A 57,671-nucleotide genomic window follows, 5' to 3' on the forward strand; every position below is an offset into this window, starting at 1 on the left:
AGCATATTTTTCAATAAAGCCCGTCCCAAACTGCCGGACTTCAAATATACCATCACGAAGCCTTCTTCTTCCTTGTTTTCCGGATCATAGGAAAATACGCCTTTGGCAAACTCTCCCTGTAGCAATTCCCTCCAACTCGCCTCCACTTCCTCTCCGAACAGCCGGGTGAACTCCGATTTTCTTTTCCTCGCGTGTTCAATAATACCTGCCTTGTGACGAAACGTTTCCAATGCCGTCAGATAAGCTCTCGTATCGCTTAAGTTCAAGACCGTAACGGCATTCACGCCGGAAGGAATAACTCCTTCGATACGGGAAGCCATCGGTTGTTGCCCCTTAAAAACATTCAGGAACGTGGCTTTCATTCCGCCATAATACATGAAACCATTAAAACCGATCCCGTCAGATTGAATTTCTCCGTCCAAAGCTCCCCATTTGAACCATTTGGTTAGATCCAAACGAGGAGAAACAACATTCCGGCTCATGTACAGGGGCCATACATCCGAAAAACAAGAAGTATTTAAAAAAATATTCATCCCTGCCGTTTCCGAGAAATAACGGGTTATATTTTTATATACAGGTATACTCTCCGGATCGTTTTTTTTATCCTCACCAATCTGTTTCAACGCGTCTTCCAAATATAATTCGGAATCCGACAATAAAACCATGCCGCCCACCACGGCAAAATAAACTTCCGTCTCCTTATCTCTTAAAGAGTAAATCTTAAATTTATCGTATGAACGTTCTTTAAGCCCCGATTTCGCGTAGTAATCCGCCAAAAAACGAATCACCTCGCTTCGCGAAGCCGCCGGAACCCGATTCAAAATATACAAAAAACGGACACTTTTCTTTCCTTCCCGCCTTAACGCCAAAACCCACGACCTGTTTTCCGTCAATTTCAACTTTTGCAAGGTATCGATGCTCCTGTAAAATATACTTTTCTGATAGTTAGCCCATTCAGTCTCAAACGCTTCTTTCAATCGAGGCGATAAGCTCACATTGGCGCGAACATTCAACACCACGGCCGAATTATTGGGAATAAATGCCTCTTTCGGAACATCCGAACCTTGTTCCCGTTCATTTACCCTCCACAGGATCCAAACGATACATCCCATCAATAAAACTCCCAAAAGGATCAGTACGATTTTCTTGGCCATATCCGAAAAACTTTACGAGAACAAATTTAGCAAAATATTTTATATCCCGGCTTTTTCTTACCTTCGCGATATCGAACAAAAACAAAGCACGGTGGAAAAATACGCTATTTCTGATTTGGTATACAGACTCTCCTGCTCGGGCAAGGAAGAAGAAAATCTTTACGACGAAGCCGAAAAAATAAGAACAACATATATCGGGAACGGGGTTTACTTGCGCGGCCTGATAGAGATATCCAACATCTGCATCAAAGACTGCTTTTATTGCGGGATCAGAAAATCGAACACCGGAACAGCCCGTTATACACTTACCGATCAGGAGATATTGGAAGCCGCTGATTTCGCGTATACTCACCGATTCGGTTCCATCGTGCTACAGGGCGGAGAACGCAATGATTCCTCGTTCGTCCGACGCGTTGAACATTTGCTGAAAGAGATTAAACAGAGAAGTAACAACGAATTGGGTATTACGCTATCATTGGGAGAACAGAGTCGGGAAACCTATCAGCGTTGGTTCGACGCCGGAGCTCATCGCTATCTACTCCGATTCGAGACCTCGAATCCAAACCTTTATTCCAAAATTCATCCGAATAACGCACTGCACTCACACGCCACAAGACTAAAATGCATCGAATATTTGCAGCAATGCGGTTACCAAACAGGTACGGGAGTCATGATCGGACTACCTTTTCAGACCTTGGAAGATCTCGCGAACGATTTGCTTCTTCTCCAGTCCATGGATATCGATATGGTAGGCATGGGACCTTACCTGGAACACCGGGAAACACCCCTTTATGCTCATCGCCACGGATTGTTGTCCTTACCGGAACGTTTAAGGCTGTCCTTACATATGATTGCCTTATTGCGCATTCTCATGCCCGATATTAATATAGCGGCGACCACGGCTTTACAGGCCATCGCACCGGAAGGCAGGGAAAAAGCCATGCAAATCGGAGCGAACGTGGTCATGCCCAATATTACCCCGACGTCCAACCGAACACTTTACAAATTATACGAGAATAAACCCGGTACCCATGAAGGAGCCGATGAGTCCATGAGAAATCTCGAAGCCAGTATACGTCGAAGCGGTTGCCAGGTCATGTACGGTGCATGGGGAGATTCACGTCATTTTTACAAACGGAAATAAGCAAGCGATCACATCGGCAACATCGATTTAAAAGGCTGAAAAGCAGCCAGAATAACCAAAGCTCCCAAAATGGCAATAATTAAACCCGAAACCCGGTTGATTGTCACCAATACCCGTAAACGGAATTTCTTTCTGAAAATATTCACTAAGGTCGAAAGCGTATACCACCAAACACCGCCTCCCAACAACACCCCGACCACAACCAACAATTCACCTAAAACAGAGGCAGACTCCCCGAACACCGACATTCCGGCAAATACAGCCATAAACACGACAATGGTGATCGGATTGGAAACCGTCAGAAAAAAAAGAGAAATATAATCTCCCAATAAGCCTTTCTTACTCACCCGTCCGTTACGCTTTTGCTTGATCTGACGGATCGGGTTATCGAAATAAATCTTCAACCCGATAACGATTAAAAATATTCCCCCGATAATCTGCAATAACAATTCATGAGTTTGTACCGTACTAATCACATAACCTAATCCGAAAGCAGCTACCGAAGCATAAAAAAAGTCTGCCGAAGCGGCTCCCATTCCAGCTATAAAACCGGACAAAGCCCCTTTATGCAGCGTTTTCTGAATAATCAACACCCCCATCGGTCCCAAGGGGATCGACACCATCAACCCTACTAACATACCTTTAAAAAGATAGATTATATCGTACATGCCTTCTTTTATTTCAAATATCTACATTATCTGACGAGAAACGCGTCAGAATAGTTTCATCGTTAATTTCCTTCGATAAAGATTCGATCGTTTTCATTGGAACGTCAAAAATATCTAAAATTAACAAACCGTCCAAACACATATTAAATTTCGGATCAATATTAAATCCTATAATTTTCGCATTCAACGAGATATATTTTTTCAGTAACACAGGTAATTTGTCACTCGAAGGCTCTATATCTCCGATCATCTTGTCCAACACGCCAATATCCTTGTGAGCCACATCAAGCATAACCTGAATTCCGGGTTCATTCGTACCCACCAAGTATTTGGAACGCGGCAGCACGTAACGCGCCAAATCGTAATTATAATGATTAGCCATGATAAATTTCATGATCAGCTCTTTAGATACTTCCGTGTATTTCCCGCTAATAGTTACCGGACCTATCAGATAACGATATTCCGGATTTTTCAACAAAAAGTAAAGGATGCCTTTCCATAACATAAATAGAGGAAGAGGCTTACGTTGATATGCTTCCGTGATAAACGAGCGTCCCAACTCGATAGACTCGTACAGAACAGGCAACATCTCTTTTCTCATTTTAAACAAAGAGTTGATATAGAAACCTTTCATCCCGTAACGATCGACGATCTCTTTCCCCTTACCGACCCGGTACGCACCCACGATTTTTTCTTCCTCTTTATCCCAAATAAACAGGTGATAGTAATACAAATCATACTCGTCCAAATCAATACTACGATTTGTCCCTTCACCTACAGCCCGGAACGTCACTTCCCTCAAACGACCGATCTCATTCAAAACATTAGGAATCTTTACCGACGGGGAACAATAAATGTCATAGTTCTTCATCGTAAACAAAAGATAATCCTCTGCAATGTCGGCTATCTCTTTTTTCAATACATTATTTTCAATTTCCGCCGCGATCGGTTCTGCTTTTGGCATAGCTTTTTGCGATTTTATAAAAAATTTCTTTACCTCCAACGAAGATCCTAATAAATAGGTCTTTGCTCTCAGAAACTTACCGTATTGCACTATATCGTGAAACGAATTCTGACTTTCTACCGATATAGGATTCCCGATACGCAATTTCACTACCCGATTTTTTTTATTCAATAATTCAGAGGGCAATTTCACGTTACGCAGCATCGGATGGATCAACCCCAGCAGGTAAAATAACAAGCTATTGGAACCTTTGAAATAGATCGGCACAACGGGAACCTTTGCCATTTTAATCAGCTTTAACGCGGGCAAATTCCATTCCGGATCCTCCACGTGATTGGAATCCGGTTGATAAGAAGAAACATCCCCGGCAGGGAAAACTCCTAAAGGCTTGCCCGACAGTACATGGCGCATAGCCTCTTTCAGTCCTCCCGATTTAACATTCATACGTTGCTCTTCCCGAGGTTCCATTCCCAAAAAATATTCCTGTATCGGGACGATCTTTTTTAACAAAAAATTGGCCAATACTTTATAATCGGGGCGAATTTTACTCAATATTTTTACCAAGATAATCCCGTCCAATCCGCCGAAAGGATGGTTTGACACCGTTACAAAAGGACCCGCCTCCGGAATCTTCTGCAAATCCTCATCGCTGATCTCAACCGTGACTCCCAATGTATCAATTAAACTATCAAGAAAAACTTCAGGATTATCATCGTATACTTTCGAACAGAGTTTATTCAATTTATTCAATCGCAAAATATACATGACCAATCTTGCCATCAAACTATTACCGAAAGGATTAAATCCGCGCATAGGCAATAAATCTCCCGAATTAATTAATTTCATTTATACTTCTTTTAACTCCTTTTCAGGACACAATCAACTCTTTTACAACACCTTCACCTACCCGGTCATTCAAAGCTTTTAACAGCCCTTCTTTAACCAACAGGATTTCATTCTTTACGACAGACGAGGAGAAGCTAACAAAAAGCTTGCCATCGACCATCCGCAAATTTTTTGTTTTCGAGGCTATCATTCCCCCTACCACCTCCGGCCAAAGTTGACATACTTCTCTCTCTTTGAAACGTTGAGTTAATCCCATCTGTTTCAAATAAAGTCTCATCAACTCATCCATCTTCAATGTTTTGCCTTGCTTCACGACGTATTTTTAATTATAAGCCGAAGGGATTACACGGATGCAAATACCCAAGACTTTCTAACTTGCAAAAATACCATTTTATTCGATAAAACAAAGAATCACACACCCACCTCTTTTATAACACCCTCATCTACTACAAAAATCTTAAAAGACGAGGCGTGCTGTTTTATGATTTCATCTATATGCAACCGGTTCGTATCCGTAATAAACACTTGTCCAAACGTTTTTTCCGAAACAATCCCCACGATTCGACTTACCCTTAAGGTATCCAATTTATCAAATATATCATCTAACAAGAGTAAAGGCTTTATTCCGTTTCGTGCCGATAAATAAACGAACTGAGCAAATTTCAAAGCCACCAAAAAACTCTTTTTTTGTCCCTGCGATCCCATTTTCTTTACGGGATATCCTCCCAATTCAAGTCCCAGATCATCCCGGTGTATTCCGACCGTCGTATAAGTCAATATTCTATCCCGCTCAAAATTCTCTTTCAGGGAAGCAAGCAGATCGTCATGTTTGATCGTTGTCGCGTACGTTAACGAAACTTGCTCTTTTCCTGAAGCAAGCAGATCGTAGTAATGTTGAAAAACAGTACTCATTTCGTAAACGAAATCGCGGCGTTTTTTTAAAATAAACATTCCGCTTTCGGCCAACTGCTCATCCCAAACCGCCAGCATATCCATATCCATTCCCCGCCCGGCATATTCTTTCAGCATCGTATTTCTTTGCACTAAAATCCGGTTATAACGAATCAAATGCGCTAAATACTCTTTGTCTTGCTGGCTAATCACCCCATCGATAAAACGGCGTCTCTCCTCACTTCCCCCATCTATTAAAACCGTATCCGCAGGAGAAACCATTACCAACGGCAACAACCCGATATGATCGGACAGACGATCGTACGCTTTCTTGTTTTTCTTAAACACTTTTTTTTGACCCCGTTTCACCCCACAATACGCCTCTATCCTCTCGCCTTGCCGTTCATAATTGCCTTGCAATACGAAAAAAGGCTCTCCATGACGAATATTTTGTACATCCGGTAAGTTGAAATAACTTTTACACATGGATAATTGATAAATAGCGTCCAGCACATTCGTTTTCCCGGCCCCGTTGTTTCCTACAAAACAATTAAAACCGGAACAGCATTCGATTTGAGCCTCCGATATATTTTTATAATTAACAATATCCAAATTTTTTATTTCCATCTTGATATTTTATAGATTAGAGCCTCACGCCCCCTCCCTACTTTTCCCCAAAAGTAAGGAAAAGTAAAATAGATTTTATCGAAAGCAGAATTTTTTGCACAAAATTTCACGGAGGCTCTCGGCATATGAAAAAAAAAACTATTTTTGCAGGTCGATGAATGATGTGTAATATATAACAAAAACATATAACGATGTCAAAAGAGAAACAAAAACACGGAGATGGCTTCGAACAAATTGAAGAAGTTACGATATCAACGGAACAATTCATTGAGAAGAATCAGAATTTATTAATCAAAATCATCATTGCGATTATCGTTGTAATCGGTGTTGTATTGGGATACCATAAGTTCTACAAGCAACCTCTCGCCAAAGAGGCAATGAATCAAATGTTCATGGCTGAAAATTTCTTTGCAAAGGATTCATTCAACTTAGCTCTTAACGGAGAGGGGGATGTTCTTGGTTTTCTCGATATTATTGAAAAATACGGTTCCACGCCCAGTGGTAATTTAGCGAACTATTATGCCGGACTATGCTACCTCTATAACGGAGATTACAATAATGCCATCAAATATTTGGAAAAATTCTCATCCGATGATCTTGTATTCAATTCGTTAGCAAAATCAAATATCGGGGATGCTTACATGCAGTTAGGCGATTACAAGAAAGCGGCCGATTACTATAAAAAAGCGGCCAACGAAGATACGAACGAATTGACTGCTCCCATCATTTTGATGAAGGCAGGACTCGCTTTTGAAAAAGCAAACGATTACAAGTCGGCTTTAACCATGTACGAGAGAATCGAAAAAGAATTCACCTCTTCCATGGAGTTCCGCGATATCGAAAAATACATCACGCGAACCAAAGAGAAGATAAAATAATATCTTTTGATTCGATATAAAAAAATCCCCGGGATTTCCGGGGATTTTTTTATTACAAACCCTAAATTATCAATGTATCTCTCCGATTTTACATACTTCAATAAAAGAAGCCCCCTTGCCATGCCCGAAACTTCCGCCCACGACAACAACATAATCGTCCGCACGAATCCCTCTCTTCATCAACATAGCCGGTAAATCATTCATGAATTCATCACGAGACATCGGTTTTTCGGTAAAATAAGGATAGATGCCGAAGGAGAGCGAAAGCTCCCGCATCACTTGATCGTTATAACAACGGGCAAACACGGGCAAATCCCCCCGGAAAGCCGCAAGATAGCGCGCAGTACGCCCCGACAAGGTATCCACGACAATAGCTTTCACGGGCAAAATGGTGGCTGTCTTAACCGCAGCACGAGCCAACGCCGCCGTGATCTCATTATTAATCCGAACCAGACTCCGGCTTGCATCCGGAGCCACCGAACATTCGTTCTCCTCCGCCACGTTCCGCATTACGGTAACAGCCTCTACCGGATAAGCCCCGTAAGCGGTCTCCCCACTCAACATGATCGCATCCGTTCCCATATAAATGGCATTTGCGATATCGCTAATTTCAGCCCGGGTAGGTCTCGGATGCTCTATCATCGTATGGAGCATCTGCGTGGCTATTATCACGGGTTTCTTACTTTCAATACATTTATTGACAATATAACGCTGAATACGAGGTATCTTCTCCGCCTCTATTTCAATTCCCAGATCCCCCCGGGCAACCATCACCCCATAAGCATAATCCAAAATCTCGTCGATATTATCAACTCCTTCTTGATTTTCAATTTTAGCGATGATCTTTATCTTACTCTGTCGGGCATCCAATAGCTGTTGCACCGCAATCACGTCCTCCTTATTACGTACAAAGGAATGAGCAATAAAATCCACATTATTATCTATCGCAAAATTGATAAACAACTTGTCCTTATCGCTTAAGGATTGCAATTTCAAATTAGCCCCGGGAACATTCACACTTTTCCGATCTTTTATCATGGCCTCGTTGGTCGCCATTACCTCCAAATAATGTGCATACTTTTCCACAACGACCAATTCTACATCCCCGTCGTCGATCAAGATACGATCTCCTGTCTTAATATCATCCGCAAAATAAGGATAAGAGACGTGGATTAATTTTCCTTCCATCTTTAAATCCATATCTCCGGTAAGAAAGAGACACTCTCCCTTCTCCACGTGAAACGGATTCTCTATTAACGTAGTTCTCACTTCCGGCCCCTTGGTATCGACTAAAATAGCGATATCCCCGGAAACGGTACGCACGTTGTCTATCACTTTTTTAGCCTGCTCTATATTCTGATGTGCCGTATTCAAACGAACCACGTTCATTCCCGCACGATACAGATTTTGTAAAAAATCCACATCGCATCTCTTATCCGATATGGTTGCTACAATCTTTGTTTTTTTCATATAAACCGATTACTAAACGACATTAATTCTTATCGAAACTTCTCTTTATTTTCAGTTTCTCCTGTAAAATTTCTACGAAAAGAAACAAAAAAAGATTGGAAAAGTTTTCTTTTTTAAAGAAACGCCCGCAAGGCCAGCTCGTAGGATTTCAATCCGAACCCGGTTATCACCCCTCGACAAACCGCAGTCAAATAAGACTTATGTCTGAATTCTTCCCGTTTGGCCGTATTGGAAATATGCACCTCGATTACAGGCGTCTCGATCGCGGCAATCGCATCCGCTATGGCAATAGAAGTATGTGTATAGGCCCCGGCGTTCAATATAATCCCGTCATAAGAAAAACCTGCTTCATGCAATTTATCGATCAATTCCCCCTCTATATTGGATTGAAAATAACCGATCGCCACGTCCGGATACTCTCTCCTTAATGCTTCCATATAAGCGTCAAAAGAGGTCTCCCCGTAAATCGATTTTTCTCTGACACCCAAAAGATTCAGATTGGGACCATTTATAATTAATAGTTTCATACTTTTCGTTTTTATTCTTCTGCAAAATTAACAAAAAACGATCGTAAACAGGCCATTTATCTCTCAGAATATTAATTTTTTATTATGACATTTATCTGAACCTTTTCTTTGTTAAACTTACCAAATGGTGTCGGTCGCATATAAAAATCACTTATCTTTAGCCATCGAATTTCCCATGTTTATCCCTCTGTGTTACCTTCATTGAATTGAAGGTAGGGATATATAGGGTATATAAACTGATAATACTTAATTCACAAACATGATGACCTGGAATGAAGCGATAGATAATTTTAAAACGTACTTAACTTTAGAAAAATCTCTTTCAAGCAATTCTGTAGAAGCTTACCTGAACGATATAAAAAAGTTAGCCGCATTCAGTTTACAATCAGAACCGCAACTTCAACCCGAAGAGATCACATATGCTATCCTTAACAACCATTTATCCCGATTAAAAGATTCCGGTATCACAGCCAGAAGTCAAGCCAGAAGTATTTCCAGCATAAAATCCTTTTTTAAATTTATGGTTTACGATGAAGTGATTACCGTTAACCCCGCAGCCTCTTTAGATACTCCGAAAATAGGGAAAGCATTACCGTCGGTATTGAGCGTAGAGGAGATCGAGGCCATGATTGATGCGGTAAACCTGAAGAAGCCGGAAGGACAACGCAATAAAGCTATCATAGAGACGCTGTACTCTTGCGGACTACGCGTATCGGAACTGGTAAACCTGAAACTTTCCAATATCAATTTCAGAGTGGGCTACATTAAAATTGAAGGAAAAGGCAATAAAGAACGTTTAGTGCCTTTAAACAATAAAGCGAAAGACGAAATACGAATATACACGAAAACGCACAGGGCCGCCATTCCTAAAGCCAAAGGGTATGAAGACGTCCTTTTCCTAAATAAAAAAGGAAAAGCTCTTTCGAGAGTAATGGTATTCAATATCATAAAGGAATTAGCCTTAAAAGCAGGTATCAATAAAACCGTCTCTCCGCATACCCTCCGACACTCGTTTGCCTCACATCTTGTAAACGGAGGAGCCGACATACGGGCCGTTCAGGATATGCTGGGACACGAATCTATTCTTACCACGGAAATTTATACCCACCTGGACAATACTTTTTTAAGGGATACCATCATAAATTTCCATCCGAGGGCAAAAAATTCCCGCAAATGATCACTATCTTTGCCTATTCTTCATTTTCACATAAAAGAAGAAGTTTTAATTCAACAAGACCATGGAAAACAAACAAGATATTCTCAAGAAATTAGGGAGTAATGATATCGACTTAGTAACGGAAGCGATAGAACAGATCAAAACGGAAGGAGATCTGTCCATCGTTCCGGAACTATTGGACATTTTACTGCAATGCAAAGAGCCTGTCATTATCACCCATATCACTTCTCTCCTCTCCGATATTAAAGATTCGGGATTCAAAACCATCCTGATGGAAAAACTGATTCAGGCTGCAAATAATTCCGAAAAACCGAATCTACTACGCATATGCTGGGAATCGGCCATTGACTTTTCTGAATACATGGATATATTTTTGGATATTCTTTTGAAAGATGACTTTATTTCAGCCCTGGAAGCATCAACCGTCATCGAAAATCTATCGGACAACCTATCCGAAGTAAAAATAAAAGAAGCTATCGAACGGATAAAAGCATTACCGGCAGACGACGACAAAGCTTTTCTGTTAGAGGGTGTACTTCTCCATTTGGAAGAGATGCTTGATTCCTCGAAAGAGGACGATGACGAAGAGGAACATCATCATTGCGGATGCGACGGACATGATTGATCACGTCTCCTTAAGCCAGGATTTTACCTGATCTACTTTTTCATCCAACGGCATATCTCCGTTCAACCACTTGATATCAAAGCCGTCTCGTTCCATTTTCCGAAACCAGGTCATTTGTCTCTTGGCAAATTGGTGAATGGCTATATTCAACTTTTCGACCATTTCATCGTATTTCAAACATCCTGTCAAATACAGAGTTATATATTTGTATTCCAAACCATAATAGATCAAATCCTCCGGATTAATTCCTCCATCTAACAATCCTTTCACCTCCTCTACCATCCCGCTTTTCAAACGAGCCTGTAACCGTTCGGTTATTCGTTGTCTCCGTTTCTCCCGATCAAACAAAATTCCTACAATCAAAGATCGTATTTCAGGGAATGCCCCCTCTTCCGGTTCATGCGTAAGGTAATATTCGGCAATCTCGATACCCCGAATCGCCCGTTTTACCGTATCCGTATCCGTCGTGTTATGCAATGTTTTATAAGAAGCTAATATTTCCGCCAATTCAGCCAACGACTTAGAAGCTAAGCGAGCCCTTAATTCCGTATTTTCGGGCACCGGAGTCATCCGATAAGCTTTCAATATGGACTCCACATACAATCCGCTCCCTCCACATAATACAGGAAATACTTCCCTTCTTTTGCAATCTTCCCATACTTTCAAAAAATCCTGCTGGTATTCAAAAAGGTTATACCGGTAACCCGCATCTGCAATATCCATTAAATGATAGGGTACGGGGTGTCCCTCGTATTCGTATTCGGACAAATCCTTACCCGTACCGATATCCATACCCCGGTATATCTGCCGCGAATCGGCCGAAATAATCTCTCCGTTCAACTCTGCGGCCAGCCTGACGGCTAACGCGGTCTTTCCCGTTGCGGTTGCCCCGATGACACTCAGTAAATTATAATCCATAGTTCCTACAGCATTCCAAAATCTATTCAATGGGTTTTCAAATTTAATTTATTTTTTTGAATCCCTTAGATTAATTTCAAAATTAACATAGAGGAAAGGAGGAAAATAGTATATTTGGATGCTGATAGAAAAGATAGATTAAAATAAATTTATAAAATCATCAACTTATGATCAATGACGAAACAATTCGACTAAGGCCATTGGAACCAGAAGATTTGGAATGCCTTTATAAATGGGAGAACGATATGGACTTGTGGGAAGTAAGCGACACGTTAACCCCTTTTTCTCTATTTACGCTAAAAAAATACATCGAAAGTTCTCATCTGGACATTTACACGACCAAGCAACTCCGTCTCATGGTTGAACTTATAGATCCGGCAACCCCAGTGGGATTAATCGACCTATACGATTTTGATCCTTATCATCAACGGGCTGGAATCGGAGTAATGATTCACAACAGCGAATACCGGAAAAAAGGTTACGCGACATCGGCCATCCGTTTAATGCTCGATTACTGCTTTGAAACATTAGGCCTCAATCAGGTGTACAGCAGTGTTCCCAGCGGCAACGTTGGTAGCCGGAAGCTTTTTGAAAAATTAGGTTTCGTACAAACGGGATATCGCAAAGACTGGCTTCGCAGAGGTAACGAATGGGAAGATGTCGTTTATTTCCAATTACTTAATCGATAACAATTAAAAAAACAGGAAGCTGTTCGGACTCGACAGCTTCCTATTTTTATTTTTACACGTCATATCTTTACACCATGAACAAAAAAATCCTTAAGCATTCATTATTTATGGTATGTTTATTCGTCGGTTTAACAACTCGTGCTTCCATACCGGAAGAAACCATTCAGACAACCGTCACGGCCATACAAGCAAAGGGAGGTACGGATAAACAACTCGTAGAAGCAGGAGTAAGACAAGTAGCTCGCCTATGGCAATCAGATGACGGAAATACTAACGATTTCCAATCTTTTTGTATCAAAAATTACCTTACGGATCCCGTAACGAAACAACGGGTTTTTGAAAAGATCAGTAATTATTTTGAAGCTTTGTGGGGACATTTCAATGAAATAACGCTACAATTACAATTGAATCTTCATCAAGATAACGGACCTTTAGACGAAATAGATCCCCTGTTCGGTGCTTATAGTCCCGGCTCTCACTTGATCAATGATTTTTACGCGAATAAAATCGGGTTTATCATCGCGTTGAATTTTCCGGAAGTTCCTTTAAAAGTGAAAGAGACAATCGGGACAGATCGACAGGCTTGGGCCTACGCTCGTTTAGGAGATATTTTCACCTCCAGGGTGCCTTCCGAATTAATCCAAGCCCAAGTAAAATCGGAGAGCGATGCAGACGTTTACATATCCGATTATAACATATACATGGGACACGTGTCGAACGCCAAAGGGAAAAAACTATTTCCGGATGATAAGATTCTACTCTCACACTGGAACCTTCGGGATGAAATTAAAGCAAACTATAACAAAGGAAAAGAGGGATTGGATAAACAACGTACCGTATACGAAGTCATGAAGAGAATCATTACGCAAGAGATTCCGACACAAGTCATCAACTCCGGAGCGTACGATTGGAATCCTTATTCCAATACCATCTCTTCAAAGGGGGAGCCAGTCTCCGTAATCCCCGAGGCCACGGAACGCTACCGGCGTATGCTAAATAATTTTCATGCCGTAAAAGCCATAGATCCCTACACGGGCAAAAATTTCATAGAACGAAAATTCTCCGGGGAGATGGAGATCTCTCTTAACGATGTTAAAACTCTGTTTACCCAGTTTCTAACCGCACCGGAATTAAAGGCCGTAGGAAAAATCATATCCAAACGCCTCGGACGCAAATTAGAGGCTTATGACATCTGGTACGACGGATTTAAGGCAAGAAGCAGCCTGGATGAGACCAAATTAGACGCCCAAACCCGACAACTTTACCCGGATGCCGCGGCATTTAAGACCGGACTACCCGATATCCTCGTCCAATTGGGATTCACTCCCGAAAGGGCTAACTATATTTGCGATAAAATAGCTGTCGATGCAGCGAGAGGTTCCGGTCATGCCTGGGGAGCAGCCATGAAAGGACAACGATCACACCTCCGCACCCGTATTCCGGCAAAAGGAATGGACTACAAAGGATATAACATTGCCGTCCACGAATTCGGACACAACGTGGAACAAACGATCTCCATGTACGACGTAGACAACTTCATGATGAGCGGTGTTCCCAATACCGCCTTCACAGAAGCCCTTGCCTTCATTTTTCAAAAACGGGATCTTCAATTATTAGGAATCGAAGACAATAACCCGGAAAAAGAAGAGATGGACGTTTTGGACAAATTCTGGAGCTTGTACGAGATCATGGGAGTTTCGATGTTGGATATCGCAACTTGGGAATGGATGTACGCTCATCCGGACGCTACGGCATCCGAATTGAGAGATGCCGTTATCTCTCTATCAAAAGAGATATGGAACACTTATTACGCTCCGGTATTCGGAAAGAAAGACGAAACGATCTTAGCCATCTATTCTCATATGATCAGCTACCCCCTCTACTTATCGGCATACGCTTTCGGACAAATCATAGAATTCCAGTTAGAGGATTACCTGAACGGAAAAACCTTTTCCCAGGAAGTAGACCGTATTTTCAGACTCGGGCGCCTCACACCCAACGAATGGATGTTACAAGCTACCGGTCACGATTTAAGTGTAGAGCCCATGGTAAAAGCCGTACAGAAAATACTAAAAAAATAAACATTAAACCGTCCAATGAAAAAGAGGCTTTTTCAAGCCTCTTTTTCATTTATAATAATTTTATCATTTTCCTTATCGTAATCCACCTGAAGTTCGCTCCCTTCCGGAATTCCTTTAATAATGACTTCCGCCAACTCATCTTCCAAATACTTTTGTATCGCCCGTTTCAACGGCCGTGCCCCGTATTGCGGATCAAAACCTTTCTCAGTAATAAAATCTTTCGCTTCATTAGAAATGGAAATCTTCAAACCGAGATCGCCCACCCGCTTGAACAAGCCTTTCAGTTCGATATCTATTATTTTATAGATATCTTCTTTCGACAAGGAGTTAAACATGATTATATCATCGATACGATTTAAAAATTCCGGAGAGAAAGCATTCTTCAAAGCCTTTTGCACTACCCCCCTCGCGTAATCGCTATCCCCGGTCCGATCCTGCGATCCGAAACCGATGCCGCGACCAAAATCTTTCAATTGGCGACTACCTATATTGGAGGTCATAATTACGATCGTATTCTTAAAATCGACCTTACGTCCCAAACTATCGGTCAACTGCCCGTCATCCAACAATTGCAATAGGATATTGAACACGTCAGGATGAGCTTTTTCAATCTCATCCAACAACACGACAGAATAAGGCTTGCGACGTACTTTCTCCGTTAACTGTCCGCCTTCCTCGTAGCCGACATAACCCGGAGGAGCCCCGACAAGACGAGATACGGCAAATTTCTCCATGTACTCACTCATATCGATACGAATCAACGCGTCTTCCGAGTCAAACAGATAGCGGGCAAGTACTTTAGCCAACTGCGTTTTACCCACTCCGGTTGGACCTAAAAAGATAAACGAACCTATCGGACGATTCGGATCTTTCAATCCGGCCCGATTCCGATGAATCGCTTTCACGATCTTCTCAATAGCCTCCCGTTGCCCCACAACACTCTCGCATAATTCGTCATGCATCTGCAGTAATTTCATGCCCTCCGTCTTGGCTATCCGTTTCACGGGTACCCCCGTCATCATAGCCACAACCTCGGCCACATCCTCTTCCGTTACCGTAATCCGGTTTTCATCCAATTCCTGCTGCCATTTATTTTTTTCATCCTCCAACAACTTCAACAACTGTCTCTCCTTATCCCGGAAAGCAGCGGCAACTTCGAAATTCTGTTGTTTTACCGCCTCTTTTTTCTTCTCCTTCACCTCTTCAATCGAGGTCTCCAACTCTTCTATAATCGGCGGAACATTAATATTGGCAATATGTACCCTCGATCCAGCCTCGTCCATAGCATCTATCGCTTTATCCGGCAATGCCCGATCGGATATGTAACGGGTCGTCAATTTCACGCAAGCCTTTATCGCTTCATCCGTGTAACGAACATTATGATGATCCTCGTAACGGGATTTTATATTATTCAAAATCTCCACGGTTTCATCAAATGAAGTCGCCTCGACCAATACCTTCTGGAAACGACGTTCCAAAGCCCCGTCTTTCTCGATATTCTGTCGGTATTCATCTAACGTCGTAGCTCCTATACATTGGATCTCTCCTCTGGCTAACGCCGGTTTCAACATATTGGCTGCATCCAAATTTCCTCCAGAACCTCCGGCCCCCACTATGGTATGAATCTCATCAATAAACAGAATAATATTTCTATTTTTGGCTAACTCCGCCAATATGGCTTTCATCCGTTCCTCGAACTGTCCGCGGTATTTCGTACCGGCGACAATCGAAGCGATGTCCAAGGCGATCACTCTCTTGTCAAACAATACCCGGGAGACCTTCCGTTGTACGATCCGAATAGCCAAACCTTCCGCGATAGCCGATTTTCCGACCCCCGGATCTCCGATTAACACGGGGTTATTTTTCTTCCGGCGACTCAATATCTGGGCCAAACGTTCGATCTCCCGATCACGTCCCACGATCGGGTCCAACGTTCCCTCTTCCGCCGCCTTGGTAATATCGATTCCGAAATTATCCAGCACAGGAGTATCCGATTTCACGGATGCCGTCCCTCCTTGACGATAGGGATTATACATGGAAGAATCATCTTCGGAATCTTCCGAATCATCCCCCTCTTCGTTATAATCTGATTGCATGCGCATTTTCTCTTTTAAGACAGCTTCCTTAAAAATGTCATAATCAATATCCATGCTCTTGAACAATTTGGTCACAAATCCCGCTTGATTCCTTAAAATGGCCAATACCACATGCTCGGATTCCAACTCTTCGTCACCCAAATCCCACGCCTCTTCCACAACCCGCTTCAATACGCTATTAGCCGCAAGTGTAAAATCAATATCGGTTACATTTTCCGATTTATAACGTTTTCCCCCGAGCCGTTGTTCTATCTTATCCTTCACCTCGTAAAAATCCAACCCCAAAGATATTAATATATCAATCGCCCGACCACTTCTCAACCTCAACAAACCTAAAAACAAGTGCTCCGGGTAAATCTTCGAGTTGCCCAATCGTCTTGCTTCTTCTCCTGCAGAGGTCATTATCTGTTTCAATCGTCTTGTTTCTTCTCTTCCCATAATTCTTGTCGTTTCCCGACTTTTTTTAATCTAACGTAAAGATAATACTTTTATACCAGAAATATCATGCATCTCTCATTATTCACTTTTTATTATCTTATTAAACTCTTCTTCAGACAAAATGGTTACATTTAATTTCTCCGCTTTTTTCAATTTGCTTCCGGCATTCTCTCCGGCCAAGAGATAAGTGGTCTTCGAAGATACTGAATCACTTACTTTTCCACCCGCCTTTAAGATCAAAGCCTTGAAATGTTCCCTTGGTAAAGAAAGAGTACCCGTGATCACAAAAGTCATTCCGGCAAAGACATCGCTCTCGCCCTCTTCTTCACGCATCTCTCCCCGTATGCCCCGTTGAAGGAAACGGGCCATCATCTCCCTATTTCCCGGTTTTTCGAAATAACGTTGCACGCTCCGGGCCATCTGTTCCCCGATATCCTCGACCTCTATCAACTGCTCGTAAGAGGCATCCATGATCGCCTGCAATGATTTAAAATGACGAGCCAAATTCCGGGAAGCACTTTCACCTATATAACGAATCCCCAATGCATTAATAAAATCAGGCAAATCCGCCTCTTTCGATTTCTCAATCCCGGCAATCAAATTATCCACCGATTTCTCCTGCAAGCGATAAACTCTTAAAGTATTCAATTTACGAATGAATTTTTCTTTCCCCCGCAGGAACAAATATATCCGTAAAGCCTCCTCCTCACTTATTCCCTCTACCGTCGCAATCTCCTTCTCCGAAGCTACCGCCAAACGATAGAGATAATCAAATTCGACAGCCAGCCAGTCTGCCTTGTGACGATCGACACCCGGAATACCCAAGGCATAAATCACCTGATTCAAAGGAATCATGTCCACCTCTCCCGCCTCTTTCAATCGCTCTAACATTTCGTTAAAAGGCAAACGAAAATAATCCACGATCTTATTTACGTTCTTTCTCCGATCGCCGGTAAACTGCAATTTCTCAATCGCCAGTAATTCTTCTCCGGATGCTTCGCTATATGCCTTTAAGCTACCGAAATGCTCCGCCAAAGCCTCCGCGTTTTTTACCGATATGTTTTTTATTCCTATTTCAAATGCATAAATAACCTTGGATAAAGGAATACTATTCATCACATAGCTTTCAGGATAAATGATTTTTTCCATTCCGATCAACTCTTGCCGGTGAGCCGGCAACTCATAGATGTCCGAAACGTCCCTAATCCATCCCTTACTCAATAGCAGATCGATGGTCTCTCCCCCCATTCCCTCGATATCCATCGCTTTACGACTCACAAAATGCTCAATTTTTCCAGCTATTTGAGGAGGACAATGATCTTCGTTCGGACAGTAGTGATTGGCTTCCCCCTCGTGTCTTATTAACTCCGTACCGCATTCCGGACAACGAGTAATAAATTGAATAACAGGAGCATCCACCTCTCGTTTGGCCTTATCCACCCCCACTATTTTAGGTATGATCTCTCCTCCTTTTTCCACGTAAACCCAATCATGAAGGTGCAGATCCAGTTCCCGTATAATATCCTCGTTATGCAAAGAAGCCCTCTTTACCGTCGTTCCGGCAATATGTACCGGGGCCAAATTAGCTACCGGCGTAATGGAACCGGTACGCCCCACCTGGTATACTACATCTATTAACCGGGTTTCTACACGCTCCGCCTTGTATTTGAAAGCAATGGCCCAACGAGGAGACTTTGCCGTATATCCCAGTTGCAACTGCTGACGAATACTATTTACTTTTATCACGATTCCGTCTATAGGTACCGGTAAGGTTTTACGCCCCTCGTCCCATCTCCTGATAAAACCCAAAATCTCGTCCACATCCCGACAAATCTCTATATTCGCGGGAATTTTAAATCCCCATTCTTTGGCCTTCTGCAAATTACCATAATGCGTCGGAGCGGGCGTATCGTCCCCGGGTATATAGTACAGATAACAATCCAATTGACGTTTCGCCACGATGGAAGAATTTTGTAATTTCAAAGTTCCGGCAGCCGCATTTCGCGGGTTGGCAAATAAGGCCTCCCCCGCCTCCGCCCGCTCTTCGTTCAAACGGTTGAAAACAGTAAACGGCATCAATATCTCCCCCCGTATCTCAAACTCTTCCGGGTAATCATCTCCCTGCAAACGTAACGGAATCGTACGAATCGTACGCACATTCGCCGTTACATCATCTCCTTTCTCCCCGTCCCCGCGTGTAACGGCAACCTTCAAATTCCCGTCTTCATAGCGCAAGCTGATGGAAGTACCATCGTATTTCAACTCACACACGTACTCCACCTCTTCATTTCCAAGTCCTTTACGAACTCTCTCGTCAAAATCCCGTATCTCTTGTTCACTATAGGTATTGGCAAGAGACATCATACCGTATCTATGCGATACTTGCACAAACTCATTCGTGGAATCGTTTCCCACGCGTTGGGTCGGAGAATTCGGATCGTACCATTCCGGATGCTTATCCTCCAAAGCCTCCAATTCGTGCATATATTTATCGAATTCCATGTCTGAAATCCGAGGAGCATTTTTTACATAATAGAGATAATTATAATACTCCAACAGTTTCCTCAACTCTGCTATTCTTTCTTTTTCTATATTCTCCATAATTCCTCCGTTACCATCCATTCTACGAAACAACCAACCTTGATTCTCATTTTATCAATTTATCCTCCCCCAATGCCCCGAACCCTACAAACCTATTGTACGTAAGTTCGTTCACAAAGATAATTTATATAGATGTAGAAAATATTAAAATAAAAATATATTTTAGCGCATCTGTATCGTTTACAAACCGGTTGAAATTTACAAACATGAGATATCATCTTGATTTTAAGCCCCTATTTATTCGTATCGCAGTACTTCTGCTTTCCACTTTACCCCTGTCGACGGTCAAAGCCCAATTTGTCGATTTAGGGCAAGATCCCTGTTTCACCCGCTGGCGTCAAATTAAAACGGATGAGTTTCAAATTATATATCCCGATTTTTTCGAAGAACAAGCTCAATATATAGCCAATATATATGCCAAACTATACGCACACGGTAACTCGTTAGGTATAAAAGCCAAAAAAATATCCATGATCGTACGGGCCAACGGAGGTATATCAAACGGAAACGCGGGATGGGCTCCCAAAAAGAGCGAACTGTACACAACTCCCCCGCAAAGTTCCGACGACACCTGGTTGGAACATCTTTGCGTACATGAATTTCGTCACGTCATACAATACGATAAGGTAAATCAAGGTTTCAGCAAAGTACTCTATTATATTTTCGGGGAACAAATGACAATGGCCATCATCGGACTTTATATCCCGATGTGGTACCTCGAAGGAGACGCTACCGATTTCGAGACCTCCATCGGAACGAACGGAAGAGGACGCTCCCCGGAATTTTTAAATGAAATGAAAGCACAGATCGTAGAAAAGGGACTTTACTCTTATGATAAAGCCGTATTGGGTTCATTGCGGGATTTCGTTCCGGATCGTTACACTATGGGATACTTTATGGCCGGAAACAGTCGGGTACATTACGGAAACGCCATCTGGCAAGATGCTCTCGCGAGAGTCGGGAAACGTCCGTATGGAATTACCCCGTTTGCCAGAAGTTTGAAAATAACGCTAAAACAGAAGAGGGACTCTCTATGGGCTCTTCCCCGTTTCCGTTCTTTCTTCGTCGACCCGGACAGTGTAAAGCAGGCAAATACCCATTGCGATGCCAAACGTACCCTTTACCGGGATAATTTCAGCGAATTGCAACAGCTATGGAAGCGAGAAGCCGATAGCACACAGAATCACTTCGATACGCTTGCCACCCGGAATCCGGTTTATGCCAACTATCACTATCCTACCCCCGCGGGACAAGGGGAAATCATCGCCTACAAACAAGGGTTGAATCAAGCAGGAGCTTTCGTTCGATTGAAGTCAGGAGAAGAATCGATTCTCATACGTCCGGGAGTACTGTATGATTGCAAATTCGCCTACAATCAACATAAATTGGTATGGTCGGAATATAAACCCAATCTTCGCTGGCAACACGGAGGAAAAATGGTCTTAGCCAGTTTCGACATGCAAAAACGGAAATACACGAGACATCCGGCATCTTTCAACCGGTTCGCACCTTTTGCCGTCGGCAAAAACTGGGGATTCGTGGAAGTAAATAAGGAAAACCAGGCTTCGATTGTTATCACGGACCATACATTTAAAAAAGAGCTTTTCCGTCTGAAAGGCAAAGAACATGAACTTTTCGTTCATCCCTCCTTCGACGGCAAGAAGTATATCTTAACGGTTGTCGTTTCCCCTTCCGGAAAGAGGTTAGAACGGATTGACCTGAAAAACGGAAAGAGAGAATCCGTCACACCGGAAACGAATTACGAGTTAGACAACCCGATCGACCTGAAAGGAGAGACCCTCTACCGGGCAGCATTTAACGGTAATAACTCCTTCTACCGACAAAAAGATTCTTTGCACTTTGGAGGAAACATCTTAAACGGTCGTTTCGGAATCCGTTACCCCGCCCTTTCCCCACAAAAAGACACGCTTTACTTTTCGTTTTATACGGCAGACGGATACAAGCCCGGAAAAATAGCTTTACAACAGCTCGAGGAGACGGATATCCGCTCCAAATGTTTTCCATTAGCCGAAGAGTTAACCCGTCTGGAAAACTGGAAATTCAAATTCACTCAAGACTCCGTTTACAAAAGCAAAAAATACAACAAAGCTCTCCATTTGTTCAATTTTCATAGCTGGGGACCTATTTTCCCGGATAAAGACGACATGGATATCGATTTCGGCATTGCTGTAAGTTCCCAGAATAAATTAAGCACACTATTTCTTACGGCAGGCTACGTGCGAGGAAGGGACTATCCCCACGGCAACTGGCAAATCAAAGCTACTTATAAAGGGTTTTGGCCCGTTTTTCAGGTTGAATTCAAAAGCGGAAGACAAGACGATTATATGACGAACATAGATTACAACGCCACGAACCTGATCACCCACAAACAAGACACCGTTCTCATATACAATACCAACCGATACACACAACTAAATACGGTCATACAATTTCCATTTACGTTGAATATCAAAAACGTTCTCAGGACACTAACCCCTTACGTGAAATACGAATTAAAAACCCTGCATCAAAACAAAATAAAAGAATTCGGATCCGTATACGACTTCAAAAAAAATCTCTGGCAAATCGCCCATCCCAACGATTATCAATTTAAGAACCCAGATAGGACATTGCAAATCATGCAATACGGTATCATATTCTACAATCAGACCCGAATGAATGCACGCGATATAAATCCGCGATGGGGGCAACGGTTAGAAGCCGGTTTCGCTCACACTCCTTTTGAAAATTTAGATTACGGAAATACCTGGTGGGGAGAAGGCAGGTTCTATTTTCCGGGATTTGTTCCGCATCACTCATTTTACGCTTATTTAGGGCATCAGGAGAAATCAAACACAAATAATTACTTCAGCAACGAAATCCTCTCTCCAAGGGGCATGACACTCAGAGGCCATCGATTATCCACTCTTCATTCCGGTTACAAAATGCCCGTTTGTTATCCGGATGCGCATGTAGGCCCGGTCTTATACATGAAACGCCTGACCGCAGGAGTATTCTTCGACGCGGGAAAAGAAAAAAACAGGTTACGTTCTAAATTTTTCTATTCCTACGGAATCGAAGCGACTGTAGATTCCCATTTTTTCCGTCTGCCATTCCCGGTTAATTTAGGTTTCAGAACGGGTTACGAGACCAAAAAACAATCCATGTTTTTCGACTTTCTGTTTTCCGTGGCATTGACCATTTGAATAATTTCCCCCAAGCTCTGATTCGGGTGCTTGTTTTTCTAAAATATTCTCACTATTTTAGGAACGTATAAAAAAAGCCCATGACCCTAAAAGAGATTGCTATTTTATTGCAAGCCGAGGTGATATATGAAAATCATCACCTCGATAAAATGATTAAGCATGCTTTCGCTGCTGATCTCATGAGTGATGTTCTGCGTCTGGATACCAGTGAAATGATCCTTATTACGGGATTGGCGAATCTTCAGGTCATACGGACGGCAGAGATGTCAGATATCTGTTTTATCCTTTTTGTCCGGGGTAAGCAGGTTACTCCAGAAATGGTCGAATTAGCCAAGGAGAGTAACATCGCTTTGCTCCAATGCAAACAGAGTATGTTTAAAGTATGCGGCGAATTATATGTTGCCGGTTTAGAACCTATCTATTAATCCGAAAAAATGGAGTTTAATTATAATATCGAAGGAGGAAATTTTTCCAAAGCGGGGCAAGCTTCGAGTGAAGTAAAAAAGATTCTCAAACAACTAAACATAGATGCGATGCTGATCAAACGCATTGTTGTCGCACTGTACGAAGCAGAAGTGAATGTAGTGGCTCATGCCTACGAGGGAGTGATGAAAGTAGCCGTTAATCCTGAATACATCGAGGTAATCATCAGTGACAAAGGACCGGGTATCCCCGATATATCCTTAGCCATGCAAGAAGGCTATTCGACAGCTTCCCCGAAAGTGCGAGAGATGGGATTCGGAGCAGGAATGGGTTTGCCTAACATGAAAAAAAACTGCGATAAACTGGAGATTGAATCTAACGTAAACGAAGGAACAAAAGTAACAATGACCACGTATTTCTCAAACTAAAACAGAACTTCCGAATTGAATATGGAACCTTTCTACCATGCCTTAAAAGTTGCGTCACAAGCGTGCATCGGCTGTACTCACTGCATGAGTCTGTGCCCGACGCAAGCGATACGCATCAGGCATGGGAAAGCAAGTATACACGAAGCAGCTTGCGTAGATTGTGGCATGTGTCTGAAATCCTGTCCTCAACACGCGATTATCGTGGAACAGGATGATTTCAGTCAAATTTTCAACTTTAAACACCGGGTCATACTACTTCCCACCGTCTTATTCGGACAATTTTCAGAAGATATCACTGAAGAACAGATTTTCTCGGAATTACATGACATGGGTTTTACTTATGTCCTTGAAGTGGCACAAACGTCCGGGATTCTGACGGAGGCGACCCGGGATTACATGAAAAACAACAGCCACCAGAGACCGTTCATATCCAGTTTCTGTCCGGCAGTCGTCCGGTTGATTCAGGTCAGGTTTCCTTCGCTAATAGGACACATCGTCCGTTTAAAACAAGCCATGGATTTGGCGGCGATCTATGCCCGTCAGAAACTAATCGATCAAGGTATTCCTAACGAGGAGATCGGAATTTTTTACGTTACCCCCTGTGCCGCCAAAATAGCTGCCGTAAAATCTCCCGTGGGAGAAGAGGGATCCGCCGTAAACGGAGTTATCAATATCGACTTTATATACAATAAGATACAATTAGGCATTACTCAACACAAAAATCAACCGCTTGTTCCCGTTCCGGAACAAACGTATTTATCACCGGAAGCCATCGCCTGGACGCTCACGGAAGGTGAAGCCTCCCGTTTCGACGGACGTTGCCTCGCTATCGACGAGATACACAACGTCATCGATATTCTCGAGAAATTAGAGAACGACGAAATCACGGACATCGATTTTCTTGAATTACGGGCTTGCGACCACTCTTGCGCGGGAGGGGCTCTCGTCATAAACAATCGTTTCTTAACGATAGAACGTCTACGTAAACGAATGAGATCAAGCGAGATGCAAAACCGGACCACTCCTGACGATGTACAGCAATACGGATCTTTTTTATACAAACTCATGTCTCTCACGGGTAAAATCCCCCCCCGTTCCATAGAAAAGCTGGACGAAAATAGGCTTGTCGCCATGGAGAAAATGGAAAAGATCAACCGAATCATGGAGTTTATTCCTAAAATAGATTGTGGAGCTTGCGGAGCTCCCTCCTGCCAAACCCTCGCCCGCGATGTCGTTCAGGGAAAGGCCAAATTGAACCAATGCGTGTTTATGCAAAAGATTCTTTGTAAAGAAGATTTAATGACCCCGGAAGAATCCCTCGACATTTCAGAAAAAACCTGGGGAAAGAAAAGATTTGAATCATAATCAATCGTATATATAATCATGACCGTACAAGAACTTATATCAAAATTAAACCTTACTCTTTGCAGTGGAGCTTCCGGTACAAAACGCGAAATCAAAGGAGGATATACATCCGATCTGTTAAGCGACGTCATGGGCAACGCCCGGGAAGGAGACATATGGGTTACCCTTCAAACTCATAAAAACATTATGGCTATCGCCTCTTTAAAAGAGATTGCCGCCATTATTCTCGTAAAAGGACGTACCCCCGAGAAAGATACTGCCGCAGAAAGCGATGCCGAGGGAATCCCGATCCTGTCCACATCTTTGGAAACCTTTGAAATCACGGGAGAACTTTACAAAACCATTAAAGGCTGAAACCCATGTTATTCCGGGCCGATTTACATATACACACCGTACTATCCCCTTGCGGGGATCTGGATATGAGTCCCCGGAATATTATTGCCATGGCCAAGCAAAAAAAATTGGACATCATCGGTATTACCGATCACAATTCTACCAGACAGGCCATCATCATCCAGGAAAAGGCCCAAAAGGAGGGAATATTCGTTCTCGCGGGAGTTGAAATCTCAACCCGGGAAGAGGCACACTGTTTAGCTTTTTTCCCAAACCGGGAACGACTGGACGAATTTCAACTCTTTTTGGACCGGCATCTCCCCTCTATTCAAAACAACCCGGAAAAATTCGGCTATCAGGTGGTCGTCGATTGGGACGACCAAATTTTATACGAAGAAAAACGTTTGCTCATTTCCGCCCTTGATCTGCCGATCGAAAATATCGAACATGAAGTACATCGGTTAGAAGGTATCTTTATTCCCGCTCACATCGATAAAAGCTGTTTCAGTATCCTTTCTCAATTGGGATTCGTTCCTCCCGACCTACGGGTAGAAGCCTTAGAACTCAGTCCTTACACGACGAAAGAGGCTTTCTTAAAAGGTAACAATTACCTTCAAAATTATGCTTTCATTCGTTCTTCCGATGCCCATTACGTTAATGATATCGGTAAGGTATACACGGAACTATCCCTTTCATATCCTTCATTTGAATCTATTAATCAGGCTATTAGATCACTTTAAATCCTCCTTGAATGTTTTTTTAGAAAAATTATAAAACAAGGAATAGAATAAAAGGAAATAATATATTTTATATATAATTTCCACAGAATCAATCCGATCTATCTATCAATAAACGAACGTTTTATGATGGCGTAAATATACAGATTTTATTCGAAAAATATGCTATATTGGCCTATTTTAAAAAATTATGAATCAATAGTAAAGCGCCTTAGAGCCTGTTTTGTCCCTTTCTAAATACTCAAAATCATAAAACGTTCATTTTTTTAAATCGAGTAGAAGAATGAAAGGAAAGGAAAATGATTATATTAATCCATCCAAAACAATACTTATTGCCGAAGACAACGAGAGTAATTTTCTTCTTTTAGATACCATTCTAAAAAAAGAGTATTTTATTATTCGCGCCCGGGATGGGATAGAAGCAATCCAAAAATTCAAATCTCATTTTCCGGATCTTATTTTAATGGACATTAAAATGCCTCAAATGGACGGTTTGGAAGCCACCCGGGAAATACGAGAAACGAATTCAGATATTCCGATTATAGCCGTAAGCGCTTTCGCCTTTCCCCAAGACAAACAAGCAGCAGAGGCTGCAGGATGTTCTGACTATATCGTAAAACCGATCAACTGCGCTCTATTGAAGCGTCTCCTCCGGTATTACCTTTCTCCCGATTAAATTGTCCTTTTCCACACGTCCCATCCTTACTTCGATTCGCGTAGCACCCCAAAAACCAAGGGTTTCAAAACTTTATTAGAAACAATCTATATAACAAAGGTTGACGTTTTGTCAGTTGTTTATTACGATATTTCTACTATATTTGAGACGAATTATTTTCAATTGAAAGTTTATTTTGAAAATAACCGTAAATTTATAAGTGGAAGGTGCGATTTCCCTCACATTTAGAAGTGACGAAGATGCAAGATTTATCAGCTCATATTATGGACATTGCCCAAAATTCGGTGCGGGCAGAGGCCACAAAAATAGAAATTGATATTGAAGAGAATATCATAAAAGACCTCTTTAGCATCACCATAAGAGACAATGGATGTGGTATGGACGCAGAAACGCTGGATCGGGTAACGGATCCCTTTTTCACGAGCAGGACCGTTCGAAGAGTAGGATTAGGAATTCCCCTGTTAAAACAAAATGCCGAACAAACCGGAGGTTCGTTAACCATTAGTTCTCGCGAAGGAGAGGGAACAACCATTCAGGCCATTTTCTCACACTCCCATTTGGATCGCCCTCCCGTCGGCAATATAGCCAACACGGTCGTCCTGCTTGTAGCATCGAATCCGGATATCCGTTTTGTCTATCGTCATGTCACGGAAAAAGGAAAATATCTTTTCGACTCGAAAGAGGTAAAAGATTTCCTGGAAGGCGTTCCCGTTAACGACCCGGAGATCGTACTCGCTTTACAACAAATGATAGAAGAGAACTTAAAAGAGATAACTTATACAACAAATCAACCTTAATCATTAACTATGGAGAAGATAAAATCATTAGCAGATCTTAAACGTATCAAAGAAAACGTTCAGGCTAAAATCGATCTTCGCGAGAAAAGCGAACAGGCAGATAACCTGATCCAGATAAAGATAGCCATGGCTACCTGCGGTATTGCAGCCGGAAGTAAGGAAACCATGAATTATTTTATCGAAAATTTAGAAAAAAACGGGATTGCGGCTGTTGTGACACAAACCGGTTGTATGGGATACTGTTATGCAGAACCGACTATCGAAATCACGAAACCCGGTAAAGATCCGATCGTTTTTGGTCACGTAACCCCGGAAAAAGCAGAAGAAATCATTCAAAAATATTTAAAGAACGACGAACTCGTGGAGGGGATCATTCCCGTCAATTACAACACGATTTAATCGTTGCAACCCGCTTATCACCTGTGGAGTTGTGTTGAAAACAAAAAAATTAACCCTAACAAAACCTTATACCTATGAGTTATAAAATGCATGTTCTCGTATGCGGTGGGACCGGATGTAGAGCATCCGCCAGTCAACACATTATCGGGAAACTGGAAGAGTGCCTGAAAGATAAAAACCTTGAAGACGAAGTTCAGGTCATTGCAACAGGCTGTTTCGGTTTCTGCGAAAAAGGCCCTATCGTAAAAATCATGCCGGACAATACTTTTTACGTTCAGGTAAAGCCGGAAGATGCCGAGGAAATTGTGAACGAACATATTATTAAAGGACGTAAAGTAGAACGTTTACTCTATAAAGATCCGGAGAAAAAAAGCGCCGTAAGTGACTCCAAACACATGGGATTCTACAAAAAACAACTCCGTATCGCCTTACGTAACTGCGGTTTTATCAATCCTGAAAACATCGAAGAATATATCGCTCGCGACGGGTATGCAGCCTTAGCAAAATGCCTCACGGAGATGACTCCGCAAGAGGTAATCAACGAGATGAAACTCTCCGGCTTACGGGGAAGAGGCGGCGGTGGTTTCCCTACCGGTATGAAATGGGAATTTGCCAGTAAATACCAGGCAGATCAAAAATACGTGGTATGTAATGCGGACGAAGGAGATCCGGGTGCATTCATGGATCGATCCATTATGGAGGGTGACCCTCACTCTATCGTGGAGGCCATGGCCATTTGCGGTTACAGTATCGGAGCCACAAAAGGTTTGGTTTATATCCGCGCCGAATATCCTTTGGCTATCAACAGGTTAAAAACAGCCATCCGACAAGCGGAAGAGTATGGACTTTTAGGGGAGCACATTTTAGGAACCGATTTCCATTTTTCCATCGAATTACGATACGGAGCGGGAGCTTTCGTTTGCGGAGAAGAGACGGCCTTGATTCACTCCATGGAAGGACAACGAGGAGAACCTACGATGAAACCGCCTTTCCCGGCAGAGGCGGGTTATCTGAAACGTCCCACGAACGTAAATAACGTGGAAACATTGGCCAACGTCCCGGTCATAATCACGAAAGGCGCCAATTGGTTCAATCAGATCGGGACTGAACGTTCCAAAGGGACAAAAGTATTTGCCCTGGCCGGCAAGATCAATAACGTAGGTTTGATTGAAGTGCCCATGGGAACAACTTTACGGGAAGTCATCTACGAAATCGGGGGTGGTATCAAAAACGGAAAGAAATTCAAAGCCGTTCAGACCGGTGGTCCTTCCGGCGGTTGCCTGACAGAAAAACATTTGGACGTACCGATTGATTTCGATAACCTGCTGGCCTCCGGCTCCATGATGGGTTCTGGAGGAATGATCGTTATGGATGAAGACGATTGTATGGTCGCCGTTGCTAAATTCTATTTAGATTTCACCGTAGAGGAGTCTTGCGGAAAATGTACTCCGTGTCGGGTAGGAAACAAACGACTTTACGAGCTACTGGATAAGATCACCAAAGGACAAGGGACCATGGAAGATCTCGATACATTGAAAAATCTTAGCCGGGTAATTAAGGATACGGCTCTTTGCGGTTTGGGACAGACCTCTCCGAATCCGGTTCTTTCGACCATCGACAATTTCTACGATGAATACATCGCACATATTAAGGACAAAAAATGTCCGGCCGGTAAATGTAAAGACTTGCTGACTTACCACATCGATCCCGAATTATGTATCGGATGCGGACTATGCGCGCGGAATTGCCCGGTAGATGCGATTGTCGGCGAAAGAAAAGAGGTACACTTTATCAACACCGCCAAATGTATCAAATGCGGTGCATGTATGGAGAAATGCAAATTCAAAGCCGTAAGCACGAGATAAGACTTTTCACCTAAAATCAGGAGAAAAGCGGAAAGCTAAAATTTCACGATTAAGATTTTAACATGGAAAATAATATAACATTAAAAATAGATAACCGGGAGGTAAGCGTCCCCAAAGGCACTACTATTCTGGAAGCCGCACGAGGAATGGGAATCGATATTCCAACCCTCTGCTACATGAACCTGAAAGACCTGTGTATTCAAAACATTCCGGCTTCTTGCCGTATATGCGTTGTAGAAGTGGAAGGCAGAAAAAACCTGGCTCCCTCTTGCGCCACCAAATGCGAAAACGGCATGAACGTACGCACGAATACGATCCGCGTTCTGAACGCCCGTCGCGTTGTCCTCGAGTTGATGCTATCCGATCACCCCTCCGACTGTTTGGTGTGTCCGAAATCGGGAAAATGTGAATTACAGACGATAGCCATCAAATTAGGTATTCGCAAAATCCCTTTTGCAGGAGCTCAAACGACCTATAAAGTAGACGAATCTCCTTCTATCCGCCGGGATATGAGTAAATGTATCTATTGCCGTCGGTGCGAAACCATGTGTAACGAAGTACAAACAGTCGGCGCACTCGGAGCGGCAAACCGGGGCTTCGGTTCCGTTGTCATGCCTGCCTTCGACCAGGATCTGAAAGATTCCGAATGTACTTTTTGTGGACAATGCGTAGCTGTATGTCCCGTGGGGGCTCTGACAGAAATAGATCACACGAATCGTTTGATCCGGGATCTGTCTAATCCCGAAAAAACCGTGATCGTACAAACAGCTCCAGCCGTGCGTGCCGCATTAGGAGAAGAATTCGGATTGCCGGCCGGTACATCCGTCACCGGAAAAATGGTCGCAGCCTTACGCCAATTAGGCTTTGCCAAGGTGTTCGATACCGATTTTGCCGCCGACTTGACCATCATGGAGGAAGGAACCGAACTATTAGGTCGCCTTGGAGCCTTTTTGAATGGCGATAAGAACGTCAAACTACCGATCATCACCTCTTGTTGCCCGGGATGGGTCAATTTCTTCGAAAACCAGTTCCCCGATCTCTTGGACATGCCTTCCAGCGCCCGATCTCCGCAACAAATGTTCGGAGCCGTGGCCAAAAGCTACTGGGCCGAAAAGATGGGCATAAAGAGAGAAGATCTGATCGTCGTATCCGTCATGCCCTGTTTAGCCAAAAAATTCGAATGTGAAAGAGACGAGTTCAAAACGGACGGAGACCCGGATGTAAACTACTCTATCTCTACCAGAGAATTAGCCGCCCTCATCAAACAAACCAATATCGACTTCATGCAACTCGAAGAGGAAGAGTTCGACGCACCTCTCGGAGAATCAACCGGAGCTGCCGTTATTTTCGGGGCATCGGGAGGCGTTATGGAAGCCGCTTTACGTACCGCTTATGAAATACACACGGGTAAAACCCTTGACAATGTTAATTTCGACGACGTTAGAGGTATCAGCAACTTGAAAGAAGCTACCATTGACGTTGACGGATTCAAACTGAAGGTGGCCGTTGCCCACGGTCTCGGAAATGCCCGCAAACTGATGAACGAAATACGGGCGGGAAAATCCCCGTACCACGCCATCGAAATCATGGCTTGCCCCGGCGGTTGTATCGGTGGAGGAGGCCAGCCGCTTCACCACGGAGACTCTTCTCTATTGAAGGCCCGTACAAAGGCACTTTATCAGGAAGACGAAACAAAACATTTACGTAAATCTCACGAGAATCCTTATATTGTTTCTCTTTATGAAGAATACTTAGGGAAACCGATGAGCGAAAAGGCACATCACCTTTTACATACATGTTACTTCAACAGAAGTAAAGAAATTACTGAACAATAAAAGAACGGAATATGACAAAGATAACTTTAGCCAAATGTAAGGTGGACGAATTCGTTCAACTATGCGAAAGACATGGTAATCAACCCGGAGAATTGATCAACATCCTGCACGAAGCACAAGAGCTTCACGGGTACTTGCCGCGGGAAGTACAGGAGATCATCGCCCGGCAACTGAATATTCCGGTATCCAAAGTATACGGAGTGGTAACGTTCTATTCCTTTTTCACGATGACTCCCAAAGGAGAACATCCGATTTCTGTATGCATGGGAACAGCCTGTTACGTGAGAGGAGCCGAAAAGGTATTGGACGAATTCAAACGGATTCTAAAAATTGAAGTTGGCGAGACCACACCGGATGGAAAATTTTCCCTTTCCAGCTTACGCTGTGTAGGAGCCTGCGGACTTGCTCCCGTCGTTCTGATCGGAGAAAAAGTTTACGGAAGAGTTACTCCGGCAGAAGTCGAAAAGATTTTGAAAGAGTTCAACTAAAATAAAAAAGAGTGCTTCATCGAAGCACTCTTTTTTATTCGTTCTTTAAAGGCAAGGAGAAACTGAAACTCGATCCCTGACCGTACTCGGATTCAAACCAAAGACGTCCTTTGTTCTTTGTCACGAAATCTTTACACAACAGAAGTCCCAACCCCGACCCTTCTTCGCTATTCGTTCCGAAAGTGGTGAAATGAGTCGCCGCATTTAATAATTTAGGCTGATCCTCTTCTTTTATACCGCATCCGTTATCCGACACGGTTACGATAACCTCCTCCCCTTCCACGTTCAGACTTACCCTGATCTCGGTATCTTTATTACTAAACTTTATAGCATTGGATATTAAATTGCGCACGACAGATTTAATCATCTCTATATCCACACAAACATTTATTGCCTCCCGATCGTTAAGAAGTTTTAACCGAATACCTTTACTTTCGGCTATAGGGCTGAATACTTCCACCACCCCCTGTGCCAACCCGACGATGTCCACCTCCTGAGGTAATAACGACAATTTTCCCAATTGACTTTTGGTCCACTTCAACAGGTTATCCAATAAGGAGAAAACCTCTTCTGCCGTCTTATTCGTCATCTCTAACATTTCAAACACATCAGAAGGCAAAGAATTAGGCTCAATGGTCATCATGATCATATTACACAACATTTTCATTGAAGCCATAGGAGAACGCAAATCATGAGCGATCACGGAATAAAGTTTATCGCGTCCTTCTATCGTTTTACGTAATTCCTCCGTTTGTCTCAAAATAATTCGCCGGGACTCTACCAACAACAATTGATGTTGTACGCGTATCAGCAACTCCTCCCTTCGGAAAGGTTTGGAGATAAAATCACTTGCTCCCAATTGAAATCCCTTGACCACGCTGGCAGAATCGTTCAATGCCGTGAGAAAAATAATCGGGATCTCCGCGTATTCCGGCTCGACCTTCAAACGCCCCGCAACCTCAAAACCGTCCATGTCAGGCATCATCACATCCAACAACAACAAATCAGGCCGCTCTTTTTTTACTACTTCCAAGGCTTCCGCACCATTCATCGCAAAGACGATATTAAATCCTTCCCGCCCTAACAGAGCTTTAAGCAGTAACACATTTGACTGCACGTCATCCACAATGAGTATTTTATATTCCGAAGGGTTCAGGTTCATATCGTATCACATTTAATTTTAGCCCGATTAAGCTTTTACAAAAGTACAAACTAATCACATATATTCAAATCTGCATTCCACTATTCTTTCCGACAAATTTAACTTTCTTAACCTACTAATGGACCATTATTTATAAAAAGAATAATCATTTCCTCATTTTTCACATAAAAAAGGAGAAAGGAACAATATATTTATACGAAAAAATAGCTATCTTGTATTAATATCGTATATTTGTAAGTTACTAAAATGCATGCCTATGGACAAAACTATTCTGATCGTTGATGACAAACCGGAAATTGCGAAGGTGATCATGTATCAGTTATCAAAAGATTATAATGTACACTCTGTTAATAACCCTATACAAGCTTTTAACTGGATGCACGAAGGAAATATTCCCGATTTGATTATTTCTGACGTATATATGCCCGAAATGGACGGTCATACTTTTTTGAAAAAACTGAAAAGCAGCGAGATGTTCAGTTTCATTCCCGTCATTATTTTATCAAGTATGGAGAGTACGAATGACCGTATCGGATTGTTAGAGGACGGAGCTTCCGATTTTGTTTTGAAACCATTTAACCCGCAAGAGCTAAAAATTAGAGTAAGGAATTTATTAAGATAGGGCTATGTTTGCTTACTATATTGGTATTAACCCCCAATGGAGCGAGTACATTCAATCGAAATTGAATGTAACATTGACTGTTTTAGAAAATCCGATCCGGCTCTTTCTATACCTGTCAAAACAAAAAGATGCGAACGAAGAACCGTCTTATATCTTCATAGAATCGAAAAAAGAACGGGACTTCTTGTGGTTAAACCACATTCAAAACGGTAATTTAAAAAATACTTATCTGATCGTCGTAACCGACAAAATAGATAAAAAGGATATTCCATCCTATCTTAAAGCCGGTGCACATGAGATCATAAGCATACATGCCAGTAAGGAGAACCTGCAGGATATACTGATGCTATTACCTCAATTGAAACAATACTCTACCGATAAAAAAAGAGATAGCAAACGTTTTCAACTTCCGTTATGGAAACGGATATTCGACATTGTATTTTCCCTTTTGGCCTTACTTTTTTTATCCCCGCTCCTACTTCTTACGATGCTGGCTATTCGTTTGGAGAGCAAAGGATCCATCGTGTATAAGTCCAAACGGGTCGGAAGTAATTACGATATTTTCAATTTTTTGAAATTCCGTTCCATGTATATAGATGCAGACAAACGGTTGAAGGAATTTGAAGCCCTGAATCAATACAGGGAAGAAAGTTCTTTACAGAAATCCGATATAAAAAGTGAAATAAACGAGTCTCAGGATATTTCCGAAAACGAACCTATTTTCGTGGCCGATGATTTTATTACGACGGAACGCGATCTTTTACAAAATCGGCATAAAAAACAAAAAAATGCATTTGTAAAATACGAAAACGACCCGCGCATTACCAAAGTGGGACATATCATTCGAAAATACAGTATCGACGAACTTCCTCAACTGATAAACATTCTGAAAGGTGACATGTCTATTGTAGGAAATCGTCCGCTTCCCCTTTACGAAGCAGAACTCCTCACTTCCGATGATTACATCGAGCGATTTATGGCCCCTGCCGGCTTGACGGGGTTATGGCAAGTCGAAAAAAGAGGTGATCAGGGCGCTCTCTCCGCAGAAGAACGAAAACAATTAGACATCAAATATGCCCGCAACTTCTCGTTTCGGATGGATATCCGGATCATATTCAAAACATTCACGGCATTCGTACAGAAAGAAAACGTATAACCTTTTAGTAAACCATATGAAAAAATATATTCTTAGTATCATTCTGATTATAAGTTTAGGAATATCTTATGCAGAAGCACAAAACACCACGGTTCTGACATTTATGCCGAACGACTATTTAAACTTCCATCTTCCTCCTCTGGACACGTTATTCAGAAATGTCGAAAAGAATCCCAGAATAACCCAAACAGAGACATTGGTCGAGACCGAAAAAAACAAATTAAAAACGGAAAAAAGAAAATGGCTTTCCTTTTTCAATATAAGAACCGGATACACCTACGGTGTGCTCGGGAACTACACCTCTTTTTCTGATGAAAATACACCTCTGATGACAACTTATAGCGGCAATGCCCAGAGCAGTTGGTCAGTAGGAGCCTCTTTGGCTATTCCTCTGAATATAATATTCAACATGCGTACGGACGTAAAGACTCAAAAAGCAAGGGTTTATTCATCAGAACTGAATAGGGATATTGCCCTCGATGAGTTAAAAGGTCAGATCATCGAGCTCTACTCCAGCATCCTTTCGGGATTAAACATCATAAAATCAAAAATAGAAGTTCTTAATTTTGCCAAAGCTCAGTATGAAATCGACGAAAAAGACTTCAGGCTCGGGAAAACCACGTCAAGCGTTTTGGCTAAAAGTAAGGCGACACAAAACGAAGCTTATGAAGCCTATGAATCCTTTCGGGCCCAATTAAACACGCAAATCCTCAAGCTGGAAATTATTTCTCACACGAAACTCATCAAATAATTACTTTATGGACTACATACTATACATCGTAAAATTCATATACAAACTTAGGTTCTGGCTGACCATCGTCCCCTTATTGGTGGCCTTCATCGTTTTTCTGCAAACGGCCAATATGGCTCGTAACTATACGGTGAACAGCACCATATACACGGGAGTTATTTCCGGATTTAATATCTTATCGGAAAACCAGAATCAAACCAGTGCGGCGATTTCGAACAGTATCATGGACAATCTGTTCAACATTATTCATTCCGATCATACATTGAAAGAAGTATCGCTAAGATTGTACGCCCGCAGCATGATCAACGGTAATCCGCAGCAAGACAACATGTTTATCAAAGCAATCAATTACCGCAAGATACACAACCATGCCCCCCAATACATACGGGACCTGATTGTTAAAGATAATCCGAACGATTCGATCAACGAGGCGAGAACTCTCGAGAATCTGCATCGATTCGAGAAAGCCGATCCAAAAAACTACGTGTACGGTATCTACAACTGGAACCTGGAATATTATAACCGGTCTTCCCTGAAAAATATCGCGGCCAGAAGAGACGGGAAAAGCGACATGTTGGAACTCTCCTACTCCGCAACCGACCCCGGCTTGACCTATCAAACTCTAAAAATCTTATGCGATGAATTTATCAAACAATACCAGGATTTACGTTTCGGGGAGACGAATGATGTTATAAAATATTTCGAGGGAGAGTTGGCCAGATACAGCAGACTTTTAAAACAGGCGGAAGACTCGCTGACGGATTACAGCATCGCAAAACGGGTTATCAATTACGACGAGGAGACCAAACAGGTATCCATATTGAATTCCGATTACGATATCAAATACTGGGAATTTCAATTAGCCCACGAGAGTACGCAAAAACTGATTCAGGAGTTGGAGAGAAGATTGAAAGATCAAGCCGAAGTTTTTCGAAACAATTCCCAATTCATCAGTACCCTGAATAAGATTTCGACCCTATATACACAAATCAGTCAAAAAGAGTTATTCAGCAATGATTCTCTCGCATCGCAAAAAACAGCTCCCATAAAAAAGGACCTTCAAAAAACCGAGGATGAATTTTACGATTTATTGAAGCATTACGGAGAACATAAATACACTAAAGAAGGTATTGCCAATGAAGAAATCCTCCAGCAATGGTTGGGACAAGTCATCCTGTTGGAAAAAACCAAAGCGGAATTGGAGGTTATGAAAGAACGGAAAAAAGACCTTGATAACAAATACGTCTACTTTTCGCCTATCGGCTCCACACTGAAAAGAAAAGAGCGCAACATCAACATTATCGAGGCCCAATACATGGCCATCCTGAATGCATTGAACGCGGCCAGATTAAGGCAAAAAAGCCTGCAAATGACCTCAGCGACCTTAAAGATCATCAATCCTCCCGAATTTCCTCTTTATCCGGAGGAGTCCAAGAGAAAAAAGATCGTAGCCATCGCTTTTGCCATCACTTTTATTTTTATTCTGGGCTTCTTTATATTGGTTGAATTTTTAGACAGAACGTTGCATAACAGCTTCAGGACCAAACGAATCACGGGAGGGAATGTATTGGGAGCTTATACTCGATACTTTAGTCTCCAACACCGGAAATACAATACCATATACCAAACGTTAGAAACAAAAGCGTTAAGTAATTCCATCCTTACTTATTTAAAACCGGATAGCAATAACATTATTAATATCCTGAGTACGGCACACGCGGACGGGAAGAGTTTCGTATCCAATCAATTATTCGAATATTGGAACTCGTTAGGAATGGACGTCAAGCAACTTTCCTGGCATAGCGATTTCGATCTGGATAATGAAGAATTATTAAACTCTTTACTCAGGTCAGGCATCCATAACAAACCGGAGAAAATGACCATTATTCTTGTAGAGTATCCGCCGTTGGAAGAATCTTCCATCACGCAAAAACTCTTGCAGGACGTCAGTCTCAATCTATTGGTCGTTAACTCCAGACGTACATGGAAGAACACGGATCAAGCTTTATACGTCCGGCTAAAAGAGCTATCCGGCAACATTCCTCTGTTCTTTGTCTTGAATCACACGAAACGCGACACGGCAGAAGAGTTCACCGGCTTATTACCGCCCTACACTTTCTGGAGAAAGTTATTGTACAGATTGTCACAACTCGGTTTAACGGCTATCGATGAACGTAAAAAACAGTAATATGTCTCTTTGGAACAGATTTATCAATTTCATGTCCTCCCAGGGGTATTTATATATCGGATTACTGTTAGGTATCATCATCATATATAAATTGATTCTCCTGAAAGGGATCATGATGGCCACTCTGTTCGCGTGTTTACCGATTCTTTTACTCGCTTTGGGATGGTTTATAAAGAATCCGTCCCATAGCTTCATTGCCCTGTATGTATTAAATTACGTCATCATGGGCATCAACCGTTATGTACCTCTAAAAAGCGGATTAATCATGACCTCACTCACGTTGGCGTTAATGGTTCTTCTGCTTTTAAGAAACAATTACCAAGCCTTGGGGTTTTCCAAGGCAAAGAACAGTCTGACTTTGTTATGGAGCATCTGGTTAATATACTGTCTTTTCGAAGTATTTAACCCGAATGCCATGTTCGAGCCATGGTCCATCGCTTTCACGACCTATGCTTTGTACCCTTTCGTTATGGCCATTTGTATCCCTTCCCTTTTTCCTAAATACCACCATTTGAAACTCATGCTGATGCTTCTGGCGTTTCTTACTTTATTGGCCTCAGCAAAGGGTTACTGGCAACGTAATCGGGGATTCGACCGAGCTGAATTATACTGGTTATACGTAGGAGGAGGTGCATCTACTCACCTGATATACACCGGCGTACGTTATTTCTCCTTTTTCCCGGATGCAGCCAACTTTGGTACAGGAATGGGGTTTGCCATGATCGTTTTCGGAATCTCCGCGGCATACGTGAAGAACAAGTGGTTAAAAATCTATTTTGCCGTCGCAGCCTTGGCCGGAGGTTACGGTATGCTGATCGCCGGAACAAGAAGCGCCATGGCCGTTCCTTTTGCCGGAATCACGTGCTTTGCCGTTCTAAGTAAGAATTATAAAGGAGCCCTGACTGGTATATTGATACTGATAGCCGCCTATTGCTTTTTTAACTTTACCAATATAGGAAACGACAACGGTTTAATCCGGCGCATGAGAACCGCCTTCAATTTCAACGATGCATCCTTTCAGGTCCGGAAAAAAAATCAGGAACAATTGAAAACCTATATGGCCTCACACCCTTTCGGAATCGGGCTCGGCCTGGGTGGAGGAAAAGCCAAACGATTCAAACCCAAAGCTTTTGTTTCACAAATTCCCACCGACTCTTGGTTAGTGATGACTTGGGTAGAAACCGGAATCATCGGGTTAATTCTATACATGGGTATTATCCTCACAATACTTGCCAGAAGTGCCTATATCATCATGTTTAAACTTAAAAACAAAGAGTTAAAAGGGATATGCTCCGCTCTTTTGAGCGGTATATTCGGCATGGTTGTCTCTTCTTACGGCAACGAGGTCCTAAGCTATCCTAACGGCATGATCGTATTTACCGCCATGGCATTTATATACATGTCAAGATATTACGACAAAGAACTCGAACAATTTGGGAACAAACAACTTGCACCTCATGAACAACCGGCCTGACCTATCAGTTATAACCGTAAATTATAACGGGATGAGAGATACTTGTGAGCTTGTCGAGTCCATTCACCGGTATGTTTCCGTTCCACACGAAATCATTGTAGTGGATAACGGTTCCAAGATGAATGAAGCGAATTTATTACGGGAAAAGTATCCCTGGCTTATCACCATCCGCAGTCAGCATAATTTAGGTTTCGCGGGGGGTAATAATTTAGGCATTCGACAGGCCAAAGGAAAATATATATTTTTACTTAACAACGATACTTACGTCACGGAAGACTCTTTCGGCTTTTTGCTCGAAGCCATCGAAAAGAAGAAGGAGATCGCTGCCGTATCTCCTAAAATTAAATTCGCATTTCCACCACAAAATATTCAGTTTGCAGGATATACCCCCTTGTCCCGTATCAGTTTACGCAACCACCTGATCGGTTTCGGACAACCGGATGAGGCTATCTACGACCAAGCGGTCCCCACCCCCTTCTTACATGGAGCCGCACTTTTATTTAAAAGGGAAATTCTCGAGCAAGTAGGATATCTTCCGGATATCTATTTCCTCTATTACGAAGAATTGGATTGGTGTACCCGGATCACCCGTCACGGCTATGAATTATGGTATGAACCCCGTTGCACGGTTTTTCATAAAGAGAGTCAAAGTACCGGACAGAACAGTCCGTTACGCGCATTCTATTTGACCCGAAACCGACTTTTGTACGCGTGGAGGAATCGAAAAGGACGAGATCGGCTTTTAGCTATTCTCTACCAACTATGTATTGCCGCCCCCAAAAACATCATGGTCTATCTATCGCACGGGCAGCTCAAACTCATCCGCGCGACTGGCAAAGGGATAGCGGCGTTTTTTACATTAAAACATAAATCGGCATAGCTTATGGAGCACATATTACCTATTATGGACTATATCATTTGGTGTATACTGGCAATATCTACGGGTTATCTTCTCGTATTCAGTATTGCCGCACTTCCCAAACGTACTTTTCACTATCCAGCAAGCCGGAAACAACATCGCATAGTCGTGCTATTTCCCGCATACCAGGAAGATGCCGTCATTATAACGGCCGTTCACTCTTTCCTCCAGCAAGACTATCCCCGGAACTTGTACGATGTCGTGGTCATCTCCGACCATATGAAAGAAGAGACGAACAATGAACTGGCTCTGCTACCCGTTCTCCTACTTAAGGCCACTTACGAGAACAGCTCAAAAGCCAAAGCCCTGAACTTAGCCATGGACAAACTTCAAAACGATTACCAAATAGCGGTCATCCTCGATGCGGACAATCGTGTCGATCCTTTGTTCCTGCAACATATAAACAACGCGTACGCCGCCGGTTCCAAAGCCCTGCAAGCTCACAGAAAAGCCAAGAACCTAAACACGGATGTGGCTGTACTGGATGCCGTCAGCGAAGAAATTAATAATTCCATTTTCAGAAAAGGACATGTAAATCTGGGACTTTCTTCCGCCCTTATCGGTTCCGGTATGGCTTTCGATTACGACTGGTTTAAAGAAAATATAAAAAAGATTTTTACCGCCGGAGAGGATAAGGAATTAGAAATTTTACTTTTAAAACAACGCTACTTTATCGATTATTTAGAAGAAGTTTACGTCTATGACGAAAAGACTCAAGGGAACAAGGGATTTTATAACCAACGACGCCGATGGCTTGCCGCACAATACGGTCAATGGCACCGAATCATCCGTGATCTGCCGGGAGCCCTGTTTTCATTTAATATAGACTACTGTGACAAATTATTTCAATGGATGATGCCTCCCCGTTTGTTACTGTTGGGAAGCATCGGATTTTTTGCTTGTCTCTCCCTGTTCATTCATTGGGAGTACTCCTTGAAATGGTGGGGACTGTTTATCATTACTGGGATAACCCTTTGTTTGGCGATACCGGATTATCTTGTCGATGATCGCTTTAAAAAAGCCATCCGTAAAATCCCCTTGCTATTCATCATGATGTTCCTCAATCTATTTCGCATGAAAGGGGTAAACAAAAAATTCATCCATACGGCACACGGAGAAGTAAAATAGATAATTCACGAGAATAAAATTAAAACAAAGGGGTATGAAAATCGCGATAGAAGCTCAACGCATATTCAGAACAAATAAACATGGAATGGACTTTGTAGCCTTGGAAACTATCCGGGAGTTACAAAAACTTGATAAGGAAAACGAATACTTCATCCTTGTCGCACCGGGAGAAGATCGTTGCCTATCCCATAGCTCCAACATGCATATCGTGGAAATCAAATGCCCCACCTATCCCCTCTGGGAACAAATAGCACTACCCCGTGCGCTAAAAAAGATAAAACCCGACCTGTTGCATTGTACCAGCAATACAGCACCAATCCGTTGTTCGGTTCCGCTCGTTTTAACCTTACATGACATTATTTTTCTGGAAAAAAGACAACACAACAATCGTTCCATCTATCAAAACATGGGATGGTATTACCGCCGTTTTGTCGTCCCTCGCGTTTTACCTTCCTGCCTAAAAATCATTACCGTCTCGAATTTCGAACGTAAGCGCATTCAAGAGGCCTTGCATCTTGAACCGGAACAAGTAACGACTGTTCATAACGGTTATAGCAAACATTTTCATCCCATCGATCAACCGGAAGAAGTCACGAAAAAATACTTCGATACGGATAAATACATTCTCTTTTTAGGAAACACAGACCCGAAGAAAAACACCAATCGTACCCTAAAGGCTTACGGGATATACGCTAAACGCTCCAAACATCCTATTCCTTTGGTCATCGCCGATTTAAAAGAACCCATTATCGATGCGATTCTGAAAGAAGAAAAAATGGAATACCTAAAACCGTTACTACGCTACCCCGGTTATATCCCCAACACGGATCTACCGGCCATCTACAGCGGAGCATTCGCTTTTCTATACACGTCATTACGAGAAAGCTTCGGAATACCTATCCTGGAAGCAATGGCTTGCGGAACTCCGGTCATTACCTCTTCCATAACCGCTATGCCTGAAATTGCAGGAAAAAATGCTATCTTAGTAGATCCGTTTGAAGAAAACGAGATTGCCGATAAACTACTTGTCTTGGAAGAGGACAATATATTTTATGACAAACAAGTTACTTACGGGCTGGAACGGGTAAAATCATTCTCATGGGAAAATACAGCCCGAAAACTATTGGAAATTTATAAATCATTACCTTTATGAACAGCTATACATTCATACTTATATCTTTGGTCCTATTTCTATTCCCTTATCTCGGTAAAATTTGGTTCAATAGGAATACGCTCACCTCTACCGTCGTCTCATTGGGATTATTTTGTACCTTCTGCGGTATTATCTGGGCCCTGTTTAATTTCGATGTAAATGATATCGAAGCAGCCCTCCCACAACTGTTGAACCGTATTAAAACGACTTTTTACAGTTCTGTCGCGGGAATGTTGACCTCTATCGTTCTGAAAGTATTTCCGGCATTCTATGGTATCCGTACAACGAAAAACATTGACCGGTCCTCTCCTTCCAAAGAGGATCGCATAGTGGAATTACTATCTAACATAGAACAAAAAATAGGTACGGCAACCTCCTCCGAAACGATCGACAATCTATTCAATAAATTGAACACGACGCTTATCGAATCTCATAAACAACAAATTGAACGAACCGATGAGCTGAGTCACATCAACCAAAAATTATCCGACTCTCTAAAAGCGATCGGGACGGCTATCGAAAAATGGGGAGAGAACACGAATAAAACACACCATACGGATTATGAAAATATTAATAAACAACAATCCGTATTGGACTCTGAAATCATTAATTTGAACGCTTCCTGCAAGAAACTGGATCTGATGATCAACAATACCAAAGAACTTCTGCAAGAACAGATGAATAATGTGGAAGAAAGATTCGTAACCAAATTGGATTCCATGCAGGAGTTCTCACAAACATTATTAGCTATTGTTAGAAAACTGACACAGGATCACAATGCCATCCTCAAGCAACAGCATTCCGAACAAGAACCCCCAAAATAATCGTTATGAGCATTTTTAACGGACAAAACGAAGATAATCATTGGTTTTCCATCGCAGATTTAATGTCGGTTCTAATGCTGATATATATCTTTATCTCTGTTATCTATATCATTAAAATCACTCACGAAAAAAACAGGATTGAAAAAATTGCCGTCTCTTACAATCAACTTCAATACGAATTATACAAAGACCTGGAAAGCGAGTTTAAAGATGATTTGAAAAAATGGAATGCCGTTTTAGATCAATCGACTCTATCCGTCCGCTTCGAAGAACCTATCATATTCTTCAACCGGGGAAGCGCAACCCTCAAAGAGGAATTCAAGGTGATACTTAATGATTTTTTTCCTCGTTACCTGAAAATATTGACATCTGATAAATACCGTGACGATGTCGAAGAAATCAGGATAGAAGGTCATACTTCGAGCGAATGGGCAGAAAATCTGTCCAAAGATGAAATTTATCTGAAAAACATGGAATTATCCCAGGATAGGACACGAAACGTATTGGCCTACTTATTGGAACACCAGCAAAACAACGAACAATTAGCCCTGATTCTCCCGAAAATCACAACGAACGGCTTATCGTCCAGTAAACTGATCATGAAAAACGGCCTGGAAGACAAAGAAGCTTCCCGAAGAGTCGAATTCCGGGTAAGAACCAACGCGGAAAAGCAGATTACAAGAATATTAACCATCCCGTCCAACTAAAAATTACCGTTATGAACATAACCCAATTAAAAGAACGAATAAAACAAAATCCCCGATTAAAGCAGTTCATTCTGACATGGATGGTTCATCCGGTAAAGACCCGGCCGCGGCATTGGCTACGTCTTTTACAACCTTTCTATTTAAAACGGAAAAAAGGGGCCATCATCTACCGTAATGTACGAAAGGATCTGGTACCTTTCAACCCGTTCACTTTAGGCAAAAGGTCCGTTATAGAAAGCTTTTCCACTTTAAACAATATGGTAGGGGAAATCCGTATCGGCAACCATAGCCGCATCGGATTAGGCAACACGATTATCGGTCCCGTTTTCATAGGAGACAAGGTTAATCTCGCCCAAAACATCACCGTTTCCGGCCTGAACCACAATTACCTCGATCCGGACCTGCCGATTATCGACCAAGGGGTATCGACCGCTCCTATTCATATAGAAGATGACGTCTGGATCGGAGCGAACGCCGTTATTCTGGCCGGAGTCACGATCGGCAAACATGCTATCGTCGCGGCGGGAACCATCGTAAACCGTTCCGTCCCCCCTTATTCCGTGTGCGCGGGCAATCCGGGAAGAATTATAAAACAATATGATTTCGTAAAAAAAGAGTGGGTAAAATACAATAAATAATCGACCTTTCAACAACCTATCATGTCAACCTATTCAAACATAGCTAAAACAACGGGAATCATCGGTGCAGTAAAAATAATCATGATGTTTTTCGGAATCATACGTGCCAAAATCATCGCCATGGTTCTCGGTTCTGCCGGTTTTGGTTATTACGGGTTATACAATAGTGTGACGGATTTGGTCTCTACCGTATCCAGTTTGGGACTGAACCAAAGCGGAGTTCGTCAGATCGCCAAATCGAATGTACAAAATGACAGCCAACAAGTCTCCAAGACTTATACCGTACTGCACCTGTCGATTCTGATCACCTCTTTTTTAGGGGCACTATTTATCTGTATCTTTTCCAGAACCATCAGTTTTAAATTATTCAACACGACAGATTATTATTGGGGAGTATGCATTGTCTCTTCAGTCGTATTATTCAATGGTGTTTCCAACGGACAAATAGCCGTTTTAAACGGACTGAAACAAATCAGGAGTATGGCTATCTGCCAAATAATAGGGGCCGTTTTCGGTTCATTATCGACCATCATTCTTATCTTGATTTGGGGAGATGCGGCTATTCCGGCAAGCATAGCCCTGGTCGCTTTAACCATGCTTCTCAGTACCGGTTACTACTTAAAAAAATTGCATTTGAAACCGACCCGCCTCTCTTTTGCCGAGGCGAGAACGGAACTGAAAGGTCTGTTAGGTATCGGTATCAGTCTGTCCGTGGCTGCAGCCGTGGCGAACTTGATGACCTACTTTTCCAGAATTTATCTGAAAGATGCCATGGGAATAGAAGTGGTCGGTTTATACCAATCCTGTTGGACGTTGTCCAACATGTACGTGGGTATGATCCTGTCGGCAATGGGAGTTGACTTTATGCCCCGGATTATGACTTACATTCAAAATAATGCAAAAGTCTCCGACTGTATCAACGAACAGATCGAATTGGGCGTACTGATAGCCGGTATCGGAATCTTAGCAAGCTTCGTTTTTGCACCTGTCATACTCAACCTATTTTATTCCAAAGAATTCGAAACAGGAACGTCTATCATCCGCTGGCAATTGATCGGGGTACTCTTCCGGGTTTTCGGTTTTTCCTTCGGCTACGTTATTACGGCCAAAGGGAAAGGATTGCTATACGTAATCATCCAATCGCTTTTTTTCATATCGGAATACCTATTACTGATTGGATGTATCAAATGGTTCGGACTGGATGGATTGGGAATAAATTATTTCATAGCCTACCTGCTCTATATCTTCGTCGGGGGGATTACCTGCGCCAAATTAGTCGGTTACCGTCCTTCTGCCTTTTTATTACGAATCACGGGCATCCTGTTTATTTTTATTTGTATCGTAGCCCTTTTAAACTATCTCATAACAGATCCATGGATTTTCTATGGAATCAGCTCGTTAGTGCTCGCCATCGATCTTTATTGGACACATAAAACATTAACAACCCGGATGGGAATAAATCTTGTACAACTCGTCCGGTCTAAATTGAAGAAAAATGCCTGATCTACCTTCTCATAAAAACTGTAGCGGCTGTCTCGCTTGTATAGATTGTTGCCCGGTGCAAGCCCTTTCAATGAAACGGGAGAACGGCTTTTTTCACATCGCCGTTCATCACGCCACCTGCATAAATTGCAAATTATGCGAGAAAGTTTGTCCGAATCTGACTTTCAAGACTTCGAACAAGGAGACTGATGCGAAAGTATACGCCGTCTGGTCCCTGAATCAAAACATCAGATTTCAGAGTGCCAGCGGAGGAGCTTTTGCTGAATTAGCCCGCTATTTTCTTGCAACCGGAGGTCACGTGGCAGGAGCTGTCTTGGAAAACAACCGGGTCTTTCATAAATTCATTCATCACGTCGATGATTTATCTCAATTACAAAATTCCAAATACATCCAAAGCGATACCATAAACATATACAAAGAGACTCGTAAGCTCTTATTCCGAAACGAGAAAGTACTTTTTTCCGGAACTCCTTGTCAAATCGCCGGACTCTTTCAATTCCTGAAAAAAGACAATATTGAAAATTTACTTACAGCCGAGATCGTATGCAACGGAGTAGAATCGGAACTCGTCTTGCAAGATCATTTAGGCCATTTCCAAGCCGATCACATCATTAGTTTTCGAGACAAAACACAGGGTATGAAATCTTACGGGACAACCACCCTTTCCATACACGGCGATCCCCGCAAAATACGGCAACAAGAAGATATTTTCGCCCGTTTCTTTTTCGGGGGATTGACCTTGCGCCCCAGTTGCTATAACTGTCCGTTTTCAATCCTACCGAGAACAGCGGATATTACATTGGGTGATTATTGGGGAAGTGACGAATGGCCGGAAGAAACAGAGAAGGGGATATCCCTTTTTATCACCAATAACGCCAAGGGAACATCAGCTTTTGAAGAATTGCAAGAATCCGGAAATATCGAATCCAATCCCGTAAACTGGGAAAAATGTTTACCTTACAACCCTCGTATATTCACCGGAAAAAATTATTTACAATACCATCCGGCAAGGATGTTTTCAAAGCTTATCCGTCTACTTCTCCCGGCCAAGCTGCAACGGAAGATTTTTTCCCATCCGGTACCGTTTGCCTTTGACAAGTTCAGCCTGAAAATCATTAGCTTCATCGCTAATTATTTTTCATCCCGAACGGGTAAAAAGTGTCAGGAAACTGCCGCCCGGATGAACCGATTCACAAACGAAAAAAAGGAAGTCATATGAAAATAGGGATATTAACTTTTCATCGAGCGCATAACTACGGAGCTGTCCTGCAAGCTTTCGCTTTGCAGGAATATTTGCGTAAAGCCGGACACGACGTGAAAATTATCGATTACAACCCGCCTTTTCTTGAAGCCAATTACAAAATCTTCGCCTTCAAAAAATTTTTGACGACTAAGGTTCATGTCTACTATTTGCTCAAAGGAGCGGCCATCGAGTTATTGACTCTTCCGGCCAGGACAAAGCGTTACAAAGCTTTTGACTCTTTTATTCGTTCTAAGTTAGCCCTCTCTACTCCAACCGTTTACCATAAAGAAGAGATTCCGAAAGATTTCGATGCCTACATTTTCGGTAGCGATCAGATCTGGAATCCGAAAATAACCAAAGGATTCGACGATGTTTATTTCGGTTTGTTCTCTTCTCGTCCGGAGGCACGAAAAATCGCTTATGCGGCCAGCATGGAGACATCAACCCTGAACGACGAAGAGAAAGAATACCTCGGCAAGTCCTTATTTCAAATGCACGCGATCGGTGTACGAGAGTCAAAATTAAACGCCCTGTTACAACCTCTCGTTGAGCAAAAGATTCAAACCGTAGCGGATCCGACCATCCTATGTACAAGAGAAACATTCGACAATATTGCCGTAAAACCGGATTTTCAAGGCAAATACGTACTCGTATACCAGGTAAGGATTATGCCGGAAACTCTCTCTTTTGCCCAAAAATTAGCAGACCGAATCGGGGGAAAGGTCATACAATTGGTATCTACTCCCGTTTTAACGAATCGTCCGGGAGTATACAACTGTGCCTCTCCGGAAGAATTTATCGGCTGGTTTAAACATGCCGATTTCGTGGTAACGACCTCTTTTCACGGAACCGTATTTTCCCTCCTGTATCAAAGAAATTTTTATGCCTTGGAGATCCACTCCATAAGCACGCGTATCCGCTCGTTACTTCAAGATGTGGAACTCTCGGAACGTTACGTAAAATCGACAAGCCAACCGGACACCATGCCCATCGATTTTACCCGGGCAACACAGCGTTTAGCCCGGTTACAACAGGAATCAGCCTTATTTTTACAAAATGCATTAAAATAAAATGGCAACATGGAACAGCCTAAAGTCAGTATCATTATACCCATATACAACACGGAAGCTTACCTCAAAGCGACTGTCGATTCCATCCTCCGGCAAACACTATACGAGATTGAAATTCTTCTCATCAATGACGGTTCCACCGACAGAAGTTTACGGATCATGCAGGACTTAGCTGCATCCGATAATCGTATCATCCTATTTTCACAAGAAAACAAAGGATTATCCGCCACGCGCAACCAAGGCCTGGCTATGGCAAAAGGAGAATATATCTATTTTATGGACAGTGATGATCTATTAGAAGCAACGACCTTAGAGGAGTGTTATTCCAAATGCCAGACTCTTCGATTGGATTTTCTATTTTTCGATGCGGATACTTTTTCAGATGACGACCATATACGTTTAGACAATAAGTATTCTCGGACACAAGGTTTGGAAGATCGCATCTACAACGGGGTCGAAATGCTGAATTTGCAATTGGATACCTTCCGGTTTCAATCGTCAGCCTGCCTGAGCTTTATCCGACGCTCATTTTTAGAACGTATAAAACTGATATTCCTACCCGGAATCATTCATGAAGACCAACTATTTACCGCCCAACTTTACATGTCGGCCGACCGGATAGGATTTATCGCAAAACCATTTTTCAAAAGGAGGATAAGGGCAAATTCCATCATGACCCGAAGATTCTCATATCAAAATATGAAATGCTACTTTATTGTTTCTTCAAAATTATTGGAGTTCAGTGAAGACAAAAACAACGAGATAAAAAAAACCGTCCGCCGGTTTATCTCTATCATGTTAAACGCAACCGTCTATAGAGGGAGGGAAATGACGGTAAAAGAGAAATTCCGTACCCTTGGCAGATTCCTTTTTTCCTATCCCCGCCTTGTTTCCGTTAAAAGCATGCTGAGACTGTTTATCACTAAAAAATCTTGATCCCATGACCTACAAAGTAACTTTAGCCATGCCTGTTTATAACGTGGCCCTCTATATAAAAGAAGCCCTGCTCTCAGCTCTTAATCAAGATTTCGACGGTTTGGAAATCCTTTTGTTAGATGATAAAGGAAACGACGGTAGTCTCGATATCGTCAGAGAAATACTCCGTACCCATCCCCAAAGGGAAAAGGTAAGGATCATAGACCAAGAAAGAAATCAAGGGCCTGGATCAGCCCGCAACCGGGCCATAGAAGAAGCCCGGGGAGAATACATCCTGTTTATGGATAGTGACGACCAACTCTCTTCCGATTGTGTCGAAACACTATACCAGAAGGCTATGGAATATCCTCAGGCGGATATCATAGCCGGGAATACAGCCTATGTCATGCCTTCCGGAGAAAAGCGTTATCCCTTTCACAAACGTCAATTCTCCGTATTGGTCTCCCCCGAAGAGGTAATGAACTTCTATGTTAATCCCGATACATTAATGGGGCTCGCCACGTGGAACAAACTATTCAAGATCAGTTTTTTGAATGAATTTCACATTCGCAATAAAGAACATCGAATACTCGAAGACCGTTATTTCTTTATTCAAGAGTGCATGAATGCCCGGTTTGTGGTCGCTTTGGAAAAAATCACCTATTACTATCTAATCCGGGAAGGATCCACTTCCAACTCGGATGCAGAACGTTACTCCATCACCCGTTCTCTCCTGCTGCAACGCGCAGAATTAATAACGGACTGTACTCATTACGTTATGAACCACCCCGATCCTTTGGCCCGCGAATACGGGACAATAATCGTACTGGAACATATCCGGCAACTCCTACCGCTTGCAGCCAATTGCCGATATGTCACCTACCGGGAAAAAAGAAAAATAATAGAGTCCTTGCACGATTCCCAATTATTCCAATTAGCCCATACGTCCGGTTTGATAAAAAAACGACTGAACAATAAACGATACCGGATACTATTTTTTAGTTTTAAATTACCGGCTCTTTTTTATCCAATATGCTGGATATTTATTGAAAAAATACACCGAATAATTTGATTCAAAATAAGTTTACCCTATTAAAACATTTATTTACCGCCCAATTTATGTATATTTGTATAGTAGATATTTTGTTAAATTTATTCTACTTGGCATATATTTAGTCTTTAATAATACTCTAAATAAACAAGGTTATGAGAGAGAAAATACTCCAAAAGGTACTGTCGGTCATATTTTTTATCGCTATATTAATCGGATGTCAGAAAGATTATTTTGACCCGGAATATTTTGAAAAAAATTACATCATTCAAAATATCCCTAAAAATTTCGATTGGTCGAATATTTCGACCCTGGATGTGACAGTCCTCCCTTATGACACCCATAACAACAAATATTTTTATACCATCGAAATATTTGACGAGAACCCAGTATTCGAAAAAGAGAAGGCGATCCTATTGGCCAAAGGGGTAGGCAGTCAGAATCAGACGTTTCAAACATACGGCTCTGAGCAATATCAGTCGTCCCATAGAAGAAAGTACGGACGGTTTGATGTGGGGCTTGCTGGTACCCCGTTCTTTCCGTTATCCGTCCGAAGCGATCTCGATACTAAAAGCATACCCGGATTTCGAAAAATGGGTAAAATCAGGAGGTACAAATTATTTGGAATGGTATAAAGCCCCCAGCACAAACGATGCGTACATTTACAGATAACGGTAGAAACACGATTCCTATGAAAATGCTTTTTTTAATTTTTCATGGCTTTGCCGAATATAACGGCATCAGTAAAAAAATATTTTATCAAAAAGACGCGTTGAAAGCCTGCGGATGGGATGTCCGGTTTTGTTATTTGGACTCGGATGCGGAGGGCAATCACATCCGACGGGTCGAAGAAACAATAATAGATAACTACGGGAAAGGATGGATCGCCAAAATAAAAAAACGAACGGCATATAGCCACCTGTACCGGTATATACTGGACAATGACATCCGTTTCGTTTATATGCGATACGATCATAACGCCAATCCGTTCCTGATCCGCTTTCTAAAAAAATTACGTAAAAAAGGAATTAAAACTGTCGCAGAAATTCCTACCTATCCCTATGATCAAGAGTATAACGGTCTGGCTTTAAAAGAAAAACTAATGTTGTACGCGGATAAATTTTTCCGGACATCCATGGCTAAACAACTTTTTCGGATCGTGACATTTTCCGGCTATACCTCCATCTGGCATGTTCCCACGATCAACATCTCCAATGGAATCGATTTCAGCCGGATAAAATTAAAAACACAAAACGACTATTCACTCCGAGAGTTTCATCTGACGGGGGTGGCAGACATGCATCGCTGGCATGGCTACGACCGTATCGTGGCCGGCATGATAGAATATTATAAACAACCGCACGATACGGACGTGTATCTCCATCTGGTCGGAGGAGGAATGCCGGATATTTTAAACGAACTCCATCAAATGGTCACGGACCATCATTTGGAAGAAAAAATATTTTTCCACGGCCCCGTATTCGGGGAAGAATTAGACAATATATTCGAACAAACAGACATGGGAGTTGCCAGTTTAGCCAGGCATCGTAGTCAAATTTCAAAGATCAAAACTTTAAAAAACAGAGAATACGCCGCCCGGGGAATTCCATTCGTCTATTCCGAAACAGATGAAGACTTCGATCGTATGCCCTATATCATGAAAGCCCCGGCCGACGATTCGCCTATAAATATCCAATCTCTTGTCGACTTCTGGCAAACGCACCCCTTTATACCGGCAGAAATTCGGAATTCCATCGAACCGGCTCTTTCGTGGACACAGCAAATGCAAAAAATAACCGATGTCGTAACCTCAAGCAAAACTGAACCATGAATCTTAAAATAGCTTATTGTATCCCCTCTCTCTATTACCCGAGCGGCATGGAACGGGTTCTTACCTTGAAGGCGAACTATTTCACAGAAGTCTTTAACTATGAAATCTATATCATCATCACTGACGGGAAAGAAAAGGCTCCTTACTATCCGCTTTCTCCGAAAGTGAAACTAATACAATTGGATATAAACTTCGATCACCTTTACGGTCAACCCCTCCATAAACGAATTGTCGGATACCGGAAAAAACAACGACTATACAAAAAACGTTTGAAGGAGATCCTTTGCAACATTCGTCCGGATATCACCATATCCATGTTACGGAGAGAGATCAATTTTATCAACTCCATACCGGACGGTAGTATAAAACTGGGTGAAATCCATTTTAACCGTTCCAATTACCGGGATTTCAGCAACGAAAAGTTACCGCATTGGTTGCAACAAATAATAGCCAAATTCTGGATGAATCAACTGATACGGCAATTGAAGAGATTAAAGAAATTTATTGTTCTTAGTCACGAAGACAAAGGATATTGGAAGGAATTGGACAACGTCGAGGTAATTTATAACCCGCTCTCTTTTTTTCCCGACAAAACTTCTTCTTTGGAGCCGAAACAGGTCATAGCCGTCGGAAGGTACGTACCGCAAAAAGGATTCGACCGCCTGATCGATGCCTGGCAATACGTGGCCCCCAAACATCCGGATTGGACATTAAAAATATACGGCGACGGCATGCGCTCTCAATTAGAGGCCCAGATACATCAATTACAATTGGAAAAATCATGTATTTTAGAACACTCCGTCACTGACATCGTTGATAAATATTGCGAAAGCTCTATATTTGTCTTGAGTTCCCGTTTTGAAGGATTCGGTATGGTCATTATCGAGGCCATGGCTTGCGGTGTTCCCCCCGTTTCATTTACCTGCCCCTGCGGCCCCCGGGATATTATTCAGGATGGACAAGACGGCCTCCTTGCAGAAGACGGCAATATAAAACAATTAGCAGAAAAAATATGTTATTTAATCGAAGGGAACGAGGAAAGAAAAAGAATGGGAAAAGCCGCACGTATACACGTGGAAAGATTCAAAATAGAACACATTGCCGAGCAATGGAAACATCTTTTTGAACAAATATTACCTCGAAAAATATAAACAAAAATCAGCAACTATGTCTTGGTATTCAAAATATCTATCCGTTTACAATAAAACCTATGATGAAATTCCCCCCCAAACACTACAAGAAATAAGGGAGAAACTACAACGTATCAATCAATCGGAACAACCATTAGTATCCGTTGTCGTCATTGCTCATAACGAAGAAAAACATTTGGCTGCCTGCCTTTGGTCCCTTAGCGATTCCCTTTGCCGTTATCCTATGGAGATCATAGGAGTGGACAATAGCTCTACGGATCGTACGGCGGATATTTATAAAGCTTCCGGTATTCCTTATTACAACGAAACACGAAAAAGTTGCGGATATGCCCGCCGATGTGGTTTGGAACAAGTCCGAGGTAAATATTACATCTGCATCGATTCCGACACCATGTACCCTCCCCGCTACGTGGAGACCCTTATCCAAAAATTAGAACAACCGGGGGTTGTTGCCGTATCTTCTCTCTGGAGTTATATTCCAGATAAAGATCACCCGTGGTTAGGTCTCAAAATATATGAATTCATGAGAGATACCCATCTCTTTTTACAATCTTTCAAAAGACCGGAACTAAGTGTCCGGGGATTGGTGTTCGCCTACAAGGTCGAATACGGGAAAAAAGTCGGCTACCGTGTCGACATCATCCGGGGCGAAGACGGATCTATGGCTTTGGGGTTAAAGAAATTCGGAAAAATCGCTTTTGTTCGAAAAAGAAAAGCACGGGCTGTAACAGGATACGGAACGGTAAGTGCGGACGGCTCCTTTTTCAACAGCTTTAAAACACGAATCATCAAATACCTTTCAGGTATGAAAAGTTATTTTACCACCAAAACAGATTACAAAGACGAAGATTCAAATCTTATCAAATAAAAATTATGGCAGCACTTCGATTCATGCTTTCTTTATTAATGATTCCAATTACGTTGTTCATCGCACTAAGTAGTATTACGGGAGCATTGGCCGTTTATGTTCATCCGGAAACCTTCTGGGCCATCGCTATTCTCGGCTTACTCCTTCCTGTCACATTAACTATGAACCTCCTGCTTTGTATATATTGGGCGATTAAAAAAAAGAGGTGGATTTCCGTTCCCATCGCAGCGATCCTGTCAAATATCCCTTATCTTTTATCCTTATTCCAATTTTCACCCTCTTCTAACCCCGAGAACGATAAGATTCGCATCGCGACCTACAACATTTTAAATTTTAAGAACTTAGAATCCAATCATACCTCCATTCCCGATATCGTGAATTTCTCGGAATCGAATAACGTGGATATTCTCTGTTTGCAAGAATACGGTGAGTCCAATCAAGAAAACGCAATCTCTCCGACTTCCCGTTTTTTAAGTTTACCTTATTCGGCTAAAAGCTGGTCGCACCAAACCCATACTTCCAATTACGGAATTGCCATATTGAGTCGCTACCCCATCATCTCCTCCCAAAATATAAGCTTTGATTCCCCGACAAATAATGCCATGTGGGCAGACATAAAGATCGGGCAAGATACGATTCGCATTTTCAACGTACATATGCAAACGACCAATTTCAGCCAAAAAGAGAAACAATTACGCCAACAACTTTTGAAGGACACTCCGACAGGCGGGAAAAAGGCGGTAAAAGAAATCATTATGACGTTAAAAAATAATTTAGAGATACGGGCTCAACAAGCGGAATTATTGCGATCCATCATCGATACTACCCGGTTTCCGACTATCGTATGCGGAGATTTTAATGATCCTCCCACTTCTTACGTCTATCGTAAAATCAGAGGGAAACTGAAAGACAGCTTTATGACAAGCGGAAACGGATACGGATATACTTACCGTAATCTTTGCAAATTATTCAGGATAGACTATGTATTATATTCTCCTGAAATTCACGGGACTTCCTATCGCTCTCCCTCCCTCCCCTGGAGTGATCATAATCCTGTTGTTACAGGGATCGAATTAGTAAAATAATATTATCTTTGCTTACCTATAATTATTCGGAAATGGAAAATGATTTACCTCGTACGGACCCTATTCAACAGAAAACCTCTTCGGAGAAAGATTATCCCCCTTCTCCTGAAGAAACAGAGGAGATCATTCAAGCCATGAATTCGTCTAATGAAGAGATATACGCACTCAGAACCGACGGATCTCTTTATTATGCCAACGATCAAACCAAGATAAGTTACAATTTAAATAAACCGATCTCTACCTATTTTATTTGGGATTTTCATTTGGAAATAACTCAGAAGAATTGGCCTGAAAAATTAAAATTCTTCAGGGAGAACTCAACAGGATGCAGGTATATTTCCAGGCATAAATACCCGGACGGAAGCAGTAGACCCGTAGAAATAGTCTCCAGAATCATAAATTACCAGGGAGAAGAAAAAATATGGGTATTTTGCAGGGATATCTCTTCAACCATACGACACGAGAATAAGATTAAAGAATTAAACAGTCTGTTTAATTCCGTCTTAGATAATATTCCGGTCTATCTCTTTGTTAAGGATACCAAAGACCTCCGTTACCTGTATTGGAATAAAGCGTTTGAAATACATTCACATATTCCGACCGACTGCGTTATCGGTAAAACCGATTTTGAAATATTTCCCAATGAAAAGGATGCTGAACATTTTAGAAACGACGATCTTCGTTTATTAAGTACGGGCAAGGATATCGAATTCATCGAAACTTACCAAAACAAGTCAGGAGAATTACGTACCGTCAAAACATTAAAAACCCTAATCCGGGACGATAAAGGAGAGCCTACTTTTTTAGTGGGAATTTCATGGGATATCACGGATATGAAAAATTCTGAGCAAGAACTCATCAAAGCCCGGCTAAAAGCAGAACAATCGGATCGGTTGAAATCGACTTTTCTATCAAACATGAGTCACGAGATCAGAACTCCGCTTAACGCCATCATCGGTTTTTCCCGGTTGATCTGCGATCTTCCGGATCAGGAAGAGAAACGGAACTACATGGAAATCGTAGAGAATAACTCGGAATTACTCATCCAACTCGTCAACGACATACTCGATTTATCCAAGATCGAAGCCGGAACCCTGGAGTTTTACGATAAACCGACTGATATCAGCGAATTATGCCAAAAGATTTTGCAGATGTATCAACATCGTACGGCAAAAAACGTAACGCTGTTATTGGACCTCCCCGCGGAGTTAATCATACAGATCGATGGAAACAGACTGGCACAAGTCCTTTCCAATTTAATTACCAATGCTATAAAATTCACGTCCAAGGGGTACATCCGTTTCGGATATCATTTGTTAGGAGAAAAAATAGAATTTTATGTGATAGACACGGGATGCGGTATCCCACGCGAAAAATTAAATGATATTTTCAGCCGTTTTACCAAGCTCAACTCCTTTTCTCAAGGTACGGGACTCGGTCTTGCCATCTGCAAAATGATCGTCCAAAAAATGAAAGGGGAAATCTCCGTTGAATCGGAATTAAATAAAGGCACTACATTCAGGTTTACGATTCCTTATCGTTCGACTCCATTAAAAAGCACGGAAGAACCTGTAAATCGAATCAACGTAAAAGAAGAGATGGACACACAATACACGATTCTAATCGCAGAAGACGTAGAAAGTAATTTCTTGCTTCTAAAAGTCCTGATAGGTAAAAAATATAAACTATTACACGCCTGGAATGGTATTGAAGCGATTAAATTGTTTAATGAAGAGAAACCGGATCTCATCCTCATGGATATTAAAATGCCGGAAATGGACGGTTTGGAAGCGACCCGTATTATTCGGGAAAAATCCAAAGACATTCCAATCATCGCTTTAACAGCTTTTGCTTTTAACGATGATCGTACCCGGACGTTGGAAGCC

51 protein-coding genes and 1 pseudogene (2 of these 52 cut by a window edge) are annotated in these 57,671 nt (G+C 42.1%); 40 read left to right on the forward strand and 12 right to left on the reverse strand.

Annotated elements, in window-relative coordinates; translation table 11 throughout:
• On the reverse strand, window positions 1-1,154 hold the beginning of the coding sequence (locus DMB45_RS08990) for a WD40 repeat domain-containing protein (RefSeq protein WP_146216434.1). The gene continues 1,576 nt to the left of window position 1, outside the view; the window shows 1,154 of its 2,730 coding nt (coding positions 1-1,154); its start codon is at window positions 1,152-1,154; its stop codon lies off the left edge, out of view.
• Between the two features lie 91 nt (window positions 1,155-1,245).
• Here DMB45_RS08990 and hydE point away from each other — a divergent pair, with 91 nt between their 5' ends.
• Window positions 1,246-2,298 carry a [FeFe] hydrogenase H-cluster radical SAM maturase HydE gene (gene hydE, locus DMB45_RS08995; protein WP_041502486.1) on the forward strand — a complete coding sequence of 351 codons (1,053 nt, stop codon included), beginning with the start codon at window positions 1,246-1,248 and terminating at the stop codon, window positions 2,296-2,298.
• Between the two features lie 8 nt (window positions 2,299-2,306).
• Here the strand turns inward: hydE and DMB45_RS09000 are convergent, their stop codons facing one another.
• The 4 genes from DMB45_RS09000 to recF all read right to left on the reverse strand — a co-directional run bounded on the left by DMB45_RS09000 (window position 2,307) and on the right by recF (window position 6,294).
• Entirely contained in the window at window positions 2,307-2,966 is a 660-nt protein-coding gene (locus DMB45_RS09000; RefSeq protein WP_041502277.1) for a LysE family translocator, read from the reverse strand.
• Between the two features lie 13 nt (window positions 2,967-2,979).
• A complete protein-coding gene (locus DMB45_RS09005; RefSeq protein ID WP_041504815.1) occupies window positions 2,980-4,776 on the reverse strand; it encodes a lysophospholipid acyltransferase family protein in 1,797 nt (598 codons plus the stop codon).
• A 22-nt stretch (window positions 4,777-4,798) separates the two neighbouring features.
• The gene (locus DMB45_RS09010; protein ID WP_236684935.1) at window positions 4,799-5,089 is read right to left on the reverse strand and encodes a DUF721 domain-containing protein; all 291 of its coding nucleotides are present in this window, start codon (window positions 5,087-5,089) and stop codon (window positions 4,799-4,801) included.
• Window positions 5,090-5,187: 98 nt separating this feature from the next.
• Complete coding sequence (gene recF / locus DMB45_RS09015) at window positions 5,188-6,294, reverse strand: DNA replication/repair protein RecF (RefSeq protein ID WP_041504814.1); 1,107 nt, start codon at window positions 6,292-6,294, stop codon at window positions 5,188-5,190.
• 191 nt (window positions 6,295-6,485) lie between these two features.
• Between recF and DMB45_RS09025 the strand changes: the two genes are divergently transcribed.
• Entirely contained in the window at window positions 6,486-7,172 is a 687-nt protein-coding gene (locus DMB45_RS09025; RefSeq protein ID WP_041502281.1) for a tetratricopeptide repeat protein, read from the forward strand.
• 69 nt (window positions 7,173-7,241) lie between these two features.
• Here DMB45_RS09025 and pyk read toward each other — a convergent pair whose 3' ends face one another.
• Entirely contained in the window at window positions 7,242-8,642 is a 1,401-nt protein-coding gene (pyk, locus tag DMB45_RS09030; protein ID WP_041504813.1) for a pyruvate kinase, read from the reverse strand.
• Between the two features lie 113 nt (window positions 8,643-8,755).
• Entirely contained in the window at window positions 8,756-9,169 is a 414-nt protein-coding gene (aroQ, locus tag DMB45_RS09035; protein ID WP_041502283.1) for a type II 3-dehydroquinate dehydratase, read from the reverse strand.
• A 262-nt stretch (window positions 9,170-9,431) separates the two neighbouring features.
• On the opposite strand from aroQ, the gene xerD reads away from it, so the two are divergent.
• Window positions 9,432-10,346, forward strand: a complete 915-nt coding sequence (gene xerD / locus DMB45_RS09040; RefSeq protein ID WP_041504847.1) for a site-specific tyrosine recombinase XerD — start codon at window positions 9,432-9,434, stop codon at window positions 10,344-10,346.
• A 61-nt stretch (window positions 10,347-10,407) separates the two neighbouring features.
• Entirely contained in the window at window positions 10,408-10,971 is a 564-nt protein-coding gene (locus DMB45_RS09045; protein ID WP_041502284.1) for a hypothetical protein, read from the forward strand.
• Here the strand turns inward: DMB45_RS09045 and miaA are convergent, their stop codons facing one another.
• Window positions 10,972-11,889, reverse strand: a complete 918-nt coding sequence (miaA, locus tag DMB45_RS09050; RefSeq protein ID WP_041502285.1) for a tRNA (adenosine(37)-N6)-dimethylallyltransferase MiaA — start codon at window positions 11,887-11,889, stop codon at window positions 10,972-10,974. It abuts the gene before it with no gap.
• A 167-nt stretch (window positions 11,890-12,056) separates the two neighbouring features.
• Between miaA and DMB45_RS09055 the strand changes: the two genes are divergently transcribed.
• Together DMB45_RS09055 and DMB45_RS09060 are read left to right on the forward strand one after the other, a co-directional pair.
• A complete protein-coding gene (locus DMB45_RS09055) occupies window positions 12,057-12,578 on the forward strand; it encodes a GNAT family N-acetyltransferase (RefSeq protein WP_041502286.1) in 522 nt (173 codons plus the stop codon).
• A gap of 107 nt (window positions 12,579-12,685) precedes the next feature.
• A complete protein-coding gene (locus tag DMB45_RS09060; protein ID WP_235375030.1) occupies window positions 12,686-14,659 on the forward strand; it encodes a hypothetical protein in 1,974 nt (657 codons plus the stop codon).
• 32 nt (window positions 14,660-14,691) lie between these two features.
• On the opposite strand, the gene DMB45_RS09065 is transcribed toward DMB45_RS09060, so the two are convergent.
• The 3 genes and pseudogenes from DMB45_RS09065 to ligA all read right to left on the reverse strand — a co-directional run.
• Window positions 14,692-17,193, reverse strand: a complete 2,502-nt coding sequence (locus tag DMB45_RS09065) for an ATP-dependent Clp protease ATP-binding subunit (protein ID WP_041502288.1) — start codon at window positions 17,191-17,193, stop codon at window positions 14,692-14,694.
• A 78-nt stretch (window positions 17,194-17,271) separates the two neighbouring features.
• Complete coding sequence (locus DMB45_RS15115; RefSeq protein WP_438829967.1) at window positions 17,272-18,084, reverse strand: helix-hairpin-helix domain-containing protein; 813 nt, start codon at window positions 18,082-18,084, stop codon at window positions 17,272-17,274.
• A pseudogene (gene ligA / locus DMB45_RS09070) lies at window positions 18,058-19,794 on the reverse strand (NAD-dependent DNA ligase LigA); the annotation flags it as partial. The pseudogene ligA and the gene DMB45_RS15115, both read right to left, overlap by 27 nt.
• A 206-nt stretch (window positions 19,795-20,000) precedes the next feature.
• Between ligA and DMB45_RS09075 the strand changes: the two are divergent.
• The 12 genes from DMB45_RS09075 (at window position 20,001) to nuoE (ending at window position 32,346) form a co-directional block, all read left to right on the forward strand.
• Complete coding sequence (locus DMB45_RS09075; RefSeq protein ID WP_041504812.1) at window positions 20,001-23,000, forward strand: hypothetical protein; 3,000 nt, start codon at window positions 20,001-20,003, stop codon at window positions 22,998-23,000.
• Between the two features lie 80 nt (window positions 23,001-23,080).
• Entirely contained in the window at window positions 23,081-23,425 is a 345-nt protein-coding gene (locus DMB45_RS09080; RefSeq protein WP_041502290.1) for a DRTGG domain-containing protein, read from the forward strand.
• Window positions 23,426-23,434: 9 nt separating this feature from the next.
• Window positions 23,435-23,851: an ATP-binding protein gene (locus DMB45_RS09085; protein WP_041502291.1), complete on the forward strand. Its 417-nt coding sequence runs from the start codon at window positions 23,435-23,437 to the stop codon at window positions 23,849-23,851.
• A gap of 21 nt (window positions 23,852-23,872) precedes the next feature.
• Window positions 23,873-25,216, forward strand: coding sequence for a [Fe-Fe] hydrogenase large subunit C-terminal domain-containing protein (locus tag DMB45_RS09090; protein WP_041504811.1), 1,344 nt, complete (start codon window positions 23,873-23,875; stop codon window positions 25,214-25,216).
• Window positions 25,217-25,234: 18 nt separating this feature from the next.
• Complete coding sequence (locus tag DMB45_RS09095) at window positions 25,235-25,570, forward strand: DRTGG domain-containing protein (RefSeq protein ID WP_041502293.1); 336 nt, start codon at window positions 25,235-25,237, stop codon at window positions 25,568-25,570.
• 5 nt (window positions 25,571-25,575) lie between these two features.
• Window positions 25,576-26,289, forward strand: a complete 714-nt coding sequence (locus tag DMB45_RS09100) for a PHP domain-containing protein (RefSeq protein WP_041502294.1) — start codon at window positions 25,576-25,578, stop codon at window positions 26,287-26,289.
• Between the two features lie 280 nt (window positions 26,290-26,569).
• Window positions 26,570-26,962, forward strand: a complete 393-nt coding sequence (locus tag DMB45_RS09105) for a response regulator (RefSeq protein ID WP_052634377.1) — start codon at window positions 26,570-26,572, stop codon at window positions 26,960-26,962.
• A gap of 239 nt (window positions 26,963-27,201) precedes the next feature.
• Complete coding sequence (locus DMB45_RS09110; protein WP_041502295.1) at window positions 27,202-27,759, forward strand: ATP-binding protein; 558 nt, start codon at window positions 27,202-27,204, stop codon at window positions 27,757-27,759.
• Window positions 27,760-27,768: 9 nt separating this feature from the next.
• Entirely contained in the window at window positions 27,769-28,158 is a 390-nt protein-coding gene (locus DMB45_RS09115; RefSeq protein ID WP_041502296.1) for a (2Fe-2S) ferredoxin domain-containing protein, read from the forward strand.
• Window positions 28,159-28,232: 74 nt separating this feature from the next.
• Window positions 28,233-30,023 carry an NADH-quinone oxidoreductase subunit NuoF gene (locus DMB45_RS09120; protein WP_041504810.1) on the forward strand — a complete coding sequence of 597 codons (1,791 nt, stop codon included), beginning with the start codon at window positions 28,233-28,235 and terminating at the stop codon, window positions 30,021-30,023.
• A gap of 62 nt (window positions 30,024-30,085) precedes the next feature.
• Window positions 30,086-31,858: an NADH-dependent [FeFe] hydrogenase, group A6 gene (locus DMB45_RS09125; protein WP_110688687.1), complete on the forward strand. Its 1,773-nt coding sequence runs from the start codon at window positions 30,086-30,088 to the stop codon at window positions 31,856-31,858.
• Window positions 31,859-31,869: 11 nt separating this feature from the next.
• Entirely contained in the window at window positions 31,870-32,346 is a 477-nt protein-coding gene (nuoE, locus tag DMB45_RS09130) for an NADH-quinone oxidoreductase subunit NuoE (protein ID WP_041502299.1), read from the forward strand.
• Window positions 32,347-32,380: 34 nt separating this feature from the next.
• Here nuoE and DMB45_RS09135 read toward each other — a convergent pair whose 3' ends face one another.
• On the reverse strand, window positions 32,381-33,508 hold the full coding sequence (locus DMB45_RS09135) for a hybrid sensor histidine kinase/response regulator (RefSeq protein ID WP_041502300.1): 1,128 nt from the start codon (window positions 33,506-33,508) through the stop codon (window positions 32,381-32,383).
• A gap of 256 nt (window positions 33,509-33,764) precedes the next feature.
• On the opposite strand from DMB45_RS09135, the gene DMB45_RS09140 reads away from it, so the two are divergent.
• The 22 genes from DMB45_RS09140 to DMB45_RS09245 all read left to right on the forward strand — a co-directional run.
• Window positions 33,765-34,130, forward strand: coding sequence for a response regulator (locus DMB45_RS09140; RefSeq protein ID WP_041502301.1), 366 nt, complete (start codon window positions 33,765-33,767; stop codon window positions 34,128-34,130).
• 4 nt (window positions 34,131-34,134) lie between these two features.
• Window positions 34,135-35,286, forward strand: a complete 1,152-nt coding sequence (locus DMB45_RS09145) for a sugar transferase (RefSeq protein WP_052634379.1) — start codon at window positions 34,135-34,137, stop codon at window positions 35,284-35,286.
• Window positions 35,287-35,302: 16 nt separating this feature from the next.
• Window positions 35,303-36,037 (forward strand): TolC family protein, encoded by a 735-nt coding sequence (locus DMB45_RS09150; RefSeq protein ID WP_041502302.1) that lies wholly within the window; start codon window positions 35,303-35,305, stop codon window positions 36,035-36,037.
• 7 nt (window positions 36,038-36,044) lie between these two features.
• Window positions 36,045-38,225 carry a GumC family protein gene (locus tag DMB45_RS09155; protein WP_041502303.1) on the forward strand — a complete coding sequence of 727 codons (2,181 nt, stop codon included), beginning with the start codon at window positions 36,045-36,047 and terminating at the stop codon, window positions 38,223-38,225.
• Window position 38,226: 1 nt separating this feature from the next.
• Entirely contained in the window at window positions 38,227-39,699 is a 1,473-nt protein-coding gene (locus DMB45_RS09160) for an O-antigen ligase family protein (protein ID WP_052649348.1), read from the forward strand.
• Window positions 39,683-40,579 (forward strand): glycosyltransferase family 2 protein, encoded by an 897-nt coding sequence (locus DMB45_RS09165; protein WP_041502304.1) that lies wholly within the window; start codon window positions 39,683-39,685, stop codon window positions 40,577-40,579. The genes DMB45_RS09160 and DMB45_RS09165 overlap by 17 nt, the downstream gene beginning before the upstream one ends.
• Window positions 40,580-40,582: 3 nt before the next feature.
• Window positions 40,583-41,746: a glycosyltransferase gene (locus DMB45_RS09170; RefSeq protein ID WP_041502305.1), complete on the forward strand. Its 1,164-nt coding sequence runs from the start codon at window positions 40,583-40,585 to the stop codon at window positions 41,744-41,746.
• A 34-nt stretch (window positions 41,747-41,780) separates the two neighbouring features.
• A complete protein-coding gene (locus tag DMB45_RS09175) occupies window positions 41,781-42,899 on the forward strand; it encodes a glycosyltransferase family 4 protein (protein WP_041502306.1) in 1,119 nt (372 codons plus the stop codon).
• Window positions 42,896-43,723, forward strand: coding sequence for a hypothetical protein (locus DMB45_RS09180; RefSeq protein WP_041502307.1), 828 nt, complete (start codon window positions 42,896-42,898; stop codon window positions 43,721-43,723). The genes DMB45_RS09175 and DMB45_RS09180 overlap by 4 nt, the downstream gene beginning before the upstream one ends.
• A gap of 5 nt (window positions 43,724-43,728) precedes the next feature.
• Window positions 43,729-44,430: an OmpA family protein gene (locus DMB45_RS09185; RefSeq protein WP_041502308.1), complete on the forward strand. Its 702-nt coding sequence runs from the start codon at window positions 43,729-43,731 to the stop codon at window positions 44,428-44,430.
• Window positions 44,431-44,441: 11 nt separating this feature from the next.
• The gene (locus tag DMB45_RS09190; RefSeq protein WP_041502309.1) at window positions 44,442-45,068 is read left to right on the forward strand and encodes an acyltransferase; all 627 of its coding nucleotides are present in this window, start codon (window positions 44,442-44,444) and stop codon (window positions 45,066-45,068) included.
• Window positions 45,069-45,089: 21 nt separating this feature from the next.
• Entirely contained in the window at window positions 45,090-46,571 is a 1,482-nt protein-coding gene (locus DMB45_RS09195; protein ID WP_041502310.1) for an oligosaccharide flippase family protein, read from the forward strand.
• The gene (locus tag DMB45_RS09200; protein ID WP_110688689.1) at window positions 46,564-47,790 is read left to right on the forward strand and encodes a Coenzyme F420 hydrogenase/dehydrogenase, beta subunit C-terminal domain; all 1,227 of its coding nucleotides are present in this window, start codon (window positions 46,564-46,566) and stop codon (window positions 47,788-47,790) included. The genes DMB45_RS09195 and DMB45_RS09200 overlap by 8 nt, the downstream gene beginning before the upstream one ends.
• Window positions 47,787-48,884 carry a polysaccharide pyruvyl transferase family protein gene (locus DMB45_RS09205; RefSeq protein WP_041502312.1) on the forward strand — a complete coding sequence of 366 codons (1,098 nt, stop codon included), beginning with the start codon at window positions 47,787-47,789 and terminating at the stop codon, window positions 48,882-48,884. The genes DMB45_RS09200 and DMB45_RS09205 overlap by 4 nt, the downstream gene beginning before the upstream one ends.
• A 9-nt stretch (window positions 48,885-48,893) precedes the next feature.
• The gene (locus DMB45_RS09210; RefSeq protein WP_110688690.1) at window positions 48,894-49,820 is read left to right on the forward strand and encodes a glycosyltransferase; all 927 of its coding nucleotides are present in this window, start codon (window positions 48,894-48,896) and stop codon (window positions 49,818-49,820) included.
• 4 nt (window positions 49,821-49,824) lie between these two features.
• Complete coding sequence (locus tag DMB45_RS09215) at window positions 49,825-50,871, forward strand: glycosyltransferase family 2 protein (protein ID WP_052634383.1); 1,047 nt, start codon at window positions 49,825-49,827, stop codon at window positions 50,869-50,871.
• A gap of 489 nt (window positions 50,872-51,360) precedes the next feature.
• Window positions 51,361-51,522 (forward strand): DUF4842 domain-containing protein, encoded by a 162-nt coding sequence (locus tag DMB45_RS15075; RefSeq protein WP_082667041.1) that lies wholly within the window; start codon window positions 51,361-51,363, stop codon window positions 51,520-51,522.
• A gap of 19 nt (window positions 51,523-51,541) precedes the next feature.
• Window positions 51,542-52,681, forward strand: a complete 1,140-nt coding sequence (locus tag DMB45_RS09225; RefSeq protein WP_110688757.1) for a glycosyltransferase family protein — start codon at window positions 51,542-51,544, stop codon at window positions 52,679-52,681.
• Window positions 52,678-53,832, forward strand: a complete 1,155-nt coding sequence (locus DMB45_RS09230) for a glycosyltransferase family 4 protein (RefSeq protein WP_110688691.1) — start codon at window positions 52,678-52,680, stop codon at window positions 53,830-53,832. The genes DMB45_RS09225 and DMB45_RS09230 overlap by 4 nt, the downstream gene beginning before the upstream one ends.
• A gap of 16 nt (window positions 53,833-53,848) precedes the next feature.
• The gene (locus DMB45_RS09235) at window positions 53,849-54,700 is read left to right on the forward strand and encodes a glycosyltransferase family 2 protein (RefSeq protein ID WP_041502316.1); all 852 of its coding nucleotides are present in this window, start codon (window positions 53,849-53,851) and stop codon (window positions 54,698-54,700) included.
• A 5-nt stretch (window positions 54,701-54,705) separates the two neighbouring features.
• Window positions 54,706-55,785 (forward strand): endonuclease/exonuclease/phosphatase family protein, encoded by a 1,080-nt coding sequence (locus DMB45_RS09240; RefSeq protein WP_082027450.1) that lies wholly within the window; start codon window positions 54,706-54,708, stop codon window positions 55,783-55,785.
• A 32-nt stretch (window positions 55,786-55,817) separates the two neighbouring features.
• Window positions 55,818-57,671: the 5' portion of an ATP-binding protein gene (locus tag DMB45_RS09245; RefSeq protein ID WP_059025448.1), read on the forward strand. Its footprint extends 75 nt past the window's final position; only the first 1,854 of its 1,929 coding nucleotides appear in the window; it begins with the start codon at window positions 55,818-55,820; the stop codon falls past the right edge of the window.

Source organism: Sanguibacteroides justesenii, assembly GCF_003204205.1.
GTDB classification, from domain to species: Bacteria; Bacteroidota; Bacteroidia; order Bacteroidales; family Marinifilaceae; genus Gabonibacter; species Gabonibacter massiliensis.

Bases quoted from the DNA above. Each gene is read 5' to 3' on its own strand.
- DMB45_RS09210 (WP_110688690.1), top strand. From the start codon at position 48,894: ATGGAACAGCCTAAAGTCAGTATCATTATACCCATATACAACACGGAA.
- DMB45_RS09120 (WP_041504810.1), top strand. From the start codon at position 28,233: ATGAGTTATAAAATGCATGTTCTCGTATGCGGTGGGACCGGATGTAGA.
- miaA (WP_041502285.1), bottom strand. From the start codon at position 11,889: ATGGATTATAATTTACTGAGTGTCATCGGGGCAACCGCAACGGGAAAG.
- DMB45_RS09075 (WP_041504812.1), top strand. From the start codon at position 20,001: ATGAGATATCATCTTGATTTTAAGCCCCTATTTATTCGTATCGCAGTA.
- DMB45_RS09145 (WP_052634379.1), top strand. From the start codon at position 34,135: ATGTTTGCTTACTATATTGGTATTAACCCCCAATGGAGCGAGTACATT.
- DMB45_RS09125 (WP_110688687.1), top strand. From the start codon at position 30,086: ATGGAAAATAATATAACATTAAAAATAGATAACCGGGAGGTAAGCGTC.
- recF (WP_041504814.1), bottom strand. From the start codon at position 6,294: ATGGAAATAAAAAATTTGGATATTGTTAATTATAAAAATATATCGGAG.
- DMB45_RS09055 (WP_041502286.1), top strand. From the start codon at position 12,057: ATGATCAATGACGAAACAATTCGACTAAGGCCATTGGAACCAGAAGAT.
- DMB45_RS09005 (WP_041504815.1), bottom strand. From the start codon at position 4,776: ATGAAATTAATTAATTCGGGAGATTTATTGCCTATGCGCGGATTTAAT.
- DMB45_RS09060 (WP_235375030.1), top strand. From the start codon at position 12,686: ATGGTATGTTTATTCGTCGGTTTAACAACTCGTGCTTCCATACCGGAA.
- DMB45_RS09195 (WP_041502310.1), top strand. From the start codon at position 45,090: ATGTCAACCTATTCAAACATAGCTAAAACAACGGGAATCATCGGTGCA.
- pyk (WP_041504813.1), bottom strand. From the start codon at position 8,642: ATGAAAAAAACAAAGATTGTAGCAACCATATCGGATAAGAGATGCGAT.
- DMB45_RS09090 (WP_041504811.1), top strand. From the start codon at position 23,873: ATGGAACCTTTCTACCATGCCTTAAAAGTTGCGTCACAAGCGTGCATC.
- DMB45_RS15075 (WP_082667041.1), top strand. From the start codon at position 51,361: ATGTGGGGCTTGCTGGTACCCCGTTCTTTCCGTTATCCGTCCGAAGCG.
- DMB45_RS09240 (WP_082027450.1), top strand. From the start codon at position 54,706: ATGGCAGCACTTCGATTCATGCTTTCTTTATTAATGATTCCAATTACG.
- DMB45_RS09155 (WP_041502303.1), top strand. From the start codon at position 36,045: ATGGACTACATACTATACATCGTAAAATTCATATACAAACTTAGGTTC.
- xerD (WP_041504847.1), top strand. From the start codon at position 9,432: ATGACCTGGAATGAAGCGATAGATAATTTTAAAACGTACTTAACTTTA.
- DMB45_RS09185 (WP_041502308.1), top strand. From the start codon at position 43,729: ATGAGCATTTTTAACGGACAAAACGAAGATAATCATTGGTTTTCCATC.
- DMB45_RS09165 (WP_041502304.1), top strand. From the start codon at position 39,683: ATGAACAACCGGCCTGACCTATCAGTTATAACCGTAAATTATAACGGG.
- DMB45_RS09225 (WP_110688757.1), top strand. From the start codon at position 51,542: ATGAAAATGCTTTTTTTAATTTTTCATGGCTTTGCCGAATATAACGGC.
- aroQ (WP_041502283.1), bottom strand. From the start codon at position 9,169: ATGAAACTATTAATTATAAATGGTCCCAATCTGAATCTTTTGGGTGTC.
- DMB45_RS09000 (WP_041502277.1), bottom strand. From the start codon at position 2,966: ATGTACGATATAATCTATCTTTTTAAAGGTATGTTAGTAGGGTTGATG.
- DMB45_RS09095 (WP_041502293.1), top strand. From the start codon at position 25,235: ATGACCGTACAAGAACTTATATCAAAATTAAACCTTACTCTTTGCAGT.
- DMB45_RS09200 (WP_110688689.1), top strand. From the start codon at position 46,564: ATGCCTGATCTACCTTCTCATAAAAACTGTAGCGGCTGTCTCGCTTGT.
- DMB45_RS09045 (WP_041502284.1), top strand. From the start codon at position 10,408: ATGGAAAACAAACAAGATATTCTCAAGAAATTAGGGAGTAATGATATC.
- DMB45_RS09150 (WP_041502302.1), top strand. From the start codon at position 35,303: ATGAAAAAATATATTCTTAGTATCATTCTGATTATAAGTTTAGGAATA.
- DMB45_RS09170 (WP_041502305.1), top strand. From the start codon at position 40,583: ATGGAGCACATATTACCTATTATGGACTATATCATTTGGTGTATACTG.
- DMB45_RS09085 (WP_041502291.1), top strand. From the start codon at position 23,435: ATGGAGTTTAATTATAATATCGAAGGAGGAAATTTTTCCAAAGCGGGG.
- DMB45_RS09080 (WP_041502290.1), top strand. From the start codon at position 23,081: ATGACCCTAAAAGAGATTGCTATTTTATTGCAAGCCGAGGTGATATAT.
- DMB45_RS09065 (WP_041502288.1), bottom strand. From the start codon at position 17,193: ATGGGAAGAGAAGAAACAAGACGATTGAAACAGATAATGACCTCTGCA.
- DMB45_RS09190 (WP_041502309.1), top strand. From the start codon at position 44,442: ATGAACATAACCCAATTAAAAGAACGAATAAAACAAAATCCCCGATTA.
- DMB45_RS09160 (WP_052649348.1), top strand. From the start codon at position 38,227: ATGTCTCTTTGGAACAGATTTATCAATTTCATGTCCTCCCAGGGGTAT.
- DMB45_RS09115 (WP_041502296.1), top strand. From the start codon at position 27,769: ATGGAGAAGATAAAATCATTAGCAGATCTTAAACGTATCAAAGAAAAC.
- DMB45_RS09215 (WP_052634383.1), top strand. From the start codon at position 49,825: ATGACCTACAAAGTAACTTTAGCCATGCCTGTTTATAACGTGGCCCTC.
- DMB45_RS09205 (WP_041502312.1), top strand. From the start codon at position 47,787: ATGAAAATAGGGATATTAACTTTTCATCGAGCGCATAACTACGGAGCT.
- DMB45_RS09235 (WP_041502316.1), top strand. From the start codon at position 53,849: ATGTCTTGGTATTCAAAATATCTATCCGTTTACAATAAAACCTATGAT.
- DMB45_RS09230 (WP_110688691.1), top strand. From the start codon at position 52,678: ATGAATCTTAAAATAGCTTATTGTATCCCCTCTCTCTATTACCCGAGC.
- DMB45_RS09110 (WP_041502295.1), top strand. From the start codon at position 27,202: ATGCAAGATTTATCAGCTCATATTATGGACATTGCCCAAAATTCGGTG.
- DMB45_RS09180 (WP_041502307.1), top strand. From the start codon at position 42,896: ATGAACAGCTATACATTCATACTTATATCTTTGGTCCTATTTCTATTC.
- DMB45_RS09175 (WP_041502306.1), top strand. From the start codon at position 41,781: ATGAAAATCGCGATAGAAGCTCAACGCATATTCAGAACAAATAAACAT.
- DMB45_RS09140 (WP_041502301.1), top strand. From the start codon at position 33,765: ATGGACAAAACTATTCTGATCGTTGATGACAAACCGGAAATTGCGAAG.
- DMB45_RS09105 (WP_052634377.1), top strand. From the start codon at position 26,570: ATGAAAGGAAAGGAAAATGATTATATTAATCCATCCAAAACAATACTT.
- DMB45_RS09025 (WP_041502281.1), top strand. From the start codon at position 6,486: ATGTCAAAAGAGAAACAAAAACACGGAGATGGCTTCGAACAAATTGAA.
- nuoE (WP_041502299.1), top strand. From the start codon at position 31,870: ATGACAAAGATAACTTTAGCCAAATGTAAGGTGGACGAATTCGTTCAA.
- DMB45_RS09100 (WP_041502294.1), top strand. From the start codon at position 25,576: ATGTTATTCCGGGCCGATTTACATATACACACCGTACTATCCCCTTGC.
- DMB45_RS15115 (WP_438829967.1), bottom strand. From the start codon at position 18,084: ATGTTAGAGCGATTGAAAGAGGCGGGAGAGGTGGACATGATTCCTTTG.
- DMB45_RS09135 (WP_041502300.1), bottom strand. From the start codon at position 33,508: ATGAACCTGAACCCTTCGGAATATAAAATACTCATTGTGGATGACGTG.